At 45.8% G+C, this 48,435-nt stretch carries 47 protein-coding genes, 1 tRNA gene, 2 rRNA genes and 1 pseudogene; 32 read left to right on the top strand and 19 right to left on the bottom strand.

Annotated features, from left to right (window positions below; all coding sequences use genetic code 11):
• Positions 1-167 (bottom strand): IS66 family insertion sequence element accessory protein TnpA (tnpA, locus tag L5M11_RS24025; protein ID WP_411569098.1); only part of this gene is annotated, 167 nt, incomplete at its 3' end.
• 327 nt (positions 168-494) lie between these two features.
• On the opposite strand from tnpA, the gene L5M11_RS19885 reads away from it, so the two are divergent.
• Both L5M11_RS19885 and L5M11_RS19890 read left to right on the top strand, forming a co-directional pair.
• Positions 495-890 (top strand): hypothetical protein, encoded by a 396-nt coding sequence (locus L5M11_RS19885; RefSeq protein ID WP_263193052.1) that lies wholly within the window; start codon positions 495-497, stop codon positions 888-890.
• 95 nt (positions 891-985) lie between these two features.
• Positions 986-1,312, top strand: a complete 327-nt coding sequence (locus L5M11_RS19890; protein ID WP_173247240.1) for a hypothetical protein — start codon at positions 986-988, stop codon at positions 1,310-1,312.
• A gap of 64 nt (positions 1,313-1,376) precedes the next feature.
• On the opposite strand, the gene L5M11_RS19895 is transcribed toward L5M11_RS19890, so the two are convergent.
• Positions 1,377-3,188 carry a PhnD/SsuA/transferrin family substrate-binding protein gene (locus L5M11_RS19895; RefSeq protein ID WP_263193053.1) on the bottom strand — a complete coding sequence of 604 codons (1,812 nt, stop codon included), beginning with the start codon at positions 3,186-3,188 and terminating at the stop codon, positions 1,377-1,379.
• Between the two features lie 215 nt (positions 3,189-3,403).
• On the opposite strand from L5M11_RS19895, the gene L5M11_RS19900 reads away from it, so the two are divergent.
• The 9 genes from L5M11_RS19900 to L5M11_RS19940 all read left to right on the top strand — a co-directional run bounded on the left by L5M11_RS19900 (position 3,404) and on the right by L5M11_RS19940 (position 10,732).
• The gene (locus tag L5M11_RS19900) at positions 3,404-4,006 is read left to right on the top strand and encodes a response regulator transcription factor (RefSeq protein WP_263193054.1); all 603 of its coding nucleotides are present in this window, start codon (positions 3,404-3,406) and stop codon (positions 4,004-4,006) included.
• Positions 4,007-4,216: 210 nt separating this feature from the next.
• Positions 4,217-5,401, top strand: a complete 1,185-nt coding sequence (fliB, locus tag L5M11_RS19905; protein WP_263147984.1) for a flagellin lysine-N-methylase — start codon at positions 4,217-4,219, stop codon at positions 5,399-5,401.
• 430 nt (positions 5,402-5,831) lie between these two features.
• Positions 5,832-6,107, top strand: coding sequence for a hypothetical protein (locus tag L5M11_RS19910; protein ID WP_105251241.1), 276 nt, complete (start codon positions 5,832-5,834; stop codon positions 6,105-6,107).
• 15 nt (positions 6,108-6,122) lie between these two features.
• Entirely contained in the window at positions 6,123-6,674 is a 552-nt protein-coding gene (locus tag L5M11_RS19915; protein WP_012088093.1) for a dihydrofolate reductase family protein, read from the top strand.
• Between the two features lie 180 nt (positions 6,675-6,854).
• Positions 6,855-7,430: a type II secretion system protein gene (locus L5M11_RS19920; RefSeq protein WP_012088092.1), complete on the top strand. Its 576-nt coding sequence runs from the start codon at positions 6,855-6,857 to the stop codon at positions 7,428-7,430.
• Positions 7,431-7,574: 144 nt separating this feature from the next.
• Positions 7,575-8,099: an ATP-dependent protease subunit HslV gene (gene hslV / locus L5M11_RS19925; RefSeq protein ID WP_006083300.1), complete on the top strand. Its 525-nt coding sequence runs from the start codon at positions 7,575-7,577 to the stop codon at positions 8,097-8,099.
• Between the two features lie 19 nt (positions 8,100-8,118).
• Entirely contained in the window at positions 8,119-9,447 is a 1,329-nt protein-coding gene (gene hslU / locus L5M11_RS19930; RefSeq protein WP_105251238.1) for an HslU--HslV peptidase ATPase subunit, read from the top strand.
• Between the two features lie 194 nt (positions 9,448-9,641).
• Positions 9,642-10,028, top strand: coding sequence for a DUF971 domain-containing protein (locus L5M11_RS19935; RefSeq protein ID WP_263193056.1), 387 nt, complete (start codon positions 9,642-9,644; stop codon positions 10,026-10,028).
• Positions 10,029-10,147: 119 nt separating this feature from the next.
• Entirely contained in the window at positions 10,148-10,732 is a 585-nt protein-coding gene (locus L5M11_RS19940) for a DMP19 family protein (protein ID WP_263193057.1), read from the top strand.
• Between the two features lie 34 nt (positions 10,733-10,766).
• On the opposite strand, the gene L5M11_RS19945 is transcribed toward L5M11_RS19940, so the two are convergent.
• Together L5M11_RS19945 and L5M11_RS19950 are read right to left on the bottom strand one after the other, a co-directional pair.
• Positions 10,767-11,243 (bottom strand): hypothetical protein, encoded by a 477-nt coding sequence (locus tag L5M11_RS19945; protein ID WP_263193058.1) that lies wholly within the window; start codon positions 11,241-11,243, stop codon positions 10,767-10,769.
• A gap of 291 nt (positions 11,244-11,534) precedes the next feature.
• A pseudogene (locus tag L5M11_RS19950) lies at positions 11,535-12,039 on the bottom strand (transposase); the annotation flags it as partial.
• Between the two features lie 209 nt (positions 12,040-12,248).
• Here L5M11_RS19950 and L5M11_RS19955 point away from each other — a divergent pair.
• The 4 genes from L5M11_RS19955 (at position 12,249) to L5M11_RS19970 (ending at position 18,698) form a co-directional block, all read left to right on the top strand.
• Positions 12,249-12,686, top strand: a complete 438-nt coding sequence (locus L5M11_RS19955; protein ID WP_263142588.1) for a hypothetical protein — start codon at positions 12,249-12,251, stop codon at positions 12,684-12,686.
• Between the two features lie 707 nt (positions 12,687-13,393).
• On the top strand, positions 13,394-14,959 hold the full coding sequence (locus tag L5M11_RS19960) for a cryptochrome/photolyase family protein (RefSeq protein ID WP_263193059.1): 1,566 nt from the start codon (positions 13,394-13,396) through the stop codon (positions 14,957-14,959).
• 85 nt (positions 14,960-15,044) lie between these two features.
• Positions 15,045-15,752 (top strand): SDR family oxidoreductase, encoded by a 708-nt coding sequence (locus L5M11_RS19965; protein WP_263178703.1) that lies wholly within the window; start codon positions 15,045-15,047, stop codon positions 15,750-15,752.
• Between the two features lie 612 nt (positions 15,753-16,364).
• On the top strand, positions 16,365-18,698 hold the full coding sequence (locus L5M11_RS19970; protein ID WP_263178704.1) for a M4 family metallopeptidase: 2,334 nt from the start codon (positions 16,365-16,367) through the stop codon (positions 18,696-18,698).
• A 217-nt stretch (positions 18,699-18,915) separates the two neighbouring features.
• On the opposite strand, the gene L5M11_RS19975 is transcribed toward L5M11_RS19970, so the two are convergent.
• The 3 genes from L5M11_RS19975 to L5M11_RS19985 are packed head-to-tail and all read right to left on the bottom strand — an operon-like array spanning position 18,916 to position 21,697.
• Positions 18,916-19,467 carry a response regulator transcription factor gene (locus L5M11_RS19975; RefSeq protein WP_105251231.1) on the bottom strand — a complete coding sequence of 184 codons (552 nt, stop codon included), beginning with the start codon at positions 19,465-19,467 and terminating at the stop codon, positions 18,916-18,918.
• Positions 19,464-20,774, bottom strand: coding sequence for a sensor histidine kinase (locus tag L5M11_RS19980; RefSeq protein WP_263178705.1), 1,311 nt, complete (start codon positions 20,772-20,774; stop codon positions 19,464-19,466). Before L5M11_RS19980 ends, L5M11_RS19975 begins: the two co-directional genes overlap by 4 nt.
• Positions 20,775-20,782: 8 nt before the next feature.
• Positions 20,783-21,697 carry a dTDP-4-dehydrorhamnose reductase family protein gene (locus tag L5M11_RS19985; protein ID WP_263178706.1) on the bottom strand — a complete coding sequence of 305 codons (915 nt, stop codon included), beginning with the start codon at positions 21,695-21,697 and terminating at the stop codon, positions 20,783-20,785.
• 178 nt (positions 21,698-21,875) lie between these two features.
• Here L5M11_RS19985 and L5M11_RS19990 point away from each other — a divergent pair, with 178 nt between their 5' ends.
• Positions 21,876-23,726 (top strand): alkaline phosphatase D family protein, encoded by a 1,851-nt coding sequence (locus L5M11_RS19990; RefSeq protein WP_263178721.1) that lies wholly within the window; start codon positions 21,876-21,878, stop codon positions 23,724-23,726.
• 4 nt (positions 23,727-23,730) lie between these two features.
• Here the strand turns inward: L5M11_RS19990 and L5M11_RS19995 are convergent, their stop codons facing one another.
• From L5M11_RS19995 to L5M11_RS20010, 4 genes are all read right to left on the bottom strand, one after another.
• A complete protein-coding gene (locus L5M11_RS19995; protein ID WP_263178707.1) occupies positions 23,731-24,123 on the bottom strand; it encodes a hypothetical protein in 393 nt (130 codons plus the stop codon).
• 147 nt (positions 24,124-24,270) lie between these two features.
• Positions 24,271-25,188 (bottom strand): pseudouridine synthase, encoded by a 918-nt coding sequence (locus tag L5M11_RS20000; RefSeq protein ID WP_263178708.1) that lies wholly within the window; start codon positions 25,186-25,188, stop codon positions 24,271-24,273.
• 53 nt (positions 25,189-25,241) lie between these two features.
• Positions 25,242-25,817: an LON peptidase substrate-binding domain-containing protein gene (locus L5M11_RS20005; RefSeq protein WP_105251225.1), complete on the bottom strand. Its 576-nt coding sequence runs from the start codon at positions 25,815-25,817 to the stop codon at positions 25,242-25,244.
• Positions 25,818-26,014: 197 nt separating this feature from the next.
• Entirely contained in the window at positions 26,015-27,070 is a 1,056-nt protein-coding gene (locus tag L5M11_RS20010) for an alpha/beta hydrolase (RefSeq protein WP_263193060.1), read from the bottom strand.
• A 354-nt stretch (positions 27,071-27,424) separates the two neighbouring features.
• Here L5M11_RS20010 and L5M11_RS20015 point away from each other — a divergent pair, with 354 nt between their 5' ends.
• From L5M11_RS20015 to L5M11_RS20030, 4 genes are all read left to right on the top strand, one after another.
• Positions 27,425-29,818, top strand: coding sequence for a TonB-dependent receptor plug domain-containing protein (locus L5M11_RS20015; protein WP_263193061.1), 2,394 nt, complete (start codon positions 27,425-27,427; stop codon positions 29,816-29,818).
• A gap of 176 nt (positions 29,819-29,994) precedes the next feature.
• Positions 29,995-30,456 carry a YhcH/YjgK/YiaL family protein gene (locus L5M11_RS20020; protein WP_263193062.1) on the top strand — a complete coding sequence of 154 codons (462 nt, stop codon included), beginning with the start codon at positions 29,995-29,997 and terminating at the stop codon, positions 30,454-30,456.
• Positions 30,457-30,599: 143 nt separating this feature from the next.
• On the top strand, positions 30,600-31,520 hold the full coding sequence (locus L5M11_RS20025) for a manganese-dependent inorganic pyrophosphatase (protein WP_006083317.1): 921 nt from the start codon (positions 30,600-30,602) through the stop codon (positions 31,518-31,520).
• A gap of 211 nt (positions 31,521-31,731) precedes the next feature.
• Positions 31,732-32,346 (top strand): DedA family protein, encoded by a 615-nt coding sequence (locus L5M11_RS20030; protein WP_263193063.1) that lies wholly within the window; start codon positions 31,732-31,734, stop codon positions 32,344-32,346.
• A 12-nt stretch (positions 32,347-32,358) separates the two neighbouring features.
• On the opposite strand, the gene L5M11_RS20035 is transcribed toward L5M11_RS20030, so the two are convergent.
• The 5 genes from L5M11_RS20035 to L5M11_RS20055 all read right to left on the bottom strand — a co-directional run bounded on the left by L5M11_RS20035 (position 32,359) and on the right by L5M11_RS20055 (position 36,556).
• Positions 32,359-32,583 (bottom strand): DUF6500 family protein, encoded by a 225-nt coding sequence (locus tag L5M11_RS20035; protein ID WP_263193064.1) that lies wholly within the window; start codon positions 32,581-32,583, stop codon positions 32,359-32,361.
• 96 nt (positions 32,584-32,679) lie between these two features.
• Positions 32,680-34,128 carry a lipase family protein gene (locus L5M11_RS20040; protein ID WP_263193065.1) on the bottom strand — a complete coding sequence of 483 codons (1,449 nt, stop codon included), beginning with the start codon at positions 34,126-34,128 and terminating at the stop codon, positions 32,680-32,682.
• 141 nt (positions 34,129-34,269) lie between these two features.
• Positions 34,270-35,310, bottom strand: a complete 1,041-nt coding sequence (locus tag L5M11_RS20045; RefSeq protein ID WP_263193066.1) for an MJ1255/VC2487 family glycosyltransferase — start codon at positions 35,308-35,310, stop codon at positions 34,270-34,272.
• A 70-nt stretch (positions 35,311-35,380) separates the two neighbouring features.
• The gene (locus tag L5M11_RS20050) at positions 35,381-35,893 is read right to left on the bottom strand and encodes a phosphatase PAP2 family protein (protein ID WP_105251216.1); all 513 of its coding nucleotides are present in this window, start codon (positions 35,891-35,893) and stop codon (positions 35,381-35,383) included.
• Positions 35,894-36,307: 414 nt separating this feature from the next.
• A complete protein-coding gene (locus L5M11_RS20055; RefSeq protein WP_113940145.1) occupies positions 36,308-36,556 on the bottom strand; it encodes a YgjV family protein in 249 nt (82 codons plus the stop codon).
• 324 nt (positions 36,557-36,880) lie between these two features.
• Here L5M11_RS20055 and rraA point away from each other — a divergent pair, with 324 nt between their 5' ends.
• From rraA to hemB, 12 genes are all read left to right on the top strand, one after another.
• A complete protein-coding gene (gene rraA / locus L5M11_RS20060; protein WP_105251214.1) occupies positions 36,881-37,366 on the top strand; it encodes a ribonuclease E activity regulator RraA in 486 nt (161 codons plus the stop codon).
• A gap of 129 nt (positions 37,367-37,495) precedes the next feature.
• Positions 37,496-38,560: a formimidoylglutamase gene (locus tag L5M11_RS20065; RefSeq protein WP_263193067.1), complete on the top strand. Its 1,065-nt coding sequence runs from the start codon at positions 37,496-37,498 to the stop codon at positions 38,558-38,560.
• 245 nt (positions 38,561-38,805) lie between these two features.
• Positions 38,806-39,561, top strand: coding sequence for a bifunctional demethylmenaquinone methyltransferase/2-methoxy-6-polyprenyl-1,4-benzoquinol methylase UbiE (ubiE, locus tag L5M11_RS20070; RefSeq protein ID WP_006083326.1), 756 nt, complete (start codon positions 38,806-38,808; stop codon positions 39,559-39,561).
• Entirely contained in the window at positions 39,561-40,181 is a 621-nt protein-coding gene (locus L5M11_RS20075; RefSeq protein ID WP_263186325.1) for an SCP2 domain-containing protein, read from the top strand. The genes ubiE and L5M11_RS20075 overlap by 1 nt, the downstream gene beginning before the upstream one ends.
• Positions 40,178-41,827, top strand: coding sequence for a ubiquinone biosynthesis regulatory protein kinase UbiB (gene ubiB / locus L5M11_RS20080; RefSeq protein ID WP_105251211.1), 1,650 nt, complete (start codon positions 40,178-40,180; stop codon positions 41,825-41,827). The genes L5M11_RS20075 and ubiB overlap by 4 nt, the downstream gene beginning before the upstream one ends.
• 59 nt (positions 41,828-41,886) lie before the next feature.
• Positions 41,887-42,126: a Sec-independent protein translocase subunit TatA gene (gene tatA / locus L5M11_RS20085; protein ID WP_006083329.1), complete on the top strand. Its 240-nt coding sequence runs from the start codon at positions 41,887-41,889 to the stop codon at positions 42,124-42,126.
• 6 nt (positions 42,127-42,132) lie between these two features.
• Positions 42,133-42,621: a Sec-independent protein translocase protein TatB gene (gene tatB / locus L5M11_RS20090; protein WP_173496413.1), complete on the top strand. Its 489-nt coding sequence runs from the start codon at positions 42,133-42,135 to the stop codon at positions 42,619-42,621.
• A 3-nt stretch (positions 42,622-42,624) separates the two neighbouring features.
• Positions 42,625-43,377: a twin-arginine translocase subunit TatC gene (gene tatC / locus L5M11_RS20095; RefSeq protein WP_168825778.1), complete on the top strand. Its 753-nt coding sequence runs from the start codon at positions 42,625-42,627 to the stop codon at positions 43,375-43,377.
• Between the two features lie 45 nt (positions 43,378-43,422).
• Entirely contained in the window at positions 43,423-43,953 is a 531-nt protein-coding gene (locus L5M11_RS20100) for a hypothetical protein (protein WP_173496412.1), read from the top strand.
• On the top strand, positions 43,953-44,756 hold the full coding sequence (locus L5M11_RS20105; RefSeq protein WP_173496411.1) for a TatD family hydrolase: 804 nt from the start codon (positions 43,953-43,955) through the stop codon (positions 44,754-44,756). The genes L5M11_RS20100 and L5M11_RS20105 overlap by 1 nt, the downstream gene beginning before the upstream one ends.
• Positions 44,749-46,635, top strand: a complete 1,887-nt coding sequence (locus L5M11_RS20110) for a diguanylate cyclase (protein ID WP_263186323.1) — start codon at positions 44,749-44,751, stop codon at positions 46,633-46,635. The genes L5M11_RS20105 and L5M11_RS20110 overlap by 8 nt, the downstream gene beginning before the upstream one ends.
• A 9-nt stretch (positions 46,636-46,644) precedes the next feature.
• Positions 46,645-47,652, top strand: a complete 1,008-nt coding sequence (gene hemB / locus L5M11_RS20115) for a porphobilinogen synthase (protein ID WP_263186321.1) — start codon at positions 46,645-46,647, stop codon at positions 47,650-47,652.
• A gap of 275 nt (positions 47,653-47,927) precedes the next feature.
• On the opposite strand, the gene rrf (L5M11_RS20120) is transcribed toward hemB, so the two are convergent.
• The 3 genes from rrf (L5M11_RS20120) to rrf (L5M11_RS20130) all read right to left on the bottom strand — a co-directional run bounded on the left by rrf (L5M11_RS20120) (position 47,928) and on the right by rrf (L5M11_RS20130) (position 48,310).
• Positions 47,928-48,043 (bottom strand): 5S ribosomal RNA (gene rrf / locus L5M11_RS20120).
• Between the two features lie 37 nt (positions 48,044-48,080).
• A tRNA-Thr gene (locus L5M11_RS20125) sits at positions 48,081-48,156 on the bottom strand.
• A 38-nt stretch (positions 48,157-48,194) separates the two neighbouring features.
• Positions 48,195-48,310: ribosomal RNA gene (gene rrf / locus L5M11_RS20130) — 5S ribosomal RNA — on the bottom strand.
• Positions 48,311-48,435: the final 125 nt, after the last annotated feature.

Genomic DNA, 48,435 nt, shown 5'->3' on the forward strand with positions numbered 1-48,435 from the left:
ACATTAGCTTGCTCAGTTTGTGGTGATAGACGTTGCCGCCATTTATAAAATGACATGGTGCTCAGTTGATGGGTTTGGCAAAACTCAGTGATGCTCAGCTCTGATGTGTGCCATAAGTCGATTAATTGCTGCCATTGTGCAGCGTTGCGGTAAGCTCGCTTTGCCATATCACTCTCCTGTAATGATGAGTGCACAGCTTATCGCGCGATCTTAAGTGGGAATAGGACGTCCTAAAATGGACGCTTACATCCGGAGCACAAATTGCTAAAGGTTTTTTAAGTAGCCTGACAACTCGCCGCTTAGACTTAAGATCTTCTTTATCATCCTATTCAATTGCCAAAAATATCCCGGAGCATAAATATACACCTGTTATATCCGGCACTTCATATTCCGACGGAAAACCAACTTCACACTCCTACACCTGCGGTGTATGCCGAGACAGCAAATACGGGATAAGGGGCAGTCACAACTATAACAACACAGATATAAACGTATTGAATTTCGAGCGTATCAAATGGGGTGGTGTCCGTCATGGCGATATTTTATATACATATTTTGACTTAAACCAATTTATAAATACGGATATCCCTGACCCAACTGATGAAGACTTAAATTGTTTCAAAGAAATATTAAACACTATCGAAAGTTCGGAACCTACTGATTATCCCAGTGCCCTTGAAAAAAGATTGGCTAAGGTCGTAAAGTCCAGTAAAGCAGAAAGGCAGGTATTAATAGAGATTTTAGCCAGTATTGGAGTGTTACGACCAAGGAGCTACAATCGCCCTTCTAAAGGCAAAAATGACTGGGTGTTCGCTGAGTATTGGCGAGGTGAAGATAAATACTGCCATAAAACTGTCGATGAATATTTTGGTAAATATCTACAGTTATGAATGAAGTGGATCAGAGATCAAGCGAAGGCTTTCCCCCCAAAAACTAACCGCAAATAAGGCGCGGGAATGACTAGCTGTATCACAAAAGGTGCGTAATGCGTTTAGAATTAACTCTCAAGAACATGTTGGATAAAATTGAATCTTTAGATTGGAAGTGGGATGTATATATACCTTCTAATAAAGAAATTAATGACTCGATATTATGTCTTGTACTTGACGATGACACAGAAGAAGATCGTGGTAGTGATGATGAACCAATTTACCCAACATCTATTGGCTATAAAAGCTTCTTAAGTGTGTCAGATTTGCAAAGTATTAAGAGTAATTTGCTGCAACAAAATTCTGAAGCTGGGCTAAATGAATTAATTAGTGCAGCAAAATATTATTATGAAAATGATGCTTTTATTAATATTAACCGCTAACCAATAAAAGCTGTCGGATGCTCCGCTAATGCGCACATTAAGGGTTACTCATAAGTGTATAACCCTATCCCTTGGGAAGCACGACTGTCACCACACAGCCCTGTTGCCAAGGGAGTAACGCTTGCGTGGATTGCTGACAGTTTTCGATTTGAATGCTGCCGTGATGGCGGGTGACCACATCCTTACAGATGGCTAAGCCAAGCCCTAATCCCGCATCTTTGGTTGAGGCAAAAGATGCCATCAACTCACTCGCCTGCCCCTGTAGCCCTTCGCCATTATCAATAACTAACACTTTGATTTCATTTGGATGATAATAGATATCGATCCATAATTGACGCACACGATTATCGCCGCAGGTTTCTAGCGCATCTAAGCTATTTTTTACTAAATTGACCCACATTTGGCTTAAACCAACGCTATCGCCCATCAGTTCAAAGGGCTCACCCTGCACTCGCACATTCACTTGCACATTCGCTCGGTCTAGCTCGCGCCGCAACAGAGCTAAAGCTTCTTTCACCACTGGCACTATATCTAAAGGTTCGGTCTTGGCCTGACGCCGCTTGAGTAAACCGCGAATACGATGCACAACCGCTCCGGCGCGAATCGACTGCGCATTAATTTTACCTAGTACATCATAGAGTTCCGGATTATCTTGCCCAAGCCTTTCCAGTTGTAGCATGGCACCTTCGCTGTATTGGGTAATGGCGGCTATGGGTTGATTGAGTTCATGGGCAAGTCCTGCACCTATTTCCCCAAGAATCGCCGCACTTTGCAGTCGCTCAAGCTGCAGTGCCTTGTCCTTTAATTGACGCTCATTGCTAACTAAAAACTCACTTTTCTGGCGAAACTTATATTCAAGCCACAGGTGATAAATGGTGGAAATAATGAAAATTAACAACAGTGCACCACCCCATTCTTTATTTTTTGCCATCCATTTGTATACGGTTTGATAAAGTGGTGGTGATGCTCCCTGTAGTTGTAATTCTTTAAATAACTCAATCACTTTTAACTGGCTTACGGGCGCAGTCCAGCCCAAAGTATCGGCGGTAATTGCTGCAATATGATCGGCGGGTAAATCGAATAAGGCACGGGTAATCGCCATCGTCAACTTAGGAGAAACCGTATCCGCCGCAGCGAATGACCAGTTTGGGTATAACTGAGTGCTCACCTCGCAATCATATCCTGCAGGCGTGGCAGGATGGATAACACGATAATCACCCTGATTAACAAGACCCGTTGCGATCATTTCCTCTAAGGTACAAAAAGGCGCTATTGCGGCGTCGGCACTGCCATCTCTGACTTGATAGATAAGCGGTTCTAACGGGAACCCGAGGAAGCGCACTTGCCCAAAAAACTGTTCGGGTAAAAAACCCATTTTATGCAGTAACCCCATTGCCGCTTGATACCCCCCCAAGGCCTGCGGATCACTGGCGACCACATTGCGCCCGCGCAAATCCTGCAAGGTGCGGATAGGGCTGTCGGCGCGGACAATAATGGTCGCACCTATGGTAAAAGTACTGCCTTGATGCTTACGGCTCTTCATTGTCGCAAGCCAAGACAACGGGAAATTGTTACTTAGATGCAGATATTGCCCAGGGTTAGTGACGATAAACTGCAAATCATGCTCAAGTAACTGACTACGCATGCCATTAAAATCCACAGGCACGACTTCAAAATGACTATTAGGCACTTGCTCACTGAGGTAATCCATCATAGGTTGCCAACGCTGCTTGGCCTGTAACACGCCATGATTTGCCAGCACTCCGACTCTAAAATGGTTCACTTCTGTCACTTCGCTGGCATTGGACGGATTAAGCCCAATGACACTCAGCAAGAATCCCATCAATATCGCTTTACACCAAGAGTCAATCGTCATCGCCTCTATTACCCACTCTTATATGCCATTGTCATAGAACGACTTTAGCTCGCAGATAAAAATCAAGCTGTGAAATGCCGCCAAACTCTGGTTTATGCCCAGAGGGGATTGGCTAATTTAGTGATGCACCTCCCAAGACCTAGGCTTAAAATTGAGCTAGACACAGACGCGGCTTAAGCTGATATCGCGATCCACACATGCCCACAAGGAAATCCATGTCTACAAAACTGCCGCTGTATTTAGTCGATGACGATGAAGCGATTCTGGATTCGCTGGGTTTTATGCTCGGACAATTTGGCTACCAAATACAAACCTTCAACAGCGGCCGCGACTTCCTTGAGCACTGTGCATTATTACAGGCGGGCTGCGTGATTTTAGATAGCCGAATGCCGGAAATCACCGGCCAAGAAGTGCAGCAAAAACTGCTCGAAACCCACAGTCCGCTTGGCGTCATCTTTCTCACTGGCCACGGCGATTTACCTATGGCGTTAAGCGCCTTTCGTAAGGGGGCCTGCGATTTTTTTCAAAAACCAGTGTCCGGCAAGGCATTAGTACAAGCGATTGAAAAGGCGCAGCGTGAAAGCCAAGCGGCCTTCGAACAGCAAAGTCTGCAGCATAAGTTTGACCAACTGACTGAGCGCGAACAGCAAGTGTTAGCCCATGTGATCCAAGGCATGACTAACAAGCAAATATCGGAGGCGATGTTTTTATCCCTGCGCACGATTGAAGTACACCGCGCAAAAATCATGAAAAAGCTCGAAGTGAACAATATGGCAGAGCTAGTGCAGCACTTAGGCAATCTGAATTCTGTTTTATAAATAATGAACCAATATGCAGTGCGAAATAAATGGCATTCCAATGAGCGTATAAGTTTTAATCAAAGAACTTCTATCGCACTAGTTGATGAGAGTAAAATATTAATTGTACCTAAATTGGCTTAGATCTAATCGGCATTTAACAAAACTGGAATAAGGGAGTTTGATTTGTTACCTTTGTCCTAAATTACTGTAAATTTAACGAAATTACCGATGGACAACCTCATAATAAAACCCGGTTATGTCACTCAATTCCAATGTGTTGGACCAGAATGTGAAGACAGTTGCTGTTACGATTGGCGAATATCATTTGATAAAAAGAGCTATAAAAACACGATTAAACACCCACTGCTCGCTACAACGGCAAAGACTGCATTTATTGAAACAAAGAAAAGTACAAGCGATTGGGCCGACATTAGACTTGATGCGCAAGGTTCATGCCCATTTGTTAACGAACATAAGCTTTGTGACATCCATGCAAAAGCGGGTGAACAGGCCTTAAGTCATACATGTAAAACTTATCCAAGGATCCACAAGGTCATTGGCGGTAATAAATACGAAAGCCTCTATCTATCTTGCCCAGAAGTCGCTCGCTCAGTGTTATTTAATCCTAATGCTTTCCAATTTGATTCCAATATAAGTGGCATAAAACAGCCTTCAACGCCAAGTCCTACGTGGCTAGAAAAAACCCATGAATACAGTCTCGACCTATTATTGAATTTGGGAGGTGGTTGGCAACAAGCACTGCTGGCCATAGGGCTATTAATCAAGGTTAGTGACCAAGTCCGTCAAAATACCTTACCAATAGAAGAACTAGATAAGCGCTTACAACAACTAAAATTGTATGCACAGTCAGGCGCATTGGCAGAGCAATATAAGAACTTACCTTATTCCCCACTGCCGCAGACGCATGCCTTTATTACTGTTCATAATGAGTTGTGTAAAACTCATTCTAGAGGTGTACGCGCAAGATTTACGTCGTTAAATCAGGCTGTTGCTGCACTGTGTAATGAAGAAAATAGTTATCAAATTGATGCGTTGAATCAAGCATGGACTGAGCATGCAGTACCCGCATTGGTTAACTATACGGAACTTTTTGAACGATACATTTTATATTCAATTTACCACTACCATTTCCCCTTACTAGACTCACAGCAATTATCTTGGGAAGCATTCCGTTTACTCGTACTCGATTGTTTTATGATCCGCAGCTATTTATCTGCAATAGCCTTTAAAAATAAAGGACTATCTGAAAGTGATATTGTGATGTGCTTTCAGCTTTATCAAGTCGTTAGGCAGCATAAAATTGAATTTGTACAAAGCATGAGCAAAACATTAGAGGAATGCGGAATAGACAGTGTGCCAGCCGCAATTTGCCTTTTAAAAACAAATATCTAAACGTATAAACAGCATCGCGCTGTAGCAAGAAGAGAACATATAGCGAAGTGAAGCAATATCACAGGTGTGAAGCTTCACTTTGCAATATAGATTTACCCTGTAAGGTGGGCTTGCTGCATAAAAAATTAATCCTACCTGCGACAAGCTGTCGCAGTTTGTGCATTTGGCTTTGTTAAATATCGTATCAGCCCGCACAATCACACCATAGGTTCCTTCCTTTGTGCCCCGCGGGCGCTCAAGAAATCCACTGCTTTTTGAACCTCCACCCGAGGGTAACTATACCCTCGGGGATTTTTTTGCTTCCATCTGCGAATGCCTTCCTCCAAGATAACAACTAAAGTGGAAATGGAACGATCCAATTCTAGTTCCGTCTGCAAAGCAGTTATATACTTTCCAACCGTCTCAAATAATAAGAATCATGGAAGAGCGAATGTTCAAACCTTTAATATTACTCAGCTTTAGCACCTTAGTCTTGGCCAGTATGAGTGGCTGCGTTGGGCCACTTAATTCAAAATGTGATACAAATTCCCCCTACAGCAAACAAGAATGCAATGCAGCCGACGCCGCAGTTTATGTTGCGGCGGCTATATTGGAAGGCCCAGATAAAGGTCAAACGTGTAACGATATGTCGGGCAAAGCAAAACAAGACTGCCTCGCTCAACAACAAGCACTGAAAGAATCATTAGAGAAACACGCTCGAAAATAGCATTAAGGAAGATGAATGAAAGCCTCCGTTTTTATTGCCGCGACCCTCGACGGTTATATCGCAACGCCCGATGGGGATATCGACTTTTTAAATCAGCACCCCGGTACTAATCCCGATGAAGACTTTGGTTATCATGCCTTTATCGACACTATCGATGCGATTGTAATGGGACGAAAAAGCTTTGAAAAAGTCCTCTCCTTCGATTGTGATTGGCCCTATGTAAATATCCCAGTGTTTGTATTAAGTCGCAGCGGTGTAACAGTACCGTCGGCGTTAAGTGAGCACGTGCAAGTGCTAAATGGCGATGCAGCAAGCATTAGCGAGCAACTCAAAACCCGTGGCTTTAAGCATCTCTATATCGATGGCGGCCAAACAATCCAAGGCTTTTTAGCGGCAGGGCTAATTCAGGAACTCACGCTCACTCGCATCCCCACTTTACTGGGTAAAGGTATTCCACTCTTTGGCGACTTAGCTCAAGCGATTCAATTAATGCCAATTCACACGCAGCAGTACGACAATGGCTACGTACAAACCCGCTATCGTGTTATAGACAAAACGGCTTTATAAGCCGTTTACATTCGGCAGATGGCATTGAAAGATGAAGTGATGGCTTGCCATTTTGCGGCTTACCATCTTACTGTAGAGCCATGTAACAACAATGTTAAACAACTAGATATTATCAATGACTTACTGATTGCAAATCAAAGTTCCGTTAGAATATTGTCCTCTAACAGATAGGTGAGCAATATGAGTCGTTTGCAGTCATCGAAGGGCTTTACATTAATTGAGCTGGTTGTGGTCATTATCATCCTTGGGATCTTGGCCGTCGTCGCAGCACCACGGTTTTTAAACCTAGGCCAAGATGCCCACGATGCCAGAGCCAAAACCGCATTTGCGGCCTTTGCCTCTGGTGTTAAGCTTTATCACAGTTGCTGGCTTGCGGGCGGTCACTCTGGTTATACCCAAGATCTCGCCTGTTATGGTGACGGAAAACTCGACTCGACCACCACAGGATTTCCACTGGGAATAGAGACTGCAACCGCTGATGCCGGTGCTAAATTGCAGGGCGATTATTGTGGTCAGTTATGGCAAGGTCTTTTGGCTAATAATGAATTTGTCATTGCCGATCAATACTCTTGGCGCACAGTTCCCAATGTCGACATTGTTTACTGGTATGGTGCCGTCGACATAAAAGATCCCAATGCTTACTGCATTTTCAACTATGTCTCGGACGATCGCAGCTTCGGCAGTGAAAACTGGGATCTTAAATACTATCCCTTCGATGGCCGCACTATTGTAGGTCGATCCACCCTTTCCCAGTAAGCGCTTATTTTTATTGCTAAAGGAGCGCGAAAGATCGCAAACTCCTTTGGCATTTGCCGCGATTACTTGAATTATTGTCATCCATCCCCATATATATCCCATCATCCACCGCAACTTTTGCTGCGGGCCAGAAGAGGATTCATTGTGACCACTATCGTATCAGTACGCCGTAATAATCAAGTTGTCATCGCCGGCGATGGCCAAGTCTCCCTAGGCAATACCGTCATGAAAGGTAACGCCAAAAAAGTGCGTCGCTTATATCACAACAAGGTACTGGCAGGTTTTGCAGGCGGCACCGCCGATGCTTTCACCCTATTCGAGCGTTTTGAGGCCAAACTTGAAATGCACCAAGGCCACTTATTGCGCTCAGCCGTTGAGCTAGCCAAAGATTGGCGTACCGACCGTATGCTGCGTAAACTCGAAGCCCTGTTAGTCGTGGCCGATGCGGAAACTTCGCTGATCATCACAGGTAATGGTGATGTCGTTCAGCCAGAACACGACTTAGTTGCCATTGGTTCAGGCGGCAACTATGCCCAAGCGGCGGCCCTTGCACTATTGCAAAATACTGAGCTGTCAGCCTTAGAAATCGCCGAAAAATCCCTGACTATTGCTGCGGATATCTGCGTATTCACCAATCAATTCAAAACGATTGAAGAACTCAATTACTAAACAGCCCGTGAGGAATATTATGTCTGAAATGACCCCCCGTGAGATTGTCCACGAGCTGGATGCACACATTATTGGCCAACAAAAGGCCAAACGTTCTGTTGCTGTCGCCCTGCGTAACCGCTGGCGCCGGATGCAACTTGACGCGGATTTCCGTCAAGAAGTCACCCCAAAAAATATTCTGATGATTGGCCCAACGGGCGTTGGTAAAACTGAAATTGCCCGCCGTTTAGCCAAACTGGCGAACGCGCCTTTTATCAAGGTCGAAGCCACTAAATACACAGAAGTGGGTTATGTCGGTAAGGAAGTCGAGCAAATCATCCGCGACTTGACCGATATCGCCATCAAGCTGACCCGTGAACAGCAAATGGGCAAATGTCGCCAACGCGCTGAAGAAAATGCCGAAGAGCGCATTCTCGATGCCCTGTTGCCTAAGCCGAAAAACGACTGGGAAAGCACTGAAACCGATTCCAACTCAAATACCCGTCAAGTCTTCCGCAAAAAGCTACGCGAAGGTCAATTAGACGATAAAGAAATCGATATCGATGTAGCCCAACCGCAAATTGGTGTTGAAATCATGTCGCCTCCAGGCATGGAAGAAATGACCAACCAGCTGCAAAGTCTGTTTAAAAACATGGGCCAAGCACCAGCAAAACGTCGCAAGATGAAGATCAAAGAAGCCTTTAAGCTATTGATCGAAGAAGAAGCCGCAAAACTGGTTAATCAAGAAGATTTAAAAGAACAAGCCATTGAAATGGTTGAGCAACACGGCATAGTGTTCCTCGACGAAATCGACAAAATCTGTAAGCGCGGCGAAACCTCAGGCCCAGACGTTTCCCGTGAAGGCGTGCAACGTGACTTACTGCCGCTGATCGAAGGCTGCACAGTCACCACAAAACACGGCATGGTAAAAACCGACCACATACTGTTTATCGCCTCTGGTGCATTCCAGATGTCTAAACCGTCGGATTTAATTCCTGAATTACAAGGTCGTTTACCGATCCGTGTCGAGTTAGATGCGCTATCAGCCAATGATTTTAAACGCATTTTAACCGAGCCACACGCCTCGCTCACCGAGCAATATATCGCGCTGATGGGCACAGAAGGCGTGAAAGTTGAATTCAGCGAATCGGGTATCGACAGCATTGCGAAAGCCGCATGGCAAGTGAACGAGCGCACCGAAAACATCGGCGCCCGTCGTTTACACACTGTGATGGAAAGGCTGATGGAAGATATCTCCTACGAGGCATCGGAAAAATCGGGCTCCGCCTTTGTTATCGACGCCGACTATGTCAGCGCCCACTTAGATAACTTAGTCCAAGACGAAGATCTCAGCCGCTTTATCCTCTAGTACTAAACTGTTCACCGCCAAGCTCAAACGACTTGGCGGTAAACGACTCAAATGCAAAAGTGTGACTTAAACGAAAAAGCCTGACCAAGGCTCTCGCTTAACCTTTGTATCCTTGGCCGCGAGTGGTTACATTAGTCAGGTGTTATTTTAATGAGTCGTTATCCTATCCTTAGCATTTTCTTGGTAGCCAACCTATGACCACAGCAACGCCCAATGTCACCGATCTTAAACTGAAACGTAAATCACGCATTCTAGAAATCAGTTTCGACAATGGTGAGCAATATCAGCTCAGCTGCGAGATGCTCAGAGTCTACTCGCCCTCGGCCGAAGTGCATGGTCACGGTAATCCAAAGCTGGTCACCCACAAGAAAAACGTCAACATCAGTGCCATAGAACCCGTCGGCAACTACGCAGTGAAAATCGTCTTCGATGACGGCCACGACACAGGCCTATTCTCGTGGAAAGTGCTCTACGATCTCGCCACCCACCAAGTGGATCTATGGGAAAAATACCTCGCCCGCCTACGCGCAGAAAAAGCCTCACGCGAACCGCTGATTGCGATGAAGATAAAGTACAACTAGTACGTTAGGTAAATAGACGCTTAATTGTGGGATGTAAACTCTAGAAACAGAGAATTTAACAATGGGCAATTTGTGAAGCTGTGAGTTCTCTTACTGACTTGAGTATTAAAGGAAAGACCATGTCGGAAAAAATCCCCTGCCAAGAATGTAACACCTTAACCCTTCCGAGTACCGCCGAGAAAAATGAGGGTTTATGCATGCCCTGCAAAAATGGCATACGTGCAAACCTCGAGCGTGCGAAGGAATACTACCAACAAGAGCGTGAACTCGATAAAACCTGTCCCTTTCGAGCCTTTTGGCGAGATCTTGTTTTAAGGGTACATAATAAAGATCAAGGTTTTTATACGCTTAGACCAGAGGAACAAAATTACTATGCGGTGAACTGCTTATCTGGCGAGATCTATAATGGTGGATTTATTCAGTATTTCGACAACTCTTCAGGTGAGCATTACGCCTTCGCTGAACGTGGACTTATCCAAATGGGAGCAAGCCACTCGTTAAACTTACTGCACCAAGCAAAACAGGCCGTGTTTGGCGAAAAGCCAGTACCAATCGACAGAGATCATCGTTTAGCCGCCACCGATAACCAAGACCTGTACAGCGTACTCGATAAGCTCGATGACGAGTTTTATAAAGATCTAGATGATCTCGATGCCAAGCTTAAAAGCTACGCCCTTGATTACGGACTAGTGAATAAGACTTAACTGGCGATTGTCGGTAATCACTTAAAGATAAAGGCTATCCTTGACATAAATAAGCATAATTGAGCCTATCTTGCTGACCCCATACCGCAGTCCAGCCATTCACATCACTCATATAAGCGAAATAAATAGACTGCGTTTTAATACAAACATCTTGAAATGGCGCTTTATTCTCATTAATAAAATGCGCCGACCTAACCAGCACATCGGTACAAACGTCTTCATCCTCCACTAACCAAATAAAATCATCACGCCATTCATCCAACGCTATCGCCGCCTCTGGGGAATAGAGTCTCAACTTATCTTGCGCGAGTACCATTTGCTCGGGAGTCACAGAACATGAAACCGCCAACTTATCGAATACACCTGAACCGCCAGCCCAAAAAGACAAATCAAATTCCAACCTATCCTCTAGCGGCGTAAAACCCAATAAATTTTCGATAATCATCAAACTTTTAGCTAAATCGGCATCTGGCCTTTGGTAACGCTTTTCAATCCCATCATATTCCCGCATACGAACTAAGCTCCTGCTGCGTTAAGTGACGCATTAAAATTGAGTAACATACTATAAAATAATAACTTTTTGATCAATGTACTCAACGATTAAGACTATTACGCCAGTGACTCGCCGACTTTGATGTAAAAATGAGTTATCCCTAAGCGCTCGATGGCGCCATTTGCAGCATAAGGAAGTGCGAACACCGCGAGCACATGGTCAAGGATAATGAAATGAAAATTATCAGGCCTACCATTTTAAATCAGCAACTTCATCAAGTAAGGCCTGTGATTTAAACCATCCCTCCTAAAAGCGGCCTGTACAGTTATTTTCTTGATTTTCTTGATTTGCTTGTCTTGCTATTAGCTCATTCAAACATCGCACTCTTTTGAAAACTTAGGCATGAAATATCGCATAATCGGCTGCGGTAAATTGCAATTGAATGCTTTAATCGGTTGACCTCATGCGCCTCAACTAACTCTCCTTAAACGGATTTTTGTGTTAATTCATCGCCTTTAAACAACTTATGCCACTGCTCCAGCACTTCTCAGTCAGTCCAACGATTGGCACTGTCGATATCGACCCGCAGCACCACATGTAGATGATTCGACATCACCGCAAAGGCTGCAACATCGATAGCAAAAACGGCTTCAAGTTCAAACAGTAGTGACTCAACCCAACTACAGCGATGGCCATAATTTTTCCCAGAATAGGCATCATCGCCACATAAAAAAGCATGCCGCACAACGCAGCTATAGCAATGGTAACAGGGAGTGTCTTCAAGGCTTATCTGAGTTCTGAGAGGACGCGGCATATAAACCTCCTTGTTTAATGCTTATAGTCGGAGGTTAACTACCACGCCATTTAAGCTGGGTGTCTTGAAAACAGCTTCTTTGTAGGCAACCTGAAAGTGCATTATATTGTTGCTCTAAAATGGATGGCCAGATTTATTATTAGCCCTGCATATGTGATAAAACAGTTAAACCTTCGCTGGAAACAAATCTTAGAAATGGAGTATTGTCAGTGACAACGAGAACGGAATTACTCAATAAATTAAGCGCCTTATCGACCGCCGATCCAGAGCACTGTCCGGTAGTGACATTAAATGAGTACTTTTTAGAAAACGAAGATGAAGAGTCTATCGCACCCAATAATTGGGGTTATGGTCGACCATCCATCAAAGAAATCTATCGTTGCTTTAAAGAAATCGAACATAGGTCAGATGTGCAAGGTGTTTATGTTGGGATGCACGATGAATGGTCCGAAGCACTTGAGGATGATGAGCTATGGCCTGCAGCTGAGAACATTCATATTCTTACCTGTGCGCTTCTGGCGGAAGTGGAAGAATGGATTGAAGGAATCGCGGCAGATGGAATGGAGACAGGCTGGCCCTATGGCGAACATCAACTATCCCCTAAGCCGTATGCTGGCTATCATGTCTATACAGTATATTGGGATTAGTGGTTAGCTATCTCACTGTTTATGTGAATTTTATTGCATCATACAACCCCAAAACATCGGTCTAGGCCGATGTTTTTATATCTAAGGATACCAATCTCATTTTTGTAATATAAAACGTGCTCCACCAGCCTTATTATATGAATTAGCTCGTGTTATTTAGACTCCCATTGTTAAATTTTAAAAATGGAGTGTTAGTACTCTTTTTAAATACTAACAAACAACACTAAAACTTCAGAAGTTCACCTTCACCTGCGAAGTTGCTGAAGGGCGTTGAAGAAAATCGCATGAGCGAGGCATGGATGCCGAGTTAGCTTTCGGATTCTTTATTTAATTAATAGGGATGTACCACCGTAAGCGTTAGCGATTTTGAATAAGCACGAAGCCCTGCTTATAAATAAAGAGTTAATGCATGTAACTTCGCTAGGGTGAGTGCTGCGAAACAGCGGTACAAACGAGAGCCAAGGATGACGAACTGGCAGTTAGACATGGACGTTGTTCGGCAAGGGCTCTTGATTGAGAATCAAGGGGTGAAGCCCCCGACTTTGACTTCGCTTTAAAAACTATCAAACCAAGTTTAGATAAACCTCCTTGTCGAAATCACGACAAATACCCTGCTTTGTGATCCTCACTGCAACCCAATTCGTAATGTCCGGCAATATCCCATCGCGAAATGCTTAACCGCGAAAGTCATTCAACGAGTCCACTTAATGCAATTACAGCAATTCCATACAGTCAGGTTAATTTTAGGCGATCAACTCAATGCCCAGCATTCTTGGTTTAACCGTGTTGATGATCAAGTGCTGTATGTGATTGCAGAATTGCACCAAGAAAACACTTATGTAACCCACCATGTGCAAAAAATATGTGCCTTCTTTGCGGCAATGGCGCAATTTGCCCAAGAGCTGCGTGCGCAAGGGCATCAAGTGCTTTATTTGAATCTAGATGACACTCATGATGGCACCCAAGGCTATAGCGATCTACTGACGCTAATTCAACATCAGGTAACACAGGTTGGCGCGATCAAGTTTGAATACCAAAGGCCTGATGAATACCGCCTGCTTGAGCAATTGAGCCAACTTAAGCTCAATACTGCCGTGGTGAACTGTGTCGATACAGAGCACTTTATCTTACCCTTTGACGAAATCGATGCGCAGTTCCCCGTCGGCAAACACATTATGATGGAGCACTTTTATCGCCGCATGCGTAAGCGTTACAACATCTTGATGCAAGACGAAAAGCCACTCGGTGGGCAATGGAACTTTGATGCCAACAACCGTCAGAAGCTTAAAACTCAGGATATAAAAGTCTTGCCTGAGCCATTAATGTTTAGCCTCGATGTAACTGAAATTCTCGCTAGGCTTGAGCGTCACCAAATCCCGACCATGGGTCGCATTGATGCGCAATTGCTGTGGCCGATAAACCGTGCGCAAAGCCTCGAATTATTAACGTATTTTTGTCAGGTTTGCTTGCCTTCCTTTGGCCGTTTTCAAGATGCCATGACAGCGCAACATCCTGCCAAGTGGAGCTTGTACCATAGTCGACTATCATTCAGCCTTAACAGTAAATTAATCAGCCCGTTAGAAGTCATCAATACGGCCATCGAAAGTTATCAAACGAATGCTGAGATTGATATCGCTCAAGTCGAAGGATTTGTGCGGCAGATATTAGGTTGGCGAGAATACGTTCGCGGCATTTACTGGGCGAATATGCCGCATTACGCCAGCACTAATGCGCTCGATGTCCATGGGACGCTGCCCGATTATTTTTGGCATGGCGACACTAAAATGAACTGCATGCGACAAGCCTTATCCCAATCATTAGATTTTGCCTACGCCCATCATATTCAGCGCTTAATGGTGATCGGCAATTTCTGCTTATTAACCGAAATCGAGCCAAATCAAGTCGATGAGTGGTATTTAGGCGTGTATGTTGACGCCATCGAATGGGTTGAAATGCCCAACACCCGCGGCATGGCATTGTTTGCCGACGGCGGCATTGTCGGTACTAAACCCTACGCCGCCAGCGGCTCTTACATTAATAAAATGAGTGATTACTGCAGCGGCTGTCATTACAAGATAAAAGAGCGCAGCGGCACACTCGCCTGCCCGTTCAATAGCTTTTATTGGCGCTTTATGGACAAACACCGCGCGCGATTATCGCAAAATCCTAGGATCGGCATGCTATACCAAACTTGGGACAAAATGGACGAGTCCGTAAGAAGCGCCATATTAGCCACAGCGGAACACAACCTCGTTCACCTAAACCGTTTGTAGCTGAGTAATGTTAAGCGTGACTCATTGATATAAAGAGTTTGATATAAAGAATTTGATATAGATATTTGGATAGGGAGAATTTGCCATGAAAGTACTTATCGTCGGTGGAAGTGGGGGTATTGGTCAAGCCATGGTTAAGCGAGTCCAAGAGACATATCCCGACGCAACCGTGCACGCCACCTACAGGCATCATCTTCCTCAAGACACGCAGAATAATATCCAATGGCATGCGCTAGATGTGACCAATGAGGCCGAGATTAAACAGCTGAGTGAACAACTCACTGAATTAGACTGGATGATTAACTGTGTCGGGATTTTGCACACCCAAGATAAAGGGCCAGAAAAAAGCCTACAGTCATTGGATATCGCCTTTTTCCAGCACAATTTAACGCTCAACACCCTGCCCAGCGTCATGCTGGCGAAGCACTTCTGCCATGCCTTAAAACAAAGTGACTCGGCAAGATTTGCCGTGATATCGGCAAAAGTCGGCAGCATTACCGATAATAGATTAGGTGGCTGGTACAGCTATCGCGCCTCAAAAGCTGCGCTGAATATGTTTCTCAAAACACTGTCGATTGAGTGGCAGCGGAATATGAAACACTGCGTAGTATTAGCCATGCATCCGGGCACCACAGATACGCCATTATCTCAACCCTTTCAACAGAGTGTGCCTAAAAGCAAACTGTTTACACCTGAGTATGTCGCCAACTGCTTGCTGCCGATCATTGCCAATGCCACTCCGGCACAAACAGGGTGCTTTTTCGCCTACGATGGCACTGAGTTACCTTGGTGAAATAAGCTGAACAGTAAGCCAAGTCGCGCGATGCGTACGGGCTCTTGCAACGTACATATTTCAAAGGCCATCTTTCAAATGGCTCTTGCAAAGTACATTTTTCAAAATGAATCCGGCAAAGCGATGGATCTTTGCCCTTAAAAAAGGGTTATGCCCAAAAGCACCACTAATCCTTAAAGCCACCCGCTCAAAAATCACCCGCCTAGAAACAACCCGCTTAACCTCGCTAACAATTCCAACCTAACCCAATGAAAATTCATCAATAAAGCACTTTTTACGACTCACAAAACCCGCCATTTGACTAGGCTAAATCGCTATTACCCAAAAGTCCTAATTCAAATTTAAAAGCACCTAAATGAATGCTGAAGATAGTTCCTTTGTACGATTGTTAACACTTTTACATTTAAATAACATATAAGGTCATGCGGTTATTCACGCTTTACACAGAATAAAAATCTGAGAATTTCCGCCTGAGCAACAGCTCATTCTATTCGGCCATGGCAGAGGGATGCCGACGACCCTGTAGAAATTACAATAAAAAAACGCTCGCCCGAGCCAGTTAAGCAGTATGGCATTCCAACGTTAATGACAAACGGAAAAAGGATTTTAAGCATGATGCTAAACAAAAAACTGTCGCTACTCTTCATTGCTGTGTCGGCCACGTTAGGCACATCCGCATTTGCTGCCGATGTTGTCGATGTCGGTACTCTTAGAAGCGCGTCTTCAAGCAATAACTTAGTGTCTCAGTTCAACTTAGACGCAGGTAGCCAACTCAAAGTCGAGAAAAAACTCGACCTAGGTCAAGGCAAGCAGAAACAACGTTTACAACAATATTTCCATGACGTGCCTGTTTATGGTTTCTCTGTTGCAACGTCACAATCGAGCATGGGCTTCTACAGCGACATGTCTGGCCGCGTATTAAAAAATATTGAAAAGTCGGCTGATTTTGTCAAACCCACTTTAACGGCTAACAAAGCGTTAGATATTGCCATTCGTGGCAAGTCAGAGAAAGCTGTTGCCGGCCTAAAAGCTGAAAACAAACAAGCAAAATTATGGCTTTACCTTGATGATGCGGCTAAAACTCGCCTCGTTTATGTGACGTCTTTTGTTGTATATGGCGATGAGCCAAGCCGTCCATTCACTATGATTGACGCACACTCAGGTGAAGTGCTCAAGCGTTGGGAAGGGATTAACCACGCCGCGAGCGGTACAGGTCCTGGCGGTAACATCAAGACTGGCCAATACGAATACGGTACAGATTTCTCTTACTTAGACGTTGAAGTGAGCGGTGACACCTGCACCATGAACTCACCTAACGTGAAAACCGTTAACTTAAACGGTGCTACATCAGGCGCAACAGCCTTCTCTTATACTTGCCCACGCAATACAGTTAAAGAGATCAACGGTGCTTACTCGCCATTAAACGATGCGCACTACTTCGGTAACGTGATCTACAAGATGTATAGCGAGTGGTACAACACTGCGCCGTTAACTTTCCAGTTAACGATGCGAGTTCACTACAGCAACAACTACGAAAACGCTTTCTGGGACGGCAGCGCTATGACCTTCGGTGATGGCGCAACAACCTTCCACCCATTAGTGAGCTTAGATGTCTCGGCACACGAAGTGAGCCACGGGTTCACTGAACAAAACTCAGGGCTGGTTTACGCAGATCAATCTGGCGGCATGAACGAAGCCTTCTCAGATATGGCGGGTGAAGCTGCTGAATTTTACATGCACGGCACAAACGACTGGTTAGTCGGCGCCGATATCTTTAAAGGCAGCGGTGCACTGCGCTACATGGCAGATCCAACCTTAGACGGTATCTCAATCGGTCATATCGACGATTACTATGATGGCATCGATGTGCACCACAGTTCAGGTGTATTCAATAAAGCTTTCTACACTTTAGCTAACTTACCGGGTTGGGATACACGCAAAGCATTCCAAACATTTGTAGTCGCTAACCAATTATATTGGACGGCGGACAGCTTATTCTGGCAAGGCGCCTGTGGTGTTAAATCGGCCGCAACTGACTTAGGCTTAAATGCTAGCGATGTGGTCACTGCGTTTGCCGCTGTGGGTATCACCCCTTGCGAAACCCCACCACCACCGCCACCACCAGAAGCCACTGAGCTCGCCAACGGTGTTGCTGTGACAGGTTTGGCGGGTGCGTCAGGTAGCAAAAAATACTACAAACTAGACGTCGCTAGCGGTGCAACTAACCTGAGCTTCAATATGTCAGGCGGCACAGGTGATGCGGACATGTATGTTAAATTTGGTCAAGCGCCGACGTCTAGCAGCTATGATTGCCGTCCATACAAGTCAGGTAATGCCGAAAGCTGTGCTATTGATCCTGCTCAAACGGGAACTTATTGGGTGATGGTCAGCGGCTATAGCAGCTACACAGGTGTGAGCCTAGTGGGTGCTTATGACGGCGATGACACACCAAACCAAGCTCCAACCGCAGGCTTTACTGCAAGCTTTGCTAACGGTAACGGTAGCTTCACAAGCACCAGTACTGACAGCGATGGCGACCTGACGTCATGGAACTGGGATTTTGGTGATGGTACAAATGCCGCAGGTGCGAGTGTCAATCATCAGTATGCCCAGTCAGGCAGCTACACAGTGACACTGACTGTAACTGACAACGATGGCGCAACAGCAAGCACTTCGGCAGAATTTGCGGTTGAAGTCCCTGAAGTCGCATTAGAAATGGCAGTAAAAAATGCGAACAAATCTCGTCGCGGCAGCATTCGTGTTGCACTCGAATGGGAAGGTCACAACGCTGATGAATATACTATCTTCCGTAACGGTGTTGCGGTGGGTACTTCAAGCAGTTCATCGTTTATTGACCGCTTCACTGACCTAGCTGGCGCAAGCTTCACCTATAAAGTGTGTGAAACTAACGGCCCTTGCTCAAACGAAGAAACCGTTAATTTTTAATCGCATAACCTAATCGTGCAGTGGCGCTAGCGTAAAATCCTAGCGCTAATTCATCGATTCACTTCTCGTTTTCTTGTTAATGCCACTCAGCCCTTTTGAGTGGCATTTTTTATGGTCAAACGGCTCAGCCTCAGTACCTCATAAGGTTTGCCTTAAGCTGTTGCCTGTTGCTCCTTGCCCCTTGCCCCTTGCCCCTTGCCCACACGTGGATGAATCGTTACTTCAAATGTCCACTTTCACCCACTGGTTTCTTCAGCAATTTACGTTGTAACGTCCGACGATGCATTCCCAATTGGCGAGCCGTGGCGGACACATTGCCTTGGTTAGCATTGAGCACTTGCTGAATATGCTCCCACTCCAAACGCTTAGGATTAAGTGGCGAATCGTCGACTTCATCTTCTTGAAGAGTATGGGAATGCCCATCCATTTCCAGTGCGGCGAGCAAGGTTTGGGTATCCACAGGTTTAGCTAAATAATTATCGGCGCCGAGACGAATCGCTTCCACCGCAGTGGCGATACTGGCGTAGCCGGTGAGTAACACCATAGTCACCTTGGGCAGCAGATGACGCAGCGGCACAATTAATCCTAGGCCATTGGCTTCGGCAAGCTTCATATCTAAAAGAATATGGCTAGGACGAAATTCCCGCGCCACCAGCAGAGCATCACTGGCATCATGTGTTAATCGGCATTCAAAGCCATGGCGTGTTAATCGGCGGCCTAAAATACTCGCAAGGGAAAGGTCATCCTCAACAATCAACAAACGTTTCATGAACTTACCTCGTCACTAACCTTAGTCTTGTGCGATACAGACGACGCCAGCCCCCTTAATATAGTGAAACGAATTTGTGCCACAGTGCCACCTTGGGGATGATTAGCCAAAATCAACTCTGCACCCAAACGCTCTAAACTGGCATGACTGAGTAGCAAAGCGACACCTAAACCCTTGGGACTTTCTATGAGTAAGGTGCCCAACTGTGGCAATAAATCGGGCGCGATACCAGTGCCATAATCGCGGATCTGCAAGTAGATCTGCTCTTCGTTTGGCGCTATATCTAAACTGATATCCACCTGCGGCGCACCTATGGTTTCGGCGCTAGCGCGGGCAGCATTTTCAATCAAGGCCATGATGGCTGGCGTTAAACTCATATCAGTCAGAATACTTTGCTCTGCCAGTTGTTCAGGCATACAAGTGATCAACCAATTCAGTTCAGTTTGCGGCATTAACAACAAGGTTTTTTGCTTTAAACTGTCCACCAGCTCAATGATCTTTAGTGGGCGCTGGCGGCGATCGCGGATCGACTCCGTCGCTAATCTCAGCTCGGCAAGGGTATGTTCACAGCGACCTAACGCAGTTTCCATCTCGACAATCGTTATCGAGGTATCGCTCATGTCTTCTTTTACTTCATCGAGTAATAACCTCAGACTCGAGAGCGGCGTGGCCAATTGATGCGCCATCTGCGCCGATACTGTACCTAGGGCTAAGAGTTGCTCCTGACGCAATTGCCCTTCGCGCATATAAGCTAACTGCGCATCTTGGCGGCGCATACGCTTAGTGATTAACGCTACGCTGGTTGTCATCACCAAAGCTGAAATCACAAAGTTGAACCACATGCCTAAATAGTGGGAACTCATGTCCATACCGTGGTGCTGCATGGGGGATTCGGGCACAGTAAAGATCATCAGGCTGTAGGCAAAGGTTGAAATAGCCGTCAGTGCCCAAGGCGCCCAGATCGGCAAAGTCACAGCAGCAAGTGCAATCGGCAACAGTAATAACGAGATAAACGCATTGGTCGCGCCGCCGGAAAAGTGCAACCAAGATATCCAAAATAGCGTGTCTAAGCTGAGCGCAATAAAGAGGCCGCGCTCCTTAGCAAATAAGGGTTTACGTAGCGCCAATGTGAGCGAAAGGTATAACACCTCTAGCACTAACACATGCACTAACGGCTCCATTTGCAGGCTAAGACCAAAAGTATCGGCGGCAAACGTGGTTAAGCCTATTTGCAGCAGCAAACCTAAGGTTCGCAGTAATGCGACTTGGTCGGCAGCCTGTAGACTGGTCCCTAAGATCTTAGCCATGGCGATTCCTACAGAGTGAGTCCGAGCGTGGCAAGTGCACCACTCGATAGTGTTAATGCTTGGCACACGCCTGTGGCAAAATTGATTTCAGAACTAATCCCCAGCGCAGCTAAACGCGCACAGCTTAAGGTGCAATCCCTTGGCCGCTTGGCGTTATCTGTCGGCGTAGACTCAGGCGTTAAGTGCGCGGTACTGAGTTGGAGAATATCCCCTAAGGTCAACAACATCTGATACTTAGTCATAGTCTCTGCGGCGCTAAAATGATAAATCCCCTGCACGGTAGAATGTTCAATATGCTGTGCAATCATCTTGTCTATGGCTTGGGCAATATCGGCGGTCGAGGTTGGACTGCGTATCGCCCAATGATCAACACCCTGAGCGCGACGCTCAATCAATTGGTTAACCAGCACTAGCACAGCAGATTCACTCAGCTTTTCTACTTGGCCGTAAAGGATTGGCAAGCGTAGCACGGCAAAATCAGCGCTAGTGTCTAGCACGATTTCTTCGCCCTTTAGCTTAGATTCACCATAAAAATTAACCGGATGAGTGACTGCATCTTCAGCGTATTTAGGTTGAGTGCCATCGAACACATAGTCAGTGGAAATATAGATAAGCCAAGCGTTATTGGCCTTAGCTGCCATAGCTAAGGCTTGGCTCGCGGTTAAGTTAAGCGCCAATGCCGCCTGCGGATTTTGCTCGGAAACATCGGGGCGACGCTCGGCGGCGCAGTGCACTATCACTTGCGGTTGCTCGCGGGCGATAAATGCCTCGACATCCGAAGGGGCGGTAAGATCGAGTTTATGCACTCGTTCACTTGCGCGGCTAAAACCCGTGGCGATAACCTCATGTCCTGTTAATTCAAGCTGTTTTACGACAGCTCTACCGAGTAGCCCAGTCGCCCCCGTGACCATAATCTTAGCCATATCGCCCCATTCAGTTTCAACGCATATTTATGGCTAACAATTCTAAAAGCTTTTCATATTCAACGCACTTGTTTACTCTTCTAAACCAAACTTACTTAGGGTTAACTCATGCAAGATTAACCCAAATACCCATAGGCAGAATTTGAGTACGACACTTCCTCTGATATTAGCTGGCCCCATGCTGCGCCACTGCGATGCCTCACACTTTACCCTGTGGTTTGTAAGTCGTGAGCCATTAACTGAACTTAAGCTGCGTCTTGGTGAGCAAGAGAACCTATTGCAGGATGCCGATTTACACTATGTGCCACTTGGGCAACATGCCCATCAATATCTAATAATACTGTCGCGCCCAGAGTTGCTCGCGCCCAATATCGTCACACCTTACCAAGTGTCTGCCGCTCAGCATGGTGATATTTTTGCCACGATAAGCCAGCTAAACTACGGCGATGCGTCGACGCCAAGTGTACGTTTTACCCCTGAATTAACCCAAGTATTCCACGGTTCCTGCCGCAATCCGCATCACCACAGTGACGATGCACTGGTAGCCGCCGATACCCATTTAGCCAAGATAATCAACAGGGGTGCGGAGGATGATCGCCCTGCACTTATCATAATGAGTGGTGATCAGGTCTATATTGATGATGTTGCGGGACCTATGTTAAGCGCCATAGGGCAAGTCATCAATTTGCTTGGTCTTAAACATGAGCAATTTGAAGGCGCGAGCATCACCACTAGTGAAGACATTCATTATCAGCCCGCATATTTGTATCAACGGCATAAAAACCTGTTGCCTCATACCCAATATCCGGCCAAAACTGCGCTTTGGCGTTGGTATCGCAATCACCCCATTTTTACCTCCTCCATCGCCGTAAATCATTTGGTGAGCCTAAATGAAATCATCGCCCTGTATTTACTCACTTGGTCACCTGAACTGTGGGAATTAGTGAATATCTCGAAGGATGTCGACGGCTTAACGCCCGCAAATAACGCCCGCTGGCAGAATGAATGGCAACATTTGCTCGGCTTTAAAGCTGGGCTGACGCAGGTGAGGCGCTTTATGGCGCACATTCCCGTTTACATGATGTTTGACGACCACGACGTCACCGATGATTGGAACCTGACTGCTAAATGGGAACAAGCGGCCTACGAACACGCATTTTCGAAACGCATTATTGGTAATGCCTTAATCGGCTACACCTTATTCCAAGGACTTGGCAACGCGCCTGATAAATTTGCCGCCGATATCCGCCCGCTGCTCGATGCGTTTTTTACGCGACAAGAAAGCGAAAGTCAGGATCTGCTCATCGATGAATTACTTAAATTTGAGCAGTGGCATTACACCTTAGAGTCCTCGCCCAAACTGGTCGTGCTCGATACCCGTACCCGCCGCTGGCGCAGTGAATCTAATCTTGCAAAACCTTCCGGCTTGATGGATTGGGAGGCGTTAATGGATTTGCAGCAAGAGTTACTCGGCCAGTCGAAGGTCATTATCGTCTCACCTGCGCCCATGTTTGGGGTCAAGTTGATTGAAGCTGTGCAGCGTACAGCCACTCTGATCGGCGGTTCCCTGTTAGTAGACGCCGAAAACTGGATGGCCCACCCGGGCGCCGCCAATGCACTGCTGAGTATTTTTATGCACCGAAAAACCCCTGAGGAGTTTGTGATCCTCTCCGGCGATGTGCATTACTCCTTTAGTTACGACATCAGTATTCGTTTTAGACGCAGTAGTCCTAACATCTACCAAATCACCTGCAGCGGTATTAAAAATCACTTCCCCGAGAAGCTGTTACCGATTTTCGATAAACTCAATGGCTGGTTTTATGGCCACTTTTCACCACTTAACTTACTGACAAAACGTAAACGTATGTTGCTGCGTGGCAGGCGACCAAATGGTGAGCCGAGTAAACGTCTAGTGAATAAAAGCGGAATAGGTATGTTGGAATTAGCAGATGATGGTGCACCAACAAAAATTGCGGTTTTACATGGTGATATGAGCGAAACCTTGTTCGAACCGCCCAAACAGGAATAACAGCTTAAACAGGTTTATGATGTTTAACCGTTTCAGGTTGAGTGGCACCAGAGCCTGAATCCATCAAGGGCGTATTTTTGGATAACGCCTCATCGGTTTTGGCAGGTTTTGGCTGAGCCTGATTGAAAATCAGTGCTTCTGGCTGCGACTTATTCGACGGTTTTTCATGCGCCATTTGATCCCAAATGCTCTTAGGGCTTTGATCCCGCTCGGCATCGACTTCTGCTGTCGATGTGCCAGACGAACTCGGTTTCTTCGGTTCAATCACCGAACTCGCCTTACGGATCTCGGCGGCAATGTCATTCAGATAAGGCTGCTTAGTCCAGTCACCAAAATACATGGCCCCCGCTAATACTGCAGCGCAAAGCAAGATAGAGAAGATCGCAGATTTGGTCATAATGGACTTCCTTTAAACAATCGTAATATGGCTCCCTATGGCAGAGACTCAGATACTGCAGATTGTATTCATACCATCACAGGGCCAAGCACACAATTGCACCCGATTATTTCCTTTAAACAGACTGGAAATAATGCTTTCCGCTGACTAAAACTCAAAACCTTGACATTGCATGTCGTGGTGCATCCCGCTCACTGGGTCAATAAAACGTAAACGCTGTGCCATCAACTTAAGAGGCGTCGCAAAGTTATCCGGTCCTTTGGGTAATAAGCTTGGATAAAATCTGTCGTTTAACAATGGCATACCTAAGCTTTGCATATGCACACGAAGTTGGTGAGTTTTACCGGTAATCGGGCTCAAATGAAATAAACCGACATCGCCTTTTACCGCCACTAAACTGATTTCGGAATGGGTATTCAACTCACCTTCCACGATTTTCATGGTAAAACTCGGGTCGCTCGGTTGCATACGGTTTGTTACCGTCCAGTGCAATGGCAAAGTTAAGCAGCCCTGTTGATATTGTTCAATAATCTCAGGAGTCAACTTGGCAATCGCTTGATAGTCTTTACGAATCGCATCGTCGATAAAGAGTTGATGATAGAGCGCGCGGGTTTCAGGCGCGACCGTCATTAGGATCACTCCAGCGGTTTCACGATCAAGCCTATGAGCGGGCGCGATAGTATCAATGCCAGTACGCAATCTTAGTCTATGCACCAAACATTCGTTCACATAGTTGCCACTTGGCGTCACAGGCAAAAAGTGCGGCTTGTAGGCCAAAATGACATTGTCATCTTGGAATAGGATCTGTTCTTCGAAGGGAATTTTCGCTTCAACCGGCACTTCACGGTAGTAATACACCCGCGCCGCTGGACGATATTCAGTGTCCAAGTCGATCAAACTGCCATCCCGCCAATGCACTTTTCCATCGAGGATCCGCTGACGCCATACATCTTCACCTATACGGGCAAAATGTTGTGCAAGAAAGGCAAACACTGTGGGTTTATCTGTGACATTCACAGGAAGCACTATGTAAGAAGGTTGGGCGGCGCGGGCAGATGCAGTCATATCACAAAAAAAGCGGCTATAGAAAGCCGCTATTCTAGCCTTTTTGTGGTTTTTCAGTCCACATGGGACTTGATGAGTTGCAGCACGAAGTCCAAGGTTTTGTGGCAATCTGGCTGATTCACTAATACTAATTTATCTTTGTTATACATAGGCAAAACCTCGAGCCAGCGTTGGCTCACCCAAGCGGCGTCTTCCAAATGCACTTGAGAATAGAGCTCAAACAGATCGGGATTCACTTCATAAAATTGCTCTAATGCGGCGCTTATCAACTCAAATTCACCTTTAATCGGCTCTTCTTGCCAGTTACGGCAAGGTAAAGTACGCGCCATCCACAGCTTATCTTTGGCCTGCGCCGCCGAGAGGATGCTGACGCGTTGACGCCCTTCGAGCACTATGCTGAGTGAATCATCTTCTAGCTGATTAAAATCGATAATGTCACATTGGGTGGCTGTGGGATAACAGGGCGGACTACCACTGGGTCTAATGGTGGCAAAGGCGAGCACATACTTGCCCTTGAATACATCGGCCACCATGCGCAGATGACCGGGGTCAACCACACGAACCTCCACCCGTCCCTGTGGCAGTAACAAGGCATCGCGCATGAGTAACGCCATTTCTCGTGTTTGCATAGCAACCTCCTGCCCCAAATAGAAGGAAACGAACTCAATGCATTCGTATTTCCTATTATTGTAGAGTGTAGCAGGTGAAAGAATTTCCTTCCTGAAGCCGCTGAGCGCACAAAGAAATTTGCGACCCCGCTATTTTGAATCAGGGCATTTCAACCACGTCATGTCAAATCCAGTTTTCTAAGCACAATTACAGCGAACTAAAAATGCTCCAGTCGCTCTAGCACATTTCCCCTTACGACAACCTCAGCAAACTCCTCGGCCAGACGTTCACTCAAAGCCACAGACGTGCGCCAATATTGCATCCGCTGCGCCGTGTCCAGTTGCTTAAAATCTTCACGGTCAGGGATTTTGCCAAAGGGCAATGAAGCAACAAATTCGGCCGATGGCGCCAACACTAGCGCATTGTGATAATTAGCGCGACCTTGGCGCCACTTCAAGGATTTATCGAACCATCCTGGGCTGATGGTCGGATAAAAATGCGGATACAACGTCAGCCCCTTGGCACGGGATAAAGGCAAATCAAAATGATAGTCGGTAATGCCGCCATCGTAATACTGCCCATCGGCAACGCCTTCAATTTGGGACACAGGGGCCAGCAATAAAGGAATCGACCCCGTTGCTAACATCACAGCATCGACATTAGCCTCAGTTAATTCAACCTGCTGACTGGGTAAATCGTTGAGTTGCAAAAAGGGAGATGCTGCAGCTTGTTGGCTAAAGACCACACGCTCAAAATGCCAACCTAAACTCCGACGGCTCACTAAGTTGGTCGCCGCCGCCATCGCCAGCCCCGCCGCAAGCGGAAGCTTTGCCGTTAAACGATTTAAATGTTTAGCACGGCACACGACGAAATGACTGTGAATATGAGCGTTATTAACGATTTCCCTGCCACCATTTCCCCCTAAAATGCCCTGCACTACGCCTTTAACTTGCGCACTGACTTCCTGCGGTGTTGGCATGCTGTCGTAACGCTGACCAATATAAAAATCCTCTAAGCGACCATAGGCTATGAGGGGATCTTGCTGCGCCAAACACGCTAAACGCCAAGCCCCAGAGGAAGCGCCTAATGTATATAAAGGCGTTTGCCTGTCTTTGAAAAATTCAGCAAACAGATACTTATCTAGCCCAGCGATACCAAGCCACTTAGGTCCACCAGAGGCGGCAAGCAACTGGGTAAAATGCTCAGATTTAAGACCTTGTTCTGCCAAGGTCTTAAATGCCGTTGCTCCCGCGAGAAATCGTAACGCTGACAAATCTGTGTTCCTTCAAATCAATGTCATTAAAGCAAAATAACGCATTAAACCACGATGGCGCACGTCAATAAACAATTCATATCATCGACTTAACTCAGTCGCAATGTGCATGCGACAACGTGTATTGTGCCGTACGAAGCCTCAAAAGCACGCAGGTCGATAGTGAGGTTTTCATCAATATATTCAACTGCATTTTAAATATTATTTAGAACACTAGGCTCTGAGTTAGCATATTTACGTCTTAATGTAACAATTGTTACAGTGATAACCTTCTCGGCATCAGATTGTTATTTTATATTTAATCTGCACACCTAAGTTCGAGTATTGGGTCACAAACATCATTGAGAGGTTTTTATGCGTCTAGCCGTTATCGCATTGGCAGTGTCATCCACACTGGTTATTCCAGCAATCCAAGCCGAAGAGCAACAAACCGGCTTCGAAAAAATCGAGATCATAGGCTCACGCATAGCACTACGCACGGCAACTGACAGTGTTGCCCCGGTCGATATCATCACAGCCGAACAACTCGAATCAACAGGGATGACCGAAACCGCTAAAGCGCTGCAATTTGCGGCGCCAAGCTATAGCTTTCCATTCTCCTCGGTGACTGACGGCTCAGATGCGGTACGCCCCGCGAGCTTACGCGGCCTGTCGCCAGACCACACCTTAGTACTCGTAAATGGCAAGCGTCGCCATGGTTCTGCCCTAGTACATTTAAGCGGCACCATGGGAAAAGGCTCCTCTAACGTCGATTTAAATGCTATTCCAATGACAGCGATAAAACGCATTGAAATTCTCCGAGATGGAGCCTCGGCACAATACGGTTCAGATGCGATTGCTGGCGTGATTAACGTGGTACTCAAGGACAGCGATCAAGGGGGAAGCGTCTCGGCGCAAGCCGGACAAACCTACCAAGGTGACGGTGAGCAATGGCGTGTAGGCGTTAACCATGGGATCAGTTTAAGCAATGATGGCTTTGTGAATGTCGCCCTAGAAGCGCATCACAAAGACAGCACAAACCGCGCAGGATTAGATCCACGGCAGCAATACCCTAAGTTAGCAGATGGCTCAGCAGATCCGCGCGAAGCGACATTTAACCGTAAGAGCCACCACGTTGGTGATGCCGAATATGATAATGTCGGTTTATTTATCAATGCGGCTCAGCCTATATCTACCGACGGAAAACTGTATGCCTTTGGTGGTATTAGCCAACGTGAAACTAAATCGGGTGCTTTTTACCGTTTAGCTCTCGATGCCCGTAACTTACCCGAAGTGTATCCCGACGGTTTTTTACCGCAAATTAACCCCAAAATTATCGATTCATCTCTTACCCTAGGCTATGAATTCAACCTGAGTGACTGGGATATTGATGCCTCAGTGGGATATGGCAAGAATTCATTTAACTATAATATCGTCAATACCTTAAATGCTTCCTTAGGCCCTGAAAGTCCTACTGAATTCGATGCTGGAACATTGGCTACCCGTGAAACCAATATCAATTTAGATATTTCTCGCTATTTTGCCTTTGTGAACGATTCTGAAATTCTGTTTGCGACGGGGGTTTCATGGCGTCAAAACGGTTATGAAATTGAAGCCGGAGAAGAAGGCTCCTATATCAATGGTGGCTACAATGGTAAAGCACCCGGTAGCCAAGGTTTCACCGGTTTTACCCCTGAGTCCGAGGTCGATGAAACACGCGATAATACAGGCATTTATGCCGAACTTGAAAACCAGCTAACCAACGAGTTTTATTGGGCTGCGGCGCTGCGCTACGAAAACTATTCTGACTTTGGTGGCAATACAAGCTGGAAGTTAGCGGGTCGTTATGATTTTACCGACAACTTAGCCCTGCGTGGCACTATCAATACAGGCTTTAGAGCGCCAAGCGTACAACAACTGTACTTCAGCAACATATCAACCCTATTTAATCCCGATCCTGTGACAGGCCAGCTAGTTCCAGTTGAATCAGGCACCTTCAACACCTTATCACCAGTGACAAAGGCGCTTGGAATTAACGAACTAGAACCTGAAATATCGCAATCATTTAGTCTCGGTCTTGTTTATACCAATAACGCTGGTCTAGCGGTAACACTCGACACTTACCAAATCGAGATTGATGATCGCATCATCTTATCTGGCTCCCTAAGAGCGACTGACAGCCCTGCGGTTGCAGCGGCACTTGCGGGCACCAATGCCGATTCAGCACGATTTTTCGTCAATGCCGTCGATAGCCGCACTCGTGGGATCGATCTCGTTGTTAGCCAAGATATTGATATTGGCACTTGGGGCGATTTACGGGCGAATTTAGCCTATGCCTATAATAAAACCGAGATCCAAGACATCAATCTGCCGTCTATTTTAGGCGGATTAGAAAAGAAACTCTTTGATGGTATAGAAAGAACCCGCATGACGTCTGCTACGCCGCATAACACGGGCAGTATTGGGCTAACCCATGAGTTAGGGGACTTTAAAACCAATGTTCGCTTAAACTACTTTGGTGACTATAGTGAAGGTTATTCAACGGGCGATGTAAACTATAGCGATCAATGGGTAATGGATCTGTCGGTAAGATACGCCGCCACTGATGCGCTAAGCTTTACCGCTGGGGTGCAAAACTTGTTTGATGTGTATCCAGAAAAACGACCTGATAACAATAACTTCAATGGAATTTTTGTATACCCATTAACCAATACCCCCTTTGGCTTTAATGGTGGCTACTACTTTTTAGAAGCCAAATACACTTACTAAACTCGTTTTAGCTAAGTTGAATAATACTTGATGTAGAAACAGGCCATTCAATGGCCTGTTTTTTATGCCGACATGTTTAGACCTGCTTCCAATCGACAAAGCTTATGTCCTAACTGTGGTGATCGGATTATAATCTTTACAATTCACTCATTCACATCCGCCATGTCGAGTAACCGATGATCGTCGATACCTTAAAAAACCGCCATATTTATCAATCCGTAAGCCCTCGGCTTGCGACTGCATTAGAACATCTAGCGACGACCGACTTTAGTCAGCTACCAGTAGGCAATTATCCCCTCGATGGCGACAATATTTTTGTGATAGTGAATGACTATCACACCAAGCATAAGTCGACAGAACCCTTTGAAGTTCATCAAAAATATATCGATGTGCAATATGTTTTCAGCGGTGAAGAAGAGTTTGGTTACTTGCCACTAGCGGAGCAAACACCCTCGAAACCCTATTTTGACAAACACGATTACGCCGAGTTTGATTACGAGGCAAACAAAGCCAATGCCTCTTATGTGCAACTCAAAGCGGGTATGTTTGCGCTATTTTTCCCCGGTGACATGCATATGCCTGGCACGGGCGATATCGCCACAGCAGTGCGTAAAGTCGTGATAAAAGTAAAGATCTAACCCTTAAGCCATCTTTGCCGAACTTCAGCTCGGGATTTTTAGCGTTATAGCGTCTTAAGCGCGCAGTGATATGCGCTTTGGCTATTTCCGATCCGAGCCAAATATTGCTAAAATTGCCACAAATTTAAAGGAGAGTCCCTGAAATGCCTATTTACGTTGTCGGTCACAAGATCCCCGATTCTGATTCAATCTGCGGTGCTATCGCGTTAGCCTATTTAAAAAACCAAATCGGTGAAGAAGCCATTGCCGCACGTTTAGGTGAATTGTCACCCGAAACCGCTTTTATTTTGGAACGTTTCGGCTTCGAAGCACCGGAATACAAAACCAGCTACGCTGGCGAGCAAGTGTATATCGTTGACCATTCAGAACTGACTCAAGCACCGGATGATATCGCCCAAGCGACCATCGTCGGGATTGTCGATCACCACAAGTTAGGCGATCTCACCACAGATACCCCGTTAGAATGCTGGATCCGCCCAGTGGGTTGCAGCAACACAGTGATCAAGATGATGTTCGACTTTTACCAAGTCGCTATCCCTAAAAATATCGCTGGCATCATGATGTGCGCCATTTTGAGCGATACCGTGATTTTCAAATCACCCACTTGCACCACTGCCGACATTCGCTGCGTTGAAGCGTTAGCTGAGATCGCCGGCGTTGAAGATTTCAAAGAACTGGGCATGGAAATGTTCAAAGTGAAATCCGCCGTCCAAGGCACGCCAGCACGTGACCTCGTTATGCGCGACTTTAAAGACTTCAACATGAACGGTAACTTAGTCGGTATCGGCCAGTTAGAAGTGATCGACCTGTCAGTATTTGACGATATCAAGGCCGAGTTAGAAGCCGATATCAAAGCACTGAAAGTGGAAGGCAATCGCCACAGCGTATTGTTACTGCTGACTGACATTATGAAAGAAGGCTCAGAACTATTAATCGTGTCTGATGATAGCGACCTGACCCAACGCGCCTACGGTAAAGATACCGTCGATGGCAAAGTCTGGTTAGACGGCGTATTAAGCCGTAAAAAACAAGTCGTTCCACAGCTACAAGCGGCATTCGCCTAGTCGCTTTATCGTCGCGACTGTAGTACAGGTATTAAGGCCGAACTGAGTTCGGCCTTTTTTATATTTCAGGTAAAAACTGCCCCCCCTGCGTTACGCCTATTCACCGCCACTAACTAAAACTGGCATGAAACTTTGCTCATAAATCTATCCAGCCAGAGAAGTTGGCGAGTATGATGGGCCAATCGTCACACTGATTTGATCACTTTCATCTATGCCAGAAGCGCTACAACATATCATCACCGAACTCACGCCTTGGCTGCAGCAATATGGTTATGTTCTGCTATTTGTCGCGATTGCTGTCGAGGGTTTTGGCATTCCGGCGCCAGGACAATCCTTATTAATTGTCGCCAGTTTATTAGCCGCTACAGGGCAAATGTCACTGCCACTAGTGTTAATCGTCGCTGCTTGCGCTGCACTATGCGGTAACAGTTTGGGATATTTCATCGGTTGGCGCTTTGGTGATGTGTTGCTTAAGAAGGGCTGGATAAAACCGCAATTGGAAGACAAAATCCATGGCGTTATTGGTCAATATGGCATTGCCGCTTTGGTGTTGAGTCGTTTTGTTGAGGGATTAAAACAATTTATGTTTATCGGCTGCGGTCTCGCTAAAATGCCATTAAAACAATTTTTGATTGGCAATGCTCTCGCCACCAGCATTTGGGTGGCACTCTTTGGATTAGGCCCAGTGTTAATCCGCGATGAAATCGCTCCCATGCTGGCGTTTTACCACCAGCATAAATACCCCACATGGGCCATGGTCAGTCTGATACTCGCCGCACTAATCACTTTTACTTGGCGCAGGTGGCAAACCAAAAATCCGCAGTAACAGCTTTGGAGTCTATTCTTCCGATTCCTTTTGGATCATCTCTATCACTTTATGAGCCTTAACAAAATGGTCTAAGCGATGAGTTTGAATCCACCAAGTTGCGGCTTCCATAAGTAGCTCTGGATTATCATTTTTATTTGCAAAGAAAGCATAAAATGAGAGGCCGACATTATCACCTTTAGTCTCAATTTTTTTATGACAAACTGCGATGATTTTTGCTCTTAACTCAGCTCTCATATTGACTCATAAAGTTTATGCACCAGCTTATTATCTATTTTCAATGACATACAAAACTAGATATATCATCTATGGCTTACTCCATACAGCTACCGATCACTTTATGCCTTCAGTTTCAATCTTAGGCTGAGGCTCTGCGCCGTCGTTTGGCTTTGATTCAGGCGCTTTAATTGGCGCGGGTGGCGCCTCAGTCGCAGCAGGCTTATCTTGTTCCTGTGATACGTTTGGCTCCTGCAATGGTGCATTAACCTTAGGTGTCGGTGAACTCTGCTCTTCAGGTAAAGGCTCGACAATAATCACTGGCTCTTGTGGCACAGGCGTTTCACCTTCGGTAGATGTTGCAGCTTCTGACTCTGGCGCTAAGGTGCCAAGATCTTGGTTCGCAGGGCTTTCCACCGCATGTTTAGGTAATTGATTTCGATATAAATCAATCATACGCATCACCTCAGACAAGGCTTTACCATGCTCTGGAGTGAGAATGCCGTTGTGCCCAGAGACGATTTCGTCAGACACGGCCAGTACCCATACGGCTTGCATATTGGCATCGGGGCAGGTTTGCACAGTACGACGAGCCTGCAGGCGAGCACGAATTTTCCAGCCTGATTGAGGCAGCGTCATCATACAGCCAGGGATTTGATCGTGCGCCATCAAGGCCGAAGGCATCTTCATTGGCGTAGTGCAATTGCCACCAGAGCATTTGTCAATATCGTGAGTAATAGCCCAAGAGTTCCCTACAGCGCGCTCGCCGTCCTTGATGTAATTGAAGGCTTCTTTCACTGCAAAATCCCCCTTCGATTGCAACACAACCATACTCGGTTTTTGTCTATCTAAGCTCACCAACGTATCTAATGGCTGATACTCTTTAGCAGGTACGGCGGGATTTAACAGTAAGAATAAATTAGGATTATCCTGCTGATTATCAATGGCGGCTTTGATGCGATCTTTACTCGCATGCAAAACAACAGCACCGCCAAGACTATGGCCAATCACAGTGTAACGCAGCAGTTTATGCTGTGTTACTAAGCTATCAAGCTTATCCAGCAGCTGTGATAGACCTAACTGCCCGATACGTTTAGCAACCCGTTTACGCTGTAAAATAGTGGGAAAATCTAAGGGTTCAATCCAACTTTTTGCATCATCTGAGCCATCGATCCAAAAAGGATCGTATTTATCGCCCCGCCAGCCAATATACAAACCCAACAAGTTGCGCTGGGTATCGGACGCGGCCATTTGCTGATAAAACTGCTCAAAGGCAATAAAGTTTTCATCCTTAGGCTCGGCGCTATGATGCCAGCCATGGACAAAAATCAATAATTCAGGGATCTGTGCAGGCTCTGGGTGTAAAATTCGCGTCTCTAAACCTTGCCATTGCCTTTCGTCGTGGGGCTGACCTTTATCATTAAACTCAATCACATGAAAATTTTGCTTAGCGATATCAGGGCCGGGTATGTGGTAAGCCTGATCTGGAATAAAAGGAAGTAGGACACAAAGTAATAACAACATTAAAATCAGTAACTTGTACTGAGTAAACTTTTTCAGGCTCATTTATAACAACATAATTAACGGCCAGGCTAGGCCAAAATAGACGTGCTGAAAGGGACTAACAGCAAAATTGACGAAATTATACGCTAACGCCATTAAGCCAGCTAGTGCCTAAGTTGCTTTTCATCTGAACAGCAATGCTGTTTAACGCCAAGTATCGGGAAGCGTGACTTGGCTCCATAACTCTTGGCACAGCGGCTGACTAATGTGCCAGTCGCCGCCGTTAATCCATTTAACCAGCGTATCTCCCACCTTTGGATATGCAATTGGATTAGGTGATGCCGTTTTAAGCCAGCGCTTAACTATGTTCACATCGAGACTCATCATGCTATCTGCAGCCGCTAAAAGTTGTAACGCCGCCACATTCGATAACTGCTCAAACTGGCCAATCAGTGGTTTGACTAAGAGTTTTTTACCTAAGGTTAATGCCTCGCTGGCAAGCTCAAAGCCCGCATTGCCTATCACACCACCGCAGCTGGCAAGATGTTGCTTAAACCCCTCACGATTAAAACCGTGCCATTTAATGTGCTCAGCAACTTGGCCTTTAGGTTGTTGGCTGTGATATACCAAAAACTGATAATCACTAAAGTGAGACAGAAAGTGAGCAATCATATCCGCATCTTCAAAAGGCAAATAAACTAAAATCTGATGCGTGTGTTCGAATGGACTGGCATCCACTTCGACAAAAGGCGGCAAAATAGGGAAGCCAAAATGATGCCAATGACACCCCAGCGCCACATCCACTGGAGCAAAATAATTGAGCAGCATCTCATTAAACCAAGTGCTACCGAGTTTTGGCACCGGATGAGTTAACGCCGCCTGATGGCTAATCCCAATGGATGGCACGCCTTGGCGCCGCGCAGCCCAAGCCGAAACAGGTTCAAAGTCGTTGAGTACTAAATCGTAGCAACTGAGATCTAAGGCTTTAATATCTTTAAATAACGACAAGGACAAATTTTGCCGGACAGTTTGTGGCACATTCACGCGCCCGGAGTGCGTCGCAAACGTCATTCCCGCTTGAACGCGATAATCACCAAAGCACTCCATATCGAAAAACTGATCAGGCTTGCGCCCCGAAAATAGAAAGTCAACTTCAATATCTTGTTTCATCAATGCTTTAGCCATGACGCGTGCACGACTTAAGTGGCCATTCCCTGTGCCTTGAACTCCGTAGAGTATTCGCATTACGTATCCTTAAACTGATGAGTGAAGGAGAATTCCCACTAATGAAATGATTAACAGGCGCATATTTGAATTAAATCACTGGATGAACCAGCAATACCGACCCAATTCCCAATGAGGCTCCCGCCAGAATATCTAAGGGATAATGCACGCCAAGTGCAATACGTGAGCCCCCTATGCTAAAAGCCCATAAATACGCAACAGGAGCTGCCGCTGGATAGATTTGCGCCACGCTCGTTGCCATCACAAAGGCCGCAGCTGTATGACCAGACGGTAAGCTGAAACGATCCGATGGTTCAAAACCACTCTCAAATCCCACTAATGCATGGCATGGCCGTGTCCGACGAATACTATTTTTCAATAGTAAATACAGAGGTAACTCAACCAAAAAACTCGCTAACATCAAATTAAATAGAGCCTGTCCTTGAGCGTGCGTTAGCATCAAACCCACGGACAAATATAAATACACATGCCCATCGCCACTCGCTGACACCCGCTTTGCATGGGCATATAAACCATGGTGCTGGGTGAAGCTCACGATATGGCAAAACATTCGCTTATCTAAGTCTGCAACGTAACTCAACATAAAACAGGCTCCTTGCTGGCATACCAGCGAGTTTTACTGTGATGTTAATCTGTGCATTCTCTCGACGACGCTTAGAGTGCTTAGTCTGAAACCAACCGACTCACCAAGGCTCTATTCACGATTGAATTCGTTATTGACTGCTCACGGCTAATTTACTGTTTGCTAATAGTTAAACCTAAATCACATTAGCTAAAGCACTATTAGATAGCTTGAGACTAAGAAAGACCTGTGACGGCTAAGTGACATCTGCTCGAAGGTTTTATGACAAGAAGCATGGCTGAGGTTTTGATCTAGAAGGATTCTAGAGACGTTATGCTGGGGCTAAGGGATTTATTTAGAAATAGCGATAGGACTGAGACAGGATATTGTGTTGCTCTAAACGTTAATCTCAAGAGCAACACAATCCAATAAAACTTAGGCTGCGGCGGGAGTATTTGCCTTAGCACGGTAAATTTTTGTCAAATGGTAAATATTAATACAAGCAACAAACGCATTCATGCCGGCCACAGGCCAAGCAGAAATAAACACCCCATAAACCACAAACAGAGTGCATCCTACAAAATTCAACCATCGCAACCAAATGATATTCTTCATCATTAGAGAGATCGCCACCATTATAGAGGCAAAATAACCAATAATTTCAATCGTATTTACAGCTTCCATAGGCACCTCTCGAAGGCCCTCTACCGTCCATAAGCGTAACGGGGGGTCCATGCCCCTAAAGCAAATTAAGTTAAGTAAGTTAATTTAAACTTGGGATATAATACCAAAACGCGCAACAGAGTTGTAATAAAAAACCGTTATTTAATGACCAATATCAAGTTTTACCGAATAAATTCTATAGTGTGACGAAAATTTACTACAGATGTGTTAACAGCCAAGTGGCAACAATACCGTGATTGATAACACTTTTCTTTTCAATAATCCCTTTTATACTGGCGTAAACTCGCTAAACTGTACGCAACGCGGATCAATAGGAGTGTAAATATGGAATACAACACCTCAGAACTATGTGACATGTACTTAGATGTCGTAGATGTAGTCGAGCCCATGTTCAGTAACTACGGTGGTTGTAGCTCTTTTGGCGGTTCTATTAGCACCATCAAGTGCTTTGAAGACAACGGCCTAATTACCGAAGTCCTACAAGAGGATGGCCAAGGTAAAGTCTTACTCATTGATGGCGGTGGCTCATTACGCCGTGCGCTGATCGATGGTGCTATCGCTGAACTTGCGGTTAGCAACAACTGGGAAGGCATTATCGTTTACGGTTCTGTGCGCGATGTGGATGCATTGGAAGAGTTAGACATTGGTATTCAAGCCCTTGCCTCAATTCCAGTGGGTGCTGATGGCAATTCAGTGGGCGAAGTGGAAATTCCAGTCAATTTTGGCGGTGTGACTTTCTTACCCGGCGATCACATTTATGCTGATAACACAGGCGTAATTTTATCACCTGAACCACTCGACATTGAGTAATCTCACTGTTCAGTCAAGAAAGCCAGCTAAGCTGGCTTTTTTATTCACTATTTTCAGCGTTTCCCCATTGAATCCTCGCCCTACTCTGGCCACAATAGCTCGACTCTGGCCGAATAAGAATATCAATCTATGCCTGAATTTATTCCTTTTACCCATACCGATATCGCCTCACTCGTCAGCACAAGAACGGGCGAAACTAAGCTAGGCCAATGCGTCCATCTGGCCAATCACGAACACACGTTAGAGACCATACTCGCCACTGCAAAAGCCCACGGTGCAAGCTTTGCCATTATCGGCGTTGGCGAAGATATAGGCCCACGTGCCAATTTAGGCCGCGGCGGTGCAACCGATGCGTTCACAACCAGTATGCGCCAATGGCTCAATTTACAATCGAATCATTTTCTTTCTGGCGCCGAATGCCTAGTGTTAGGCCAAGTGAACACCGCCGATCTGCAGCAACAAACTACGAGCAATACTACAGATAACACTAACGTTACCCTAGATGAATTACGTGATGCGGTGGAGCAACTCGATGAGCGCGTGATCTGTATCGTCAGTGCGATTTTAAAAGCGGGTTTAGAACCCATACTCATCGGCGGCGGCCACAACAATGCCTATGGTTTGTTGATGGCAACCTACGGCCACTACCAACGCCAAGTCGCCGCGGTGAATCTCGATCCTCACTCGGATTTTCGTTTGCTTGAAGGCCGTCACAGCGGCAATGGCTTTAGTTACGCAGCCGATCGCGGCGCCTTAGGTTGCTACCATGTACTGGGTTTACACGAGTTAAAAAACAGCGAAGCAAACCTAAGCCAACTCAGCGAATTTGGGGGAACTTGGCATAGCTTGCAACAAATTTGGGTTCGCCGTGAAATCAGCCTTAGCCAAGCTTTACTTGAAATCGCCGCCAAACTTAATGACACAGGTTTACCCGTAGGATTAGAACTTGACGTCGATGCTATCGCTAAAATGCCCAGTAGCGCTTCAACCGCTGCAGGTGTGCCATTGCTCGATGCGGCGCATTATGTCAGCTATATCGCCCGCCACTGCCCATGCGCATATTTGCATTTAGCCGAGGCTGCACCAAGTTGCCACGAAGCTGGGATTGAAGCCGGATTTAGGGATGTTGGCCAAAGCCTAAGCGAGCTTATCTACGCTTATGTGCAGGCTCGTATGCAATTTTTGGCACAATGAATATCACCAGTTACACCCAACTGGGCGCTAAGCTATTCACCAAATCCTGATATTGTGGTCTAATGCCAGTCCATTTTACGTGGTCGCTAAGCACTTAATCCTACGACTGTTCAGGGGTGCCTCAAGCTAAGGCATTGCAGTTAGTTTACTAGCTCGATCACAGAGTGATAGATCAAAGATTCAGCAAATGCAGGCGATGGCTTACACTCGCAACTAATACATTGCAAAACAATAGGAACACATTGATGTCTGAGGGCGAATCTAAAAGTACCCACTTTGGTTACAAAACCGTAGAGGCCGATAAAAAGGCTGAACTCGTTGCCGGCGTGTTTCATTCTGTTGCCGCTAAGTACGACATAATGAACGATGTGATGTCCTTCGGCATTCACCGTTTTTGGAAACGTTACACCATTGAAGTCTCTGGCGCCCGCCCTGGCATGAAAGTGCTCGATTTGGCCGGCGGCACAGGCGACTTAACTGCAAAATTCTCTCACTTAGTGGGCGATAAAGGTGAAGTGGTTTTAGCTGACATTAACGATTCCATGTTAAAAGTCGGGCGCACTAAGTTGCGCGACAAGGGCATAGTCAACAATGTCAGTTATGTGCAAGCCAACGCCGAAGCACTGCCGTTTCCCGATAACCACTTCGACATCATTACCATCGCCTTTGGTCTGCGTAACGTGACCGATAAAGATGCGGCGCTGCGTTCGATGAACCGCGTGCTTAAGCCCGGTGGCAAGTTATTAGTGCTAGAGTTCTCTAAGCCTCAGCATGAAATCATGCGTAAAGTGTATGATTTATATAGCTTCAAAGTCTTACCTAAGATGGGTGAGCTCATCACTAAAGATGCCGACAGCTACGAGTATCTGGCTGAATCGATCCGCATGCACCCAGATCAAGACACATTAAAACAAATGATGGTTGATGCAGGCTTTGAACAAGTCGACTACACCAACATGACCGACGGCATTGTCGCATTGCACCGTGGTTATAAATTCTAATGATGCCGCAAGAAGTTGTGCTGCTTGCCTGCGCCGCAATTGAAACGGGTCTGAAAAAACTTCAGGCCCAAGCGGGCGACGATTATTTACGCCAGCGCCAGTTGCATGGCAAAGTGTTTCGTATCCAATTATCACAGCTCAGCTGGCCATTCTATTTAGTGTTTGCCAAAGAGATCCAAGTACTGAGCCGCTATGAAGGCGATGTTGATGTCAGTCTACATGCCGATGCGACGACGCTTTACCGCGTGTCCGAAGGCGCAAACCTGACTGAACTAATCAAGCAAGATAAACTCAAGCTTGAAGGCGATCTCAATTTATTACAAAGCTTTAGCCAATATCTACGCAGCATCGAGTTTGACTTTGCCGAGACAATATCCCGTTATTTAGGTGATGGTCCCACTCACAAACTCATCTGTTCTAGCCATCAGGTAAAAGACTTTGCACTCGAAGTATTGCGTAAAACCCGCTCCCACTTAGGACAACTCGCAGTTGAAGAGTATCGCCTCGCACCGCACCCAATTGAGTTAGTGCACTTTCGCGATCAAATGGATGATTTAGTTGCCGACACTCGCGCGATTGAACAACGGATTGCCCAATTAAGAGACCAAATTAAGCCATGACCTTTGCCAGTATCCGCCGCGGTTACCACGTCATCAAGACCTTACTTCAGTACGGGTTAGATGACGTATTGCCGCCAAAGATGACACCTTGGTACTTTAAACTCGCCCGTAACAGCCTATTCTGGATCCGCAATAAGCATAAAAATAAGCCCGGTGGCGAACGCTTAAAATTGGCGATGCAGGAACTCGGCCCCGTTTATATCAAGCTTGGACAAATGCTCTCAACCCGCCGCGATTTACTCAGCGATGAATGGGCCAGTGAATTGGCCATGCTACAGGACAAAGTGCCGCCCTTTGATGGTGCACTTGCCCGCCAAGCGATTGAAGCTGAGCTAAAAGCGCCGATTGAATCCCTATTTGATGACTTTAATGAAATACCACTGGCCTCAGCCTCTATTTCTCAGGTGCATACCGCGACCCTCAAATCTAACGGTAAAGACGTCGTACTTAAGGTGCTGCGCCCTAATGTAGAAGCTAAAATCCAGGCCGATCTGCAGTTGATGTCGCAAACTGCCAAACTGATTGAATACCTCCTCGGTGAAGGTAACCGACTGCGCCCTGCTGAAGTGATCGAAGATTACCGCGTGACCATTTTAGGCGAGTTAAACCTTAAGCTCGAAGCCTTAAACGCAGTCAAACTACGCAACAACTTCCTCAACTCAGATGCGCTCTATGTGCCTTATGTGTATGAAGAGTTTTGCTATCCACGCCTGATGGTGATGGAACGTATTTACGGTATTTCTGTCTCGGATATTGCCGCACTTAAAGCGCAAGGTACCAACTTTAAGTTATTGGCCGAGCGCGGTGTTGAACTATTTTTTACCCAAGTATTCCGCGATAACTTTTTCCATGCCGACATGCATCCGGGCAATATCTTTATTTCCCGCGATCATCCTGAGAACCCATACTACATTGGGCTCGACTGCGGCATCATGGGCACACTCAGCGAAGTCGATAAGCGCTATCTCGCCGAGAATTTCCTCGCCTTCTTTAATCGCGATTATCACAGAATCGCCCAGCTCTATATTGAGTCTGGCTGGGTATCGGAAAAAACCGATCTACAAGCTTTCGAACAGGCCATCAAAGTGGTGTGTGAACCTATGTTCAACAAGCCGCTCGACGAGATCTCCTTTGGTCATGTGTTACTGGAATTATTCCGCACTGCGCGCCACTTCGATATCGTGGTGCAACCGCAATTGGTATTGTTGGAAAAAACCTTACTCTACATCGAAGGCTTAGGCCGTCAGCTGTATCCGCAGTTGGATTTATGGCAAACCGCCAAACCCTTTTTAGAGCAGTGGATGGCCGACCAAGTCGGTCCTAAAGCTATGTTTAAAAAGGTATCCACAAAACTGCCATATTGGGCTGATAAACTACCTGAATTCCCTGAACTAATTTACGATAATCTTAAGTTAGGCAGGAAATTGCTGAGTTCTCAGCAACAAATGCTAGATAAGTATTTGAAATATCAGCAGCAGGCACACAAGAGTAACTACTTGCTTATCACTTCTGCCGTTTTATTGATCTGTGGCACGTTATTGATTAATAGAGACGCTACACTATGGACCCCTTATGTTTGTCTAATTTCAGGCATGATATTGTGGTTTGTAGGATGGCGATCTAGGCCAAAGAATCGCAAATTTTAGCTAGCACTAATTAATCAGAGGTTCATAATAGAACCGATATCAATTAAGAGGATACCTTCATGGGTGGTATTAGTATTTGGCAACTGCTTATCGTTGCGTTAATCGTTGTCTTGTTGTTTGGAACTAAGAAATTACGCTCTTTGGGTGGTGATTTAGGTGGTGCGGTTAAAGGCTTCAAAAACGCCATGTCTTCAGAAGAAGACAAGAAGGCATTAGAAGACACCGAAGCGGCTAAAACAGCGCAAACAACTCAACAGGCGACTGAAAAGAAACCTGAGTCTAACAAAGAACAGGCGTAACTCTTTATGTTTGACGGTATCGGCTTTATGGAGCTGCTGCTGATCGGTGTTTTGGGGCTAGTGGTTCTTGGCCCCGAACGTCTACCGGTTGCGGTGCGTTCGGTAACGAGTTGGATCCGTGCGATGAAACGCATGGCGAACTCGGTAAAAGAAGAACTTGAGCAGGAGCTGAAGATCGAGCAGTTGCATGCCGATCTTAAAAAAGCAGAGAGCAAAGGTTTATCTAACCTCTCACCTGAACTCAAAGAGTCTATTGAGCAACTAAAGCAAGCGGCACAGTCAGTGAACCGCCCTTATCAGGTTCAGGATCCATCAAAAGACACCCCTGCGCCTGAGAATCAAATTCACACACCTGCTCAAGTGAATCCAGTTCAAGCTAGCCAAACTAATCCAACAGCCACTGCAGAGGCGAGTCCAACATCGGCCTCTCCCGCTGCTTCAAGTGAGGCATCTCAGGGCGTGGATACCAGTTCTAACCCGAAAGCCAACGGATAATTCATGTCGCAACAGCAGCCACTTATCAGCCATTTGCTTGAACTTAGGTCCAAGCTGCTAAAATCCATTGCCAGTGTGTTATTAGTGTTCATTTGTAGTGTGTACTGGGCAAATGATATCTACCACTACATGGCAATACCTTTAATGCAGTCTTTACCTCTTGGTGGCAGCATGATTGCGACGGATGTCGCTGCACCATTTTTTGCACCTTTCAAACTAACCCTCGTTTTATCATTTTTTGTGGCAGTGCCCTACGTGTTATTTCAAATTTGGTCCTTCGTGGCACCGGGTTTATATAAACATGAAAAACGCTTAGTGATGCCACTGCTATTCAGCAGTACCTTATTGTTTTATCTCGGCATTGCATTTGCTTATTATCTTGTATTCCCTGTTGTTTTTGGTTTTTTTGCTAACAATGCGCCAGAGGGAGTTCAAGTTGCGACAGATATTACCAGTTACCTTAACTTTATTCTGAAGCTGTTCTTTGCCTTTGGTCTATCCTTTGAAATCCCCATTGCCGTTGTTTTACTCTGCTGGTCAGGTGTCACTACACCTGAAGATCTCAAGCAAAAACGTCCTTATATCATAGTGGGCGCCTTTGTCGTCGGCATGCTATTAACCCCACCAGATGTGATTTCCCAGACTATGCTTGCTGTACCAATGCTGTTATTGTTCGAAGGCGGTTTATTAGCGGCTCGTTTCTACAGCAAACCAGATGACGAGTCAGACGAAGAGACTGAACAAACAAACGACTAACGTCCTCGAAGGCGTTAGGGGAATAATATAATAAGGAACATTCTCATGCGCTTAACCCTTATCACGGCAGCGATCATGCTTGTATCTGTCCAAGCAAATGCCAGCATTGAACAACAGTTAACCCAATGTGCAGCAACCGCCGATAAACTCGACCGCTTGATTTGCTATGACAAGCTAGCAGAAAGCCTAAAAGGCATGACACCTAACACCATTAGCACTCAAGCGATACCGGCTACAGTAGCAACAGTTGCAGTCCCTACGACTGCAGCAGCGATAGTGGCAACCGCCCCCCAAGCACCAGCGGCAAAAATTGCCGATGACTTTGGGATGGAAGCCAAGCGTGTTCAAGAAAATACTGTCGATAAGATTTATTTAGAGATTCAATCTATAGCTGAAGATGCCTACGGAGACATTAAAGTGACTTTCACTAACGGTCAGGTATGGAAACAAACTGATGGCCGTAAGTACAATGTTAAGCAAGGTGAAACTGTCTATATTGAAAAAGCCGCTTTAGGTTCTTTTTTAATGGGAACCGATGATCGCAATGCCAAGGTTCGGGTAAAACGTCTAAAATAATGCCCTCATACATAGATATCGCTGTCAATTTACTTGGCAGCGCACTCGAACAAGATACTGTATCGATAATACAAGCGGCGGCGGACCAAGGGGTTTCGCCGTTAATTGTTATTGGCAGCGATTTAACTGAAAGTGCGGCAGCCATTGCTGTATGCGAGCAATATCCTAACCAACTTTACTGCACTGCTGGTGTGCATCCCCACCATGCCAGTGGTTGGCATGATGGCTCAAACGCTCGACAAGCTGAACTCTGTCACGCACCGCAAGTGGTTGCCGTTGGCGAATGTGGTTTAGACTACAATCGTGATTTCTCCCCGAGACCTATCCAGCGCCAAGCTTTTATTGCCCAACTGGCCTTAGCCGTTGAACTGCAAATGCCGGTGCTAATGCACGAACGCGATGCCCACGAAGACTTTATTGCTATCCTGCGGGAATATCGCCCACAGCTTAGTGGCGCGCTTTTGCATTGTTTCACTGGCACTCACACACAGATGGAAGCCTATATTGACCTAGATTTACACTTAGGCATAACAGGTTGGGTCTGCGATGAAAGACGCGGCCAAGAACTAGCGCAACTCGTTCCCTTTATTCCGCAGAATCGCATTTTAATCGAGACAGATAGCCCTTACCTACTCCCCCGTAGTATGCGGCCCAAGCCTAAATCGAGCAAAAACAAGCCCGAATACCTTCCTTATATCGCAAATTATATTGCAAACCTACGCGGAGAAGATGCGGATGAGTTTGCAAAACGTTGCTACCAAAATAGCTTAGCGTTTTTTAATTTGGATCGAATCCATGCTTAACAAAAACATGCCACTCATACTCTTGCTGTGGCTATGGATATACCCAACACAGGCCTTGGCAACCCTATTGAGCATTGACGAGTCAACCACGACACCTTTAAACCTTACGCCTTGGTTAATGGTCAGCCACCCTACACCAGCAAAAGAACTGGCCGAAATACAAGCTTTGCCAAAAACTGATTGGCATAACTTTACCAATAAAGACATTCAAAAACTCAGCGGCCATGATTTTTGGCTCAGTTTCAGCTTAACCAGCCCTGACGAAACACTTTCGCGCATTTTAGCGCTAGATAACCCTTTGTTAGACAAGGTAACTATCTACCATTTAGTCAATAATAAACTCATGAATACTGTGCTGATGGGTGATATATTCCCCTATGAGGATCGACCATTCTTGAGCAATATTTTCCTATATCCTTTCAAGATCAACACAGATGACTCCCATACTTTCTATCTGCATATTCAAACTGAAGGTAGTGCTGCAGTACCATTAAACCTATGGTCTTCTAATGACTTAGCTCAAATTGCCGAATCTACCGCCGTTGAGCATGGATTCCAACTTGGTGTACTTGCCGCAATTGGCATTTTTAGCCTTTTTATCGCCATAGCATCGGGCTCATTCAGCTACAGCTATTACTCTGGCTATGTCCTTAGCATGACCTTACTCGTTGCCACGATTAACGGTTTTGCCTTCCGATTCCTCTGGCCAGACTGGCCGCTATTGCAGCAAGTTATGGTGCCGTTTTTACTGCCAATCGTTATGGCATTTGCGTTAATGTTTACTGAAAAAATATTACAGCTCAAATATTTAAACCGCCGTATGTTACTCACTTGTCGCTATAGTGCTGTGTATATCCTCTGTGTTGGACTCGCCACACCATTTATCCAATATGGAACGGCGCTCTATATCGAGATCATTTCCGTTGCAGTACTCAGCCTAGTCCTGATGGTCTTTGCCATTACTCAGGCTATCAATGGCCATAAACTGGCACGTATGTACACTATTGGCTGGGTGAGTATGCTGACAGGCGCCTGCATCAGTAGCTTGCTTTATCTCAGCGTGATTGACCTCAATTTAAAACCGCAAACGCCTGTGATGCTTGGGCTGACTTTTGAAATTATCTTCATGTCTCTGGTGCTCGCCATCCGCTATAACGATGAGCGCAAAGCTAAACTACGTATCCAGCAAGAAGCCTTGAAACAAGCACAGAAAATTCGTAGTGCGCGGGAAGAAGCCCTAAAAGCGGAAGCCGAGAGCAATGAGAAACTCGAACAAATGGTACAAGAACGTACCTTAGAGCTTGAAATCACGCTCAGAGAATTGCATGAAGTAAACCAAAAACTCACTGAACAAAGCACTATCGACAGTTTAACTGGGGTCAAAAACCGCAGTGCCTTTGATAAACGTTTAATCGCTGAAAGCCGGATCAGTCGCAGGCAAGAAACTCCCATAGCACTGTTAATGCTTGATATAGATCGCTTCAAGCTGATCAACGACAGATTCGGTCATCTTGCAGGCGATCAAGCATTACGTACAATAGCTCAAACATTACAGCAGCATTTAAAACGGCCAACGGATCTAGTGTCACGTTTTGGGGGGGAGGAATTTGCTATCATCCTTCCTAATACAACTGCAGAAGGTGCTCTCCAAGTTGCTGAAACAATAAGAGACGCTGTTGCCTCTATTCATTTTGAATGGGAAGGTGAAGCGATACCTTTGACTATCAGTATCGGAGTCAGTGCCAATATAGTGACCCACGATCAACACAGTACTAAATTACTAGAACAAGCAGATAAAGCCCTCTACCAAGCCAAAAACGGTGGACGTAATCAAGTCAGCTTGTATTTGTCGGATCAAGCAAGACCAGTACCTAATTAGGAGTCAAATGTGAATATCATTACCAGTGCCTTCCCTCAGCGTAGAATGCGCCGCATGCGTAAACATGATTTTAGCCGTCGCCTCATGGCCGAAAATCATCTAACGGTCAATGACTTGATTTACCCAATGTTTGTTCTAGAAGGCACTAATCGCAGTGAAAAAATAGCCTCTATGCCCGGTGTTGAGCGCTACTCGATAGACTTGCTACTGAAAGAAGCTGAAGAACTGGTTGAGTTAGGTATCCCATTGATTGCACTTTTCCCTGTGACACCTGCAGAGAAAAAAACGTTAATGGCAGAAGAAGCCTATAACGCTGATGCCCTAGTGCAACGTGCGGTGCGCGAGCTCAAAAAAGCCTTTCCACAGCTCGGAATCATGACTGACGTGGCACTAGATCCTTTCACCACTCACGGTCAAGACGGCATCATAGACGAAACAGGTTATATCCTTAACGATATCACCACCGAGATTTTAGTGAAGCAAGCACTGTCACACGCCGATGCTGGAGCAGACATCATTGCACCATCGGACATGATGGATGGCCGTATTGGCGCGATTCGCCAAGCATTAGAAGCGGCAGGGCACGTCAACACCCAAATAATGGCTTACTCGGCAAAATACTCTTCAAACTACTACGGTCCATTCCGTGATGCCGTAGGGTCAGCGGGTAACCTCAAAGGTGGAAATAAGCATAGCTATCAAATGGATCCAGCGAACAGTGACGAAGCTTTGCATGAAGTCGCACTCGATATCCAAGAAGGAGCCGATATGGTGATGGTTAAGCCAGGTATGCCGTATTTAGATATAGTGCATCGCGTTAAAACTGAACTTGCAGTACCAACATTCGCCTATCAAGTCAGTGGTGAATACGCCATGCATATGGCTGCAATCCAAAATGGATGGTTAGCAGAAAAAGCCATCGTCATGGAATCCCTACTCTGCTTTAAACGCGCAGGCGCAGACGGTATTTTAACTTACTTCGCTAAACGTGCAGCCCAGTGGCTTAAAGAAGCTTAAGCAACCTAATGCGAAACTAATGCGAAACTAATGCGAAACTAATGCAAAAGTACCACCTCAAAGCAGCCTTCTGGCTGCTTTTTTTTATCGATTAATAGTGAAAAATCTGGAAGCAAAGCTTGTGTATTGAGGGGAAGAAAAAACTCGCCAACAAAGCTAATAGCAATACTTACAGTCGGCAGCATTGCTATTAGTGCAAAGAATGTTCAGATTACAGACGCAAAAAAGCCAGCTTATTCAGCTGGCTTGGTTACATCTCAATGAGATAATTAGGCGCTTGGCGATGACCTACTCTCACATGGGGAGACCCCACACTACCATCGGCGCGTTTGCGTTTCACTTCTGAGTTCGGGATGGGATCAGGTGGTTCCACAATGCTATTGTCACCAAGCAAATTCTTTATTCTAGGATTAAACACTAGATTGTAATGGTGCTGATACCCAGAATCGAACTGGGGACCTCATCCTTACCAAGGATGCGCTCTACCGACTGAGCCATATCAGCAATTCTATACTAATCAATTAAGATTATTTAAATTAGGCGCTTGGCGATGACCTACTCTCACATGGGGAGACCCCACACTACCATCGGCGCGTTTGCGTTTCACTTCTGAGTTCGGGATGGGATCAGGTGGTTCCACAAGGCTATTGTCACCAAGCAAATTCTGTTTATTACCGTGTCCATCACTGGCTCACGCTAATAATAATTCGGAAAGCTGATTTTCTTTGTTTGAGTTCAAACTTTATCAAGTGTCGATATTCTGTCTAAGGCTGCTTATAAAAC

Source organism: Shewanella sp. SM87 (genome assembly GCF_025653705.1).
Lineage (GTDB): Bacteria > Pseudomonadota > Gammaproteobacteria > Enterobacterales > Shewanellaceae > Shewanella > Shewanella oncorhynchi.

Coding starts and splice junctions, on each gene's coding strand:
- L5M11_RS19995 (WP_263178707.1), bottom strand. CDS start 24,123: ATGACCAAATCTGCGATCTTCTCTATCTTGCTTTGCGCTGCAGTATTA.
- L5M11_RS19915 (WP_012088093.1), top strand. CDS start 6,123: ATGAAAGCCTCCGTTTTTATTGCCGCGACCCTCGACGGTTATATCGCA.
- L5M11_RS20035 (WP_263193064.1), bottom strand. CDS start 32,583: ATGAGAGCTGAGTTAAGAGCAAAAATCATCGCAGTTTGTCATAAAAAA.
- L5M11_RS19975 (WP_105251231.1), bottom strand. CDS start 19,467: ATGAAACGTTTGTTGATTGTTGAGGATGACCTTTCCCTTGCGAGTATT.
- L5M11_RS19980 (WP_263178705.1), bottom strand. CDS start 20,774: ATGGCTAAGATCTTAGGGACCAGTCTACAGGCTGCCGACCAAGTCGCA.
- tatC (WP_168825778.1), top strand. CDS start 42,625: ATGTCGCAACAGCAGCCACTTATCAGCCATTTGCTTGAACTTAGGTCC.
- L5M11_RS20040 (WP_263193065.1), bottom strand. CDS start 34,128: ATGAGCCTGAAAAAGTTTACTCAGTACAAGTTACTGATTTTAATGTTG.
- tatA (WP_006083329.1), top strand. CDS start 41,887: ATGGGTGGTATTAGTATTTGGCAACTGCTTATCGTTGCGTTAATCGTT.
- rraA (WP_105251214.1), top strand. CDS start 36,881: ATGGAATACAACACCTCAGAACTATGTGACATGTACTTAGATGTCGTA.
- L5M11_RS20065 (WP_263193067.1), top strand. CDS start 37,496: ATGCCTGAATTTATTCCTTTTACCCATACCGATATCGCCTCACTCGTC.
- L5M11_RS20055 (WP_113940145.1), bottom strand. CDS start 36,556: ATGGAAGCTGTAAATACGATTGAAATTATTGGTTATTTTGCCTCTATA.
- L5M11_RS19960 (WP_263193059.1), top strand. CDS start 13,394: ATGCAATTACAGCAATTCCATACAGTCAGGTTAATTTTAGGCGATCAA.
- fliB (WP_263147984.1), top strand. CDS start 4,217: ATGGACAACCTCATAATAAAACCCGGTTATGTCACTCAATTCCAATGT.
- tatB (WP_173496413.1), top strand. CDS start 42,133: ATGTTTGACGGTATCGGCTTTATGGAGCTGCTGCTGATCGGTGTTTTG.
- L5M11_RS19920 (WP_012088092.1), top strand. CDS start 6,855: ATGAGTCGTTTGCAGTCATCGAAGGGCTTTACATTAATTGAGCTGGTT.
- L5M11_RS20005 (WP_105251225.1), bottom strand. CDS start 25,817: ATGCAAACACGAGAAATGGCGTTACTCATGCGCGATGCCTTGTTACTG.
- L5M11_RS20105 (WP_173496411.1), top strand. CDS start 43,953: ATGCCCTCATACATAGATATCGCTGTCAATTTACTTGGCAGCGCACTC.
- L5M11_RS20110 (WP_263186323.1), top strand. CDS start 44,749: ATGCTTAACAAAAACATGCCACTCATACTCTTGCTGTGGCTATGGATA.
- L5M11_RS20015 (WP_263193061.1), top strand. CDS start 27,425: ATGCGTCTAGCCGTTATCGCATTGGCAGTGTCATCCACACTGGTTATT.
- L5M11_RS19935 (WP_263193056.1), top strand. CDS start 9,642: ATGACCACAGCAACGCCCAATGTCACCGATCTTAAACTGAAACGTAAA.
- L5M11_RS19945 (WP_263193058.1), bottom strand. CDS start 11,243: ATGCGGGAATATGATGGGATTGAAAAGCGTTACCAAAGGCCAGATGCC.
- L5M11_RS20045 (WP_263193066.1), bottom strand. CDS start 35,310: ATGCGAATACTCTACGGAGTTCAAGGCACAGGGAATGGCCACTTAAGT.
- L5M11_RS20075 (WP_263186325.1), top strand. CDS start 39,561: ATGATGCCGCAAGAAGTTGTGCTGCTTGCCTGCGCCGCAATTGAAACG.
- L5M11_RS20050 (WP_105251216.1), bottom strand. CDS start 35,893: ATGTTGAGTTACGTTGCAGACTTAGATAAGCGAATGTTTTGCCATATC.
- ubiE (WP_006083326.1), top strand. CDS start 38,806: ATGTCTGAGGGCGAATCTAAAAGTACCCACTTTGGTTACAAAACCGTA.
- L5M11_RS19890 (WP_173247240.1), top strand. CDS start 986: ATGCGTTTAGAATTAACTCTCAAGAACATGTTGGATAAAATTGAATCT.
- L5M11_RS20000 (WP_263178708.1), bottom strand. CDS start 25,188: ATGACTGCATCTGCCCGCGCCGCCCAACCTTCTTACATAGTGCTTCCT.
- L5M11_RS19895 (WP_263193053.1), bottom strand. CDS start 3,188: ATGACGATTGACTCTTGGTGTAAAGCGATATTGATGGGATTCTTGCTG.
- L5M11_RS20020 (WP_263193062.1), top strand. CDS start 29,995: ATGATCGTCGATACCTTAAAAAACCGCCATATTTATCAATCCGTAAGC.
- L5M11_RS20025 (WP_006083317.1), top strand. CDS start 30,600: ATGCCTATTTACGTTGTCGGTCACAAGATCCCCGATTCTGATTCAATC.
- L5M11_RS19940 (WP_263193057.1), top strand. CDS start 10,148: ATGTCGGAAAAAATCCCCTGCCAAGAATGTAACACCTTAACCCTTCCG.
- L5M11_RS19965 (WP_263178703.1), top strand. CDS start 15,045: ATGAAAGTACTTATCGTCGGTGGAAGTGGGGGTATTGGTCAAGCCATG.
- L5M11_RS19910 (WP_105251241.1), top strand. CDS start 5,832: ATGTTCAAACCTTTAATATTACTCAGCTTTAGCACCTTAGTCTTGGCC.
- L5M11_RS19990 (WP_263178721.1), top strand. CDS start 21,876: ATGCTGCGCCACTGCGATGCCTCACACTTTACCCTGTGGTTTGTAAGT.
- L5M11_RS19900 (WP_263193054.1), top strand. CDS start 3,404: ATGTCTACAAAACTGCCGCTGTATTTAGTCGATGACGATGAAGCGATT.
- L5M11_RS19985 (WP_263178706.1), bottom strand. CDS start 21,697: ATGGCTAAGATTATGGTCACGGGGGCGACTGGGCTACTCGGTAGAGCT.
- L5M11_RS20030 (WP_263193063.1), top strand. CDS start 31,732: ATGCCAGAAGCGCTACAACATATCATCACCGAACTCACGCCTTGGCTG.
- L5M11_RS19970 (WP_263178704.1), top strand. CDS start 16,365: ATGATGCTAAACAAAAAACTGTCGCTACTCTTCATTGCTGTGTCGGCC.
- hslU (WP_105251238.1), top strand. CDS start 8,119: ATGTCTGAAATGACCCCCCGTGAGATTGTCCACGAGCTGGATGCACAC.
- L5M11_RS20100 (WP_173496412.1), top strand. CDS start 43,423: ATGCGCTTAACCCTTATCACGGCAGCGATCATGCTTGTATCTGTCCAA.
- ubiB (WP_105251211.1), top strand. CDS start 40,178: ATGACCTTTGCCAGTATCCGCCGCGGTTACCACGTCATCAAGACCTTA.